The 57,671-nt window shown below is 54.5% G+C and carries 54 protein-coding genes (2 of these 54 running past the window's edge); 25 read left to right on the top strand and 29 right to left on the bottom strand.

From position 1 onward, the window contains the following. The 8 genes from tolQ to mngA all read right to left on the bottom strand — a co-directional run. On the bottom strand, positions 1-659 hold the 5' portion of the coding sequence (gene tolQ / locus HVX64_RS08245; RefSeq protein ID WP_080343208.1) for a Tol-Pal system protein TolQ. The gene continues 34 nt to the left of window position 1, outside the view; only the first 659 of its 693 coding nucleotides appear in the window; the start codon lies at positions 657-659; its stop codon lies beyond the left edge, outside the window. Beyond that, positions 656-1,060 carry a tol-pal system-associated acyl-CoA thioesterase gene (ybgC, locus tag HVX64_RS08240; protein WP_043001341.1) on the bottom strand — a complete coding sequence of 135 codons (405 nt, stop codon included), beginning with the start codon at positions 1,058-1,060 and terminating at the stop codon, positions 656-658. Before ybgC ends, tolQ begins: the two co-directional genes overlap by 4 nt. A gap of 316 nt (positions 1,061-1,376) precedes the next feature. Continuing rightward, a complete protein-coding gene (gene ybgE, locus HVX64_RS08235; protein WP_042320596.1) occupies positions 1,377-1,670 on the bottom strand; it encodes a cyd operon protein YbgE in 294 nt (97 codons plus the stop codon). After that, positions 1,670-1,783 carry a cytochrome bd-I oxidase subunit CydX gene (gene cydX, locus HVX64_RS08230; protein ID WP_042320599.1) on the bottom strand — a complete coding sequence of 38 codons (114 nt, stop codon included), beginning with the start codon at positions 1,781-1,783 and terminating at the stop codon, positions 1,670-1,672. Before cydX ends, ybgE begins: the two co-directional genes overlap by 1 nt. Before the next feature lie 14 nt (positions 1,784-1,797). Then, a complete protein-coding gene (gene cydB, locus HVX64_RS08225; RefSeq protein WP_043001342.1) occupies positions 1,798-2,937 on the bottom strand; it encodes a cytochrome d ubiquinol oxidase subunit II in 1,140 nt (379 codons plus the stop codon). A 15-nt stretch (positions 2,938-2,952) separates the two neighbouring features. After that, the gene (cydA, locus tag HVX64_RS08220; protein WP_043001343.1) at positions 2,953-4,521 is read right to left on the bottom strand and encodes a cytochrome ubiquinol oxidase subunit I; all 1,569 of its coding nucleotides are present in this window, start codon (positions 4,519-4,521) and stop codon (positions 2,953-2,955) included. 681 nt (positions 4,522-5,202) lie between these two features. Then, entirely contained in the window at positions 5,203-7,836 is a 2,634-nt protein-coding gene (gene mngB / locus HVX64_RS08215; protein ID WP_181825380.1) for a mannosylglycerate hydrolase, read from the bottom strand. Positions 7,837-7,855: 19 nt separating this feature from the next. Continuing rightward, positions 7,856-9,772, bottom strand: a complete 1,917-nt coding sequence (gene mngA, locus HVX64_RS08210; RefSeq protein WP_044256529.1) for a PTS 2-O-a-mannosyl-D-glycerate transporter subunit IIABC — start codon at positions 9,770-9,772, stop codon at positions 7,856-7,858. A 176-nt stretch (positions 9,773-9,948) separates the two neighbouring features. Here mngA and HVX64_RS08205 point away from each other — a divergent pair, with 176 nt between their 5' ends. The 11 genes from HVX64_RS08205 to cobO all read left to right on the top strand — a co-directional run bounded on the left by HVX64_RS08205 (position 9,949) and on the right by cobO (position 22,324). Continuing rightward, positions 9,949-10,668 carry a GntR family transcriptional regulator gene (locus tag HVX64_RS08205; RefSeq protein ID WP_181825379.1) on the top strand — a complete coding sequence of 240 codons (720 nt, stop codon included), beginning with the start codon at positions 9,949-9,951 and terminating at the stop codon, positions 10,666-10,668. A 497-nt stretch (positions 10,669-11,165) separates the two neighbouring features. Next, positions 11,166-11,615 (top strand): methylaspartate mutase subunit S, encoded by a 450-nt coding sequence (gene glmS, locus HVX64_RS08200; RefSeq protein ID WP_043001347.1) that lies wholly within the window; start codon positions 11,166-11,168, stop codon positions 11,613-11,615. Next, positions 11,615-13,003 carry a methylaspartate mutase accessory protein GlmL gene (glmL, locus tag HVX64_RS08195; protein ID WP_043001348.1) on the top strand — a complete coding sequence of 463 codons (1,389 nt, stop codon included), beginning with the start codon at positions 11,615-11,617 and terminating at the stop codon, positions 13,001-13,003. Before glmS ends, glmL begins: the two co-directional genes overlap by 1 nt. A gap of 18 nt (positions 13,004-13,021) precedes the next feature. Beyond that, entirely contained in the window at positions 13,022-14,467 is a 1,446-nt protein-coding gene (locus HVX64_RS08190; protein WP_043001349.1) for a methylaspartate mutase subunit E, read from the top strand. Continuing rightward, positions 14,467-15,708, top strand: coding sequence for a methylaspartate ammonia-lyase (locus HVX64_RS08185; protein WP_043001350.1), 1,242 nt, complete (start codon positions 14,467-14,469; stop codon positions 15,706-15,708). Before HVX64_RS08190 ends, HVX64_RS08185 begins: the two co-directional genes overlap by 1 nt. A 3-nt stretch (positions 15,709-15,711) precedes the next feature. Continuing rightward, positions 15,712-17,082 (top strand): acyclic terpene utilization AtuA family protein, encoded by a 1,371-nt coding sequence (locus HVX64_RS08180; RefSeq protein ID WP_044256532.1) that lies wholly within the window; start codon positions 15,712-15,714, stop codon positions 17,080-17,082. Further along, on the top strand, positions 17,079-17,396 hold the full coding sequence (locus HVX64_RS08175; protein WP_042320615.1) for a DUF4387 domain-containing protein: 318 nt from the start codon (positions 17,079-17,081) through the stop codon (positions 17,394-17,396). The genes HVX64_RS08180 and HVX64_RS08175 overlap by 4 nt, the downstream gene beginning before the upstream one ends. A 170-nt stretch (positions 17,397-17,566) precedes the next feature. Further along, on the top strand, positions 17,567-18,874 hold the full coding sequence (locus HVX64_RS08170; protein WP_043001352.1) for a dicarboxylate/amino acid:cation symporter: 1,308 nt from the start codon (positions 17,567-17,569) through the stop codon (positions 18,872-18,874). A gap of 70 nt (positions 18,875-18,944) precedes the next feature. Then, positions 18,945-19,946, top strand: coding sequence for a glutaminase A (gene glsA, locus HVX64_RS08165; RefSeq protein ID WP_044256534.1), 1,002 nt, complete (start codon positions 18,945-18,947; stop codon positions 19,944-19,946). 113 nt (positions 19,947-20,059) lie between these two features. Next, positions 20,060-21,712, top strand: a complete 1,653-nt coding sequence (locus HVX64_RS08160; protein ID WP_044256536.1) for a class I fumarate hydratase — start codon at positions 20,060-20,062, stop codon at positions 21,710-21,712. A gap of 9 nt (positions 21,713-21,721) precedes the next feature. Next, entirely contained in the window at positions 21,722-22,324 is a 603-nt protein-coding gene (gene cobO / locus HVX64_RS08155; protein ID WP_044256538.1) for a cob(I)yrinic acid a,c-diamide adenosyltransferase, read from the top strand. Positions 22,325-22,385: 61 nt separating this feature from the next. On the opposite strand, the gene HVX64_RS08150 is transcribed toward cobO, so the two are convergent. Then, complete coding sequence (locus tag HVX64_RS08150) at positions 22,386-23,294, bottom strand: LysR family transcriptional regulator (protein WP_043001356.1); 909 nt, start codon at positions 23,292-23,294, stop codon at positions 22,386-22,388. Positions 23,295-23,699: 405 nt separating this feature from the next. Between HVX64_RS08150 and cobA the strand changes: the two genes are divergently transcribed. Beyond that, positions 23,700-24,479 (top strand): uroporphyrinogen-III C-methyltransferase, encoded by a 780-nt coding sequence (gene cobA, locus HVX64_RS08145; protein ID WP_043001357.1) that lies wholly within the window; start codon positions 23,700-23,702, stop codon positions 24,477-24,479. On the opposite strand, the gene HVX64_RS08140 is transcribed toward cobA, so the two are convergent. Continuing rightward, a complete protein-coding gene (locus tag HVX64_RS08140) occupies positions 24,458-25,351 on the bottom strand; it encodes a PocR ligand-binding domain-containing protein (protein ID WP_044256540.1) in 894 nt (297 codons plus the stop codon). The genes cobA and HVX64_RS08140 overlap by 22 nt on opposite strands. A gap of 372 nt (positions 25,352-25,723) precedes the next feature. On the opposite strand from HVX64_RS08140, the gene otnK reads away from it, so the two are divergent. Genes otnK through HVX64_RS08100 form a run of 8 tightly spaced genes read left to right on the top strand, consistent with a single transcriptional unit; the run spans position 25,724 to position 32,499 of the window. Continuing rightward, a complete protein-coding gene (gene otnK, locus HVX64_RS08135) occupies positions 25,724-26,986 on the top strand; it encodes a 3-oxo-tetronate kinase (RefSeq protein WP_044256542.1) in 1,263 nt (420 codons plus the stop codon). Further along, complete coding sequence (locus HVX64_RS08130) at positions 26,986-27,630, top strand: aldolase (RefSeq protein WP_043001986.1); 645 nt, start codon at positions 26,986-26,988, stop codon at positions 27,628-27,630. Before otnK ends, HVX64_RS08130 begins: the two co-directional genes overlap by 1 nt. A 9-nt stretch (positions 27,631-27,639) precedes the next feature. Next, positions 27,640-28,446: a DeoR/GlpR family DNA-binding transcription regulator gene (locus tag HVX64_RS08125; protein WP_044256544.1), complete on the top strand. Its 807-nt coding sequence runs from the start codon at positions 27,640-27,642 to the stop codon at positions 28,444-28,446. Continuing rightward, positions 28,427-29,203, top strand: a complete 777-nt coding sequence (locus HVX64_RS08120; protein ID WP_044256547.1) for a TIM barrel protein — start codon at positions 28,427-28,429, stop codon at positions 29,201-29,203. The genes HVX64_RS08125 and HVX64_RS08120 overlap by 20 nt, the downstream gene beginning before the upstream one ends. Before the next feature lie 36 nt (positions 29,204-29,239). Next, positions 29,240-30,049: a 3-keto-5-aminohexanoate cleavage protein gene (locus HVX64_RS08115; RefSeq protein ID WP_044266327.1), complete on the top strand. Its 810-nt coding sequence runs from the start codon at positions 29,240-29,242 to the stop codon at positions 30,047-30,049. Between the two features lie 24 nt (positions 30,050-30,073). Continuing rightward, positions 30,074-31,420: a bile acid:sodium symporter family protein gene (locus tag HVX64_RS08110; RefSeq protein ID WP_043001362.1), complete on the top strand. Its 1,347-nt coding sequence runs from the start codon at positions 30,074-30,076 to the stop codon at positions 31,418-31,420. Positions 31,421-31,426: 6 nt separating this feature from the next. Beyond that, complete coding sequence (locus HVX64_RS08105) at positions 31,427-31,846, top strand: heme-binding protein (RefSeq protein WP_044256550.1); 420 nt, start codon at positions 31,427-31,429, stop codon at positions 31,844-31,846. Continuing rightward, a complete protein-coding gene (locus HVX64_RS08100; RefSeq protein WP_044256552.1) occupies positions 31,843-32,499 on the top strand; it encodes an aspartate/glutamate racemase family protein in 657 nt (218 codons plus the stop codon). Before HVX64_RS08105 ends, HVX64_RS08100 begins: the two co-directional genes overlap by 4 nt. Before the next feature lie 165 nt (positions 32,500-32,664). Here the strand turns inward: HVX64_RS08100 and sucD are convergent, their stop codons facing one another. From sucD to sdhC, 8 genes are all read right to left on the bottom strand, one after another. Beyond that, positions 32,665-33,534, bottom strand: coding sequence for a succinate--CoA ligase subunit alpha (gene sucD / locus HVX64_RS08095; protein WP_043001365.1), 870 nt, complete (start codon positions 33,532-33,534; stop codon positions 32,665-32,667). Further along, positions 33,534-34,700, bottom strand: coding sequence for an ADP-forming succinate--CoA ligase subunit beta (gene sucC / locus HVX64_RS08090; protein WP_044256554.1), 1,167 nt, complete (start codon positions 34,698-34,700; stop codon positions 33,534-33,536). Before sucC ends, sucD begins: the two co-directional genes overlap by 1 nt. A gap of 115 nt (positions 34,701-34,815) precedes the next feature. Next, on the bottom strand, positions 34,816-36,036 hold the full coding sequence (gene odhB, locus HVX64_RS08085; RefSeq protein ID WP_044256556.1) for a 2-oxoglutarate dehydrogenase complex dihydrolipoyllysine-residue succinyltransferase: 1,221 nt from the start codon (positions 36,034-36,036) through the stop codon (positions 34,816-34,818). 14 nt (positions 36,037-36,050) lie between these two features. Continuing rightward, a complete protein-coding gene (gene sucA / locus HVX64_RS08080; RefSeq protein ID WP_044256558.1) occupies positions 36,051-38,852 on the bottom strand; it encodes a 2-oxoglutarate dehydrogenase E1 component in 2,802 nt (933 codons plus the stop codon). 414 nt (positions 38,853-39,266) lie between these two features. Then, complete coding sequence (sdhB, locus tag HVX64_RS08075; protein ID WP_043001368.1) at positions 39,267-39,983, bottom strand: succinate dehydrogenase iron-sulfur subunit SdhB; 717 nt, start codon at positions 39,981-39,983, stop codon at positions 39,267-39,269. 15 nt (positions 39,984-39,998) lie between these two features. After that, the gene (gene sdhA / locus HVX64_RS08070) at positions 39,999-41,765 is read right to left on the bottom strand and encodes a succinate dehydrogenase flavoprotein subunit (RefSeq protein WP_043001369.1); all 1,767 of its coding nucleotides are present in this window, start codon (positions 41,763-41,765) and stop codon (positions 39,999-40,001) included. Then, positions 41,765-42,112, bottom strand: coding sequence for a succinate dehydrogenase membrane anchor subunit (sdhD, locus tag HVX64_RS08065; RefSeq protein ID WP_043001370.1), 348 nt, complete (start codon positions 42,110-42,112; stop codon positions 41,765-41,767). Before sdhD ends, sdhA begins: the two co-directional genes overlap by 1 nt. Then, positions 42,106-42,510: a succinate dehydrogenase cytochrome b556 subunit gene (sdhC, locus tag HVX64_RS08060; protein ID WP_043001371.1), complete on the bottom strand. Its 405-nt coding sequence runs from the start codon at positions 42,508-42,510 to the stop codon at positions 42,106-42,108. The genes sdhD and sdhC overlap by 7 nt, the downstream gene beginning before the upstream one ends. A 694-nt stretch (positions 42,511-43,204) precedes the next feature. On the opposite strand from sdhC, the gene HVX64_RS08055 reads away from it, so the two are divergent. Together HVX64_RS08055 and HVX64_RS08050 are read left to right on the top strand one after the other, a co-directional pair. Next, on the top strand, positions 43,205-44,488 hold the full coding sequence (locus HVX64_RS08055; protein ID WP_044256560.1) for a citrate synthase: 1,284 nt from the start codon (positions 43,205-43,207) through the stop codon (positions 44,486-44,488). A gap of 186 nt (positions 44,489-44,674) precedes the next feature. After that, positions 44,675-45,721 (top strand): AbrB family transcriptional regulator, encoded by a 1,047-nt coding sequence (locus HVX64_RS08050; RefSeq protein ID WP_044266336.1) that lies wholly within the window; start codon positions 44,675-44,677, stop codon positions 45,719-45,721. Here the strand turns inward: HVX64_RS08050 and nei are convergent. The 11 genes from nei to HVX64_RS07995 all read right to left on the bottom strand — a co-directional run bounded on the left by nei (position 45,718) and on the right by HVX64_RS07995 (position 54,925). Then, positions 45,718-46,509, bottom strand: a complete 792-nt coding sequence (nei, locus tag HVX64_RS08045; protein WP_044256562.1) for an endonuclease VIII — start codon at positions 46,507-46,509, stop codon at positions 45,718-45,720. The genes HVX64_RS08050 and nei overlap by 4 nt on opposite strands. 23 nt (positions 46,510-46,532) lie before the next feature. Beyond that, positions 46,533-47,177, bottom strand: coding sequence for a pyroglutamyl-peptidase I (pcp, locus tag HVX64_RS08040; protein ID WP_044256563.1), 645 nt, complete (start codon positions 47,175-47,177; stop codon positions 46,533-46,535). Between the two features lie 9 nt (positions 47,178-47,186). Then, on the bottom strand, positions 47,187-48,182 hold the full coding sequence (locus HVX64_RS08035) for a DUF979 domain-containing protein (RefSeq protein WP_044256564.1): 996 nt from the start codon (positions 48,180-48,182) through the stop codon (positions 47,187-47,189). Further along, positions 48,179-48,907 (bottom strand): DUF969 domain-containing protein, encoded by a 729-nt coding sequence (locus HVX64_RS08030; RefSeq protein WP_043001377.1) that lies wholly within the window; start codon positions 48,905-48,907, stop codon positions 48,179-48,181. The genes HVX64_RS08035 and HVX64_RS08030 overlap by 4 nt, the downstream gene beginning before the upstream one ends. Before the next feature lie 77 nt (positions 48,908-48,984). Then, the gene (gene pxpA / locus HVX64_RS08025; protein ID WP_044256721.1) at positions 48,985-49,719 is read right to left on the bottom strand and encodes a 5-oxoprolinase subunit PxpA; all 735 of its coding nucleotides are present in this window, start codon (positions 49,717-49,719) and stop codon (positions 48,985-48,987) included. After that, the gene (gene pxpC, locus HVX64_RS08020; RefSeq protein ID WP_044256565.1) at positions 49,709-50,641 is read right to left on the bottom strand and encodes a 5-oxoprolinase subunit PxpC; all 933 of its coding nucleotides are present in this window, start codon (positions 50,639-50,641) and stop codon (positions 49,709-49,711) included. The genes pxpA and pxpC overlap by 11 nt, the downstream gene beginning before the upstream one ends. Continuing rightward, entirely contained in the window at positions 50,635-51,291 is a 657-nt protein-coding gene (pxpB, locus tag HVX64_RS08015; RefSeq protein ID WP_181825378.1) for a 5-oxoprolinase subunit PxpB, read from the bottom strand. The genes pxpC and pxpB overlap by 7 nt, the downstream gene beginning before the upstream one ends. A gap of 21 nt (positions 51,292-51,312) precedes the next feature. Continuing rightward, positions 51,313-52,056: a radiation resistance protein YbgI gene (ybgI, locus tag HVX64_RS08010; RefSeq protein WP_043001380.1), complete on the bottom strand. Its 744-nt coding sequence runs from the start codon at positions 52,054-52,056 to the stop codon at positions 51,313-51,315. Positions 52,057-52,230: 174 nt separating this feature from the next. Then, positions 52,231-53,649 carry a deoxyribodipyrimidine photo-lyase gene (gene phrB / locus HVX64_RS08005; protein ID WP_044256566.1) on the bottom strand — a complete coding sequence of 473 codons (1,419 nt, stop codon included), beginning with the start codon at positions 53,647-53,649 and terminating at the stop codon, positions 52,231-52,233. A 21-nt stretch (positions 53,650-53,670) separates the two neighbouring features. Then, positions 53,671-54,624: a 2-thiouracil desulfurase family protein gene (locus HVX64_RS08000; RefSeq protein ID WP_043001382.1), complete on the bottom strand. Its 954-nt coding sequence runs from the start codon at positions 54,622-54,624 to the stop codon at positions 53,671-53,673. Between the two features lie 94 nt (positions 54,625-54,718). Then, positions 54,719-54,925 (bottom strand): YbfA family protein, encoded by a 207-nt coding sequence (locus HVX64_RS07995; RefSeq protein ID WP_043001383.1) that lies wholly within the window; start codon positions 54,923-54,925, stop codon positions 54,719-54,721. A gap of 308 nt (positions 54,926-55,233) precedes the next feature. On the opposite strand from HVX64_RS07995, the gene kdpF reads away from it, so the two are divergent. The 3 genes in view from kdpF to kdpB are tightly spaced (at most 19 nt apart) and all read left to right on the top strand, a layout consistent with a single transcriptional unit that may run on beyond the window. Continuing rightward, complete coding sequence (gene kdpF / locus HVX64_RS07990) at positions 55,234-55,323, top strand: K(+)-transporting ATPase subunit F (protein ID WP_042285393.1); 90 nt, start codon at positions 55,234-55,236, stop codon at positions 55,321-55,323. Further along, positions 55,323-57,002: a potassium-transporting ATPase subunit KdpA gene (gene kdpA / locus HVX64_RS07985; RefSeq protein WP_044256567.1), complete on the top strand. Its 1,680-nt coding sequence runs from the start codon at positions 55,323-55,325 to the stop codon at positions 57,000-57,002. Before kdpF ends, kdpA begins: the two co-directional genes overlap by 1 nt. A gap of 19 nt (positions 57,003-57,021) precedes the next feature. Further along, positions 57,022-57,671: the beginning of a potassium-transporting ATPase subunit KdpB gene (gene kdpB / locus HVX64_RS07980; RefSeq protein ID WP_043001385.1), read on the top strand. The gene runs 1,399 nt beyond the window's last position; 650 of the gene's 2,049 nt are visible here — the first part of the coding sequence; the start codon lies at positions 57,022-57,024; its stop codon lies beyond the right edge, outside the window.

Below are 57,671 nucleotides of genomic sequence, written 5' to 3'. Positions count from 1 at the left end.
TGACGGTGCAGAATCGCGGTGAACTCTTCCATAAAGTTGTCGTAATTCAGTTCCAGCTTGTTAACACGCTGATTCAGACGGTTGTAGGCCATGACCGCCGGGATTGCCGCAAACAGACCAATTGCCGTAGCAATCAATGCTTCCGCGATACCCGGAGCAACCATCTGCAACGTCGCCTGTTTTACCGCCCCGAGCGCAATAAACGCATGCATGATCCCCCACACGGTACCGAACAGACCGATATACGGGCTGATGGAACCCACGGTGCCGAGGAACGGAATATGCGTTTCCAGCGTTTCAAGTTCACGGTTCATCGAGATCCGCATCGCACGAGATGCCCCTTCCACCACTGCTTCCGGCGCATGGCTGTTTGCCCGATGCAATCGTGCAAACTCTTTGAACCCGCTATAAAAGATTTGTTCCGAACCCGCCAGATTATCACGGCGTCCCTGACTCTCCTGATACAGGCGAGACAGTTCAATTCCGGACCAGAATTTGTCTTCGAACGCTTCGGCTTCACGCGCGGCGGCGTTAAGAATACGGGTCCGCTGGATAATGATGGCCCAGGATGCGATTGAAAAACCAATCAAAATCAACATGATAAGTTTAACCAGAAGGCTTGCCTTCAGGAACAAATCAAGGATATTCATGTCAGTCACTGCTTAAACTCCGCGACAATAGACTTGGGAAGCGCACGAGGCTTCATTTTGAGTGGATCAACGCAAACAATCAGAACCTCAGCCTCATTGAGCACGGTGTTCTCTGCGTTGACAATGCGTTGCGTGAAAACCAAAGAGGTGCCACGCATTGACGTAATTTCTGTTTGGATTTCGAGCATATCGTCGAGTCGCGCAGGCGCGTAGTATTCCAGCGTCATTTTACGCACCACGAAGGCAACTCGCTCAGCCAACAGCACCTGCTGACTGAAGTGATGATGACGCAGCATCTCTGTGCGTGCTCGTTCATAAAAAGCGACGTAACTGGCGTGATAAACCACACCACCGGCGTCGGTGTCTTCATAGTAAACACGTACCGGCCATCGAAATATATACTTATTCATTCCTGCTGCCTTTTTGTTGGCTTCGTCCACTCACACCGTCACTTACGCCTGTAAGCTCCTGGTGATTCGCGTACTTACCGCCGCGATGCTTCAAGAATGCTGTTGTATATAGCGTTGTATTCACTTTACATCCCGGTAATGCAATTAGGTTGTTGACTGCCATTGTTTACGGATGGCAGGACACAGCCTCACGTTAGTGCTTTTAAACGTTGCTACTATACGCGCGCGATTGAGGCTTGGGAATGGGGGGAAGTTAAGGGAGAGTAAAAATATATGGGCTTATGCAAGCCCATAGATCATTCAGGATGTTTCTTATTCAAAAGAAGAAGAAAATCAGACCGACAATAAGCACGATATCGGCGAGTAGCGGAGAGAAAATCCCCTGCCAGTGCGCGGCGCGAGGACGAAAGCCCACGCCATGAATGATGCCCGCACAGACCGCCCACATCAGCAGCAGACCGTGCCAGATTTCCAGCCCGCTGGTTTTAGCCGCGAAGCGGGAGGGATCCCAAAACATACATCCTGCTAACACTAGCGCCATCACCAAAGAAAGCGCCCGTAACGGGCGCTTGTCCATCGCGTTATATTGCATCGCGATCAAGGTGGTCATCAGTGTTCTTCTTGACCGTCTTTGCTTGCCTCGACGTGCTCAAGGGCCAGCGCAGTGATGATCCCAAATGCACAGGCAAGAAGCGTTCCCAGAATCCAGGCGAAATACCACATAGTTTGCTCCTTACTTAGTACAGAGAGTGGGTATTGTTTTCAATATGCTCTTTGGTGATGCGACCGAACATTTTCCAGTAACACCAGCTGGTGTAGATGAGAATGATCGGAACAAACACCACAGCAACCCAGGTCATCAGATTCAGCGTCAACTGACTGGACGTCGCATCCCACATGGTCAGGCTCGCGTTCATCATGGTGCTTGAAGGCATCACGAACGGGAACATGGCGATACCGGCAGTCAGGATGATGCAGGCCAGCGTCAGAGAAGAGAACAGGAATGCCCATGCCCCTTTCTCCATGCGGGACGTCAGAATCGTCAGCAACGGCAGCGCCACACCCAGTGCCGGAACCAGCCACAGGATCGGTGCATTGTTGAAGTTGACCATCCAGGCACCCGCTTCACGTGCCACTTCTTTGGTCAGCGGGTTAGACGCTGCATGATGATCAATCGCAGAGGTCACCACGTAGCCATCAATACCGTACATCACCCAGACACCCGCTAGTGCGAAGCAGACCAGAGTGACCAGCGCCGCAATCTGCGATGTCGCACGTGCACGCAGGTGCAGTTCACCCACGGTACGCATTTGCAGATAGGTTGCGCCCTGAGTAATGATCATCCCTACGCTCACCACGCCCGCCAGCAGACCAAACGGATTCAGCAACTGGAAGAAATTACCGGTGTAGAACAGACGCAGATACTCATCGATATGGAACGGTACGCCCTGCAACAGGTTGCCGAATGCCACGCCGATCACCAGCGGCGGCACGAAGCTCCCCACGAAGATGCCCCAGTCCCACATGTTGCGCCAGCGGGTGTCTTCAATCTTAGAGCGGTAATCAAAACCGACCGGACGGAAGAACAAGGATGCCAGCACGAGGATCATCGCCACATAGAAACCGGAAAACGCCGCGGCGTAGACCATCGGCCAGGCTGCAAACAACGCGCCACCCGCGGTGATCAGCCACACCTGGTTACCGTCCCAGTGCGGGGCGATGGAGTTAATCATAATTCGACGCTCGGTGTCGTTACGACCGAGGAAACGGGTGAGCATGCCCACCCCCATGTCGAAGCCATCGGTGACCGCAAAACCAATCAGCAGAATGCCAACCAGCAGCCACCAGATAAAACGTAGTACTTCATAATCGATCATTTGACGACTCCTGTCTTAGCGTGCCGGCTGAGAAGCCACGGTGGACTGCTCATAGTGGTAGCGACCCGTTTTCAGGCTGCTTGGGCCAAGGCGTGCGAACTTGAACATCAGGAACAGTTCAGCCACCAGGAACAGGGTATACAGGCCACAAATCAGGATCATGGAGAACAGCAGGTCACCGACGGTCAGCGACGAGTTCGCCACTGCGGTTGGCAACACCTCACCGATCGCCCACGGCTGACGGCCATATTCGGCAACAAACCAGCCGGCTTCTACTGCAATCCACGGCAGTGGAATACCGTACAGCGCGGCGCGCAGCAGCCATTTCTTCTCACCGATGCGGTTACGAATCACGCTCCAGAAGGAGAGCGCAATGATCGCCAGCAGCAGGAAGCCACAGGCCACCATGATACGGAAGGCAAAATACAGCGGCGCAACGCGAGGAATAGAATCTTTCGTCGCCTGCTGAATCTGCGCTTCAGTCGCATCAGAGACGTTCGGGGTATAGCGTTTCAGCAGCAGGCCGTAACCCAGGTCTTTTTTCATCACGTTGAACTGATCGCGAACCGCCTGGTCGGTCGAACCGGCACGCAGTTGCTCCAGCAGTTCATACGCTTTCATCCCGTTACGGATACGCTCTTCATGCTGCACCATCAGGTCTTTCAGACCGATAACTGGCGTGTCGACAGAACGTGTCGCAATGATGCCCAGCGCATACGGGATCTGAATCGCCAGTTTGTTTTCCTGCGAATCCTGATCCGGAATACCAAACAGGGTAAAGGCAGCTGGAGCGGGCTGAGTCTCCCACTCTGCTTCAATGGCCGCGAGTTTGGTTTTCTGCACGTCACCCATTTCGTAACCGGATTCATCACCCAGAACGATAACAGACAACACAGCAGCCATACCGAAGCTGGCAGCGATAGCAAAAGAGCGTTTTGCGAAAGCGATGTCGCGACCTTTCAGCAGGTAATAAGCACTGATACCGAGGATGAACATCGCACCGGTCACGTAGCCAGACGCCACGGTGTGCACAAATTTCACCTGGGCTACCGGGTTAAGGACCAGTTCAGAGAAGCTCACCATCTCCATACGCATGGTTTCGAAGTTGAAATCCGATGCGATAGGGTTCTGCATCCAGCCGTTTGCAACCAGGATCCACAGAGCGGACAGGTTAGAACCTAATGCGACCAGCCAGGTTACCGCCATGTGCTGAACTTTACCCAGACGATCCCAGCCGAAGAAGAACAGACCTACAAAGGTGGATTCGAGGAAGAAGGCCATCAGACCTTCGATCGCCAGCGGCGCACCGAAGATATCCCCAACGTAGTGGGAATAGTAAGACCAGTTTGTCCCGAACTGGAACTCCATAGTCAGCCCGGTTGCGACACCCAGGGCGAAGTTGATACCAAACAACTTGCCCCAGAACTTAGTCATATCTTTATAAATCTGTTTGCCGGAAAGGACGTAAACCGTTTCCATAATGGCCAGCAGGAACGCCATACCGAGCGTCAGTGGCACAAAGAGGAAGTGGTACATCGCGGTCAAGGCAAACTGTAAGCGCGACAGTTCGACTATATCTAACATCATGACTCCTTGCTCATCGCATGAAGACTCCGAGAGTGAACCCCGTTAGAAAGGGTCACACGCATGCCCCAATACAAATTTATTTGTGCACTCTCGCCGTTGCCGTTTTCCTGGAGAAGGAAACAGAAAGGGCGAGAGGTTACAAACATGTTAATAAAAAACTCAAATTGATCCCGCAATTATATTACGCCGCAAAATCCTTACAATAAACAGGTTTTTATTGAGGAATATTTGCATTTTTCGACAGTGATCAATTTATAGCGAATTCATCACTTTTCCACCAATTTGATCGGCGACAATTTAACTCGTTTCACGTCAGTTTTCCAATGTTTAAACCTTGATTTAAATCAAAAACAGGACTTTTTGTTAACTATGTTTAAATGGAGTAATTATGGTGAAAAACATGTTGCAAACATGTGCATCTACGGGAGGGATGGTTACTAAGTGAAAATGTATATATAAAAAAACAGTGTTTTAATTAACGCCAACACAGGAATTTATCTTCCCTTTCCCGATGAGTTCAGCGTAGACAATTTATTGTTATTTGCCAGGATATAAATTTCACGTGTCAACATTCACAATTATTTCACTTTTATAGCGGTATAAATTAACACCGCACAGTTATTATTCTGTTAAGAAAAAAGCCACGCGATGCGTGGCTTGTGTCTGTTTGCTGGCTATTCACACAATTTTGTAGCTGAACGTTCGTGTTTGTCCCGGCAAAACCGGGCCGAAGTCGCTGCGCTTTTCATCAACGCTCTTAAGCGGCTGCTCATCCAGGCGCGTTTCTGTACACGATTGAACCGCGCTGCCGAAGGCAACCGTTGCGTCGCATGGCTCCGAATCGGAGGGATTAAACAGGCGCAGGATCAGTTCATTCCTCCCTTCAGCTTTCTTCAGGGTGCTCAACTGACACCCAACCGGTGGCATAGTGAATAAACTGTAGTGGTCAGGCGTCATGAAACCGGCCTTGTTCAGTTTCATCGCATCCCACGGAATCTTGTTATAACACTGTACGGGTGTGAGCCAGGCCCTGGCCTGCTGAGCAATACCGGCGTTCACAGGCGTACCGGTATAACTGAAAAGGCTCAACCGACCGTGCAATCGTCCGCGCAATTGTGCATCCGGTACCGCCATTTTAATGCCTGAAGGACGACCTGGACGCAAAAGCAGATCCTCTTTCCCCAGTAGTCCTACACCGCGTAGTAGCGTGATGGCGAAAGTTTTTTCCCGGTCACCCAGCACTTCAAATTCCCGCAATCCTTCAGTGAAAACTGCCAGACCATTTCTGCCCTCCTGAAGCGTCGCATAGTTAAGCATATTCCAGACGGGAATCGGTGCTTCTTTCCAGCCCTCTTCCCGCCAGTTTGCCAGTGCGGGATCCCGCACAGGGCGACTCACCGTACCAAACTGCGTATCTGCCAGCACAGTGTCGGTCACAAACGGTGTGGGGATCAGTACCCGCAGACGATGATCGTCTGCCTGATTGTCCAGAAGGACTTCAATATCAATTCGCCTGCTGTTGTGACTCAGGATGACCGTTATTTCAACCCCAACCCTACCGCTACGCTGGCGAGCGCGACGTTCCGTAAGATTGAGCGGCACGTCCATTTGATAACGAATCCGCGCCCGGCTCTGCCAGGCTTCATGGGTCATAACACACTCTGCTTTTACCGATGCGGAAGTCAACCGCCACTCTTCTCTGGCGGGCGAGTAGTCATACTCATCCCCATCATCAGATCCCTCTTCCAGCACCAGAACGCGGTCATAGCAGATGTCGCTTTCTTTGTCATACAGACGCAGCGTTCCGTCGTCGTTAACGGCTATCTGCCAGAACGCATTTTCCAGCACTTCTGCTCCAGGTGTTTCTGGCGCAACGTGATTTCCCGCCTCCCCTTGCGTTACGTACAGTGTGCGATAACCCATCGACGGTACAATCTGCTGGATCTGGATATCAAACTCCATAAACGGTTCGTAGTTACCGTAATGCACGATCTGCCTGTCTATCAGACTAGGATCGATTTCGCGAACCCCGCGAACAAAAAAGGGAACGGGATTTCCCCGATCGTCACGCAGGCAAAACTGATGACCTCTCAGGCGGATCGTTGTGTTAATCACCTCTTCACGCGGCCACGGCATCAGGTTAAACAGCACCAGTTTATCGCTGTCGCTGAGCGGCATGTTGTCCGTGATTTTGCGCAGATAAAAGCGGATCAGGTTATCCGCCATATCCTCCGCCAGTTCGAAGCGCGCGATGATTTCCCGGTGAACCTTATCGCTGCAGCAACATCCAATGCTGTCGTGAGCATGATTTTTTAAAATCTCTTTCCACATTTTTTCCAGCAAACCGTGGTGATACTCAAAGCCAAGCGTCCAGGCCAGCGTCGCCAGAGGTTCAAGGATATTGACTACCTTATTTTCAATACGCGCATGAATGAGTTTGATGTCCATCCGCGTCGAGCCAATCGTGCGGTGTACTCGCATATACTTACCGTCAATAAACTCGCCTTTCAGCGTAGCCAGTTGTTCACGTCGATTCTCGATATGTTCAAACACCGCTTCAAAACGGCTCATCACAAACTTTCGCTGCGGGTAGATCTCGCGCAGTTTGTCCATCACCGCAAAAATGTTCTGTTGCAGCGGCATCTGATCGTGACCATTCGGCAGCAAAATCTCTTTTGTCACAGACGCTTTTTCCAGCACCTCAAAATAGCTGTCAAGCCGTTTGCGCAGCCCGCTCTCATCCTCGGGTAAGTACTTACCAATCGCGTAACCCAGTGGCAATACCTGCGCGACGACTTCACTGCCATCGCTGCTTTGCCATAAAAACTCGGTCTTATCGGTACCGTGTCGCTCTGAACAACCGCGCCAGAACATCGTGCGGGTGATGCCAAATCCGTTGTAGATATGCGGAAGCTGTCCCGACATGCCAAAGGAATCGGGTAGATAGCCAATTTTCATCGGCTCGCCAAAAGCCAGGCAATCACGCATGCCATACAGCAGGTTACGCACAATAGACTCACCGGAGACAATGGTGGTATCCGTCTGGGTGTACCATGGGCCGATAATTAACTTTCCGGTTTGCACCAGACGTTGTACCCGATGGGTATTTTCCGGCTTTATCGCAAAGTAATCCTCCAGCACTGCCGTCTGTCCATCAAGAACGTAATATTTATAGTCGGTATCCTGTTCCAGTCGGGTGAGGATCTCTTCCATATTGTTGACCAGCAAAATGCGTGACGCTTCGGTGGTAAAATACCACTCCCGATCCCAGTGCATATGCGGGGTAATGTGAACGCGAGATACAGCTTTCATCTTCGTTTCCTGTTCAGAATTAAGACATTACGCCATCAGTCGTATATTTACCCTGCTTCACCGCATAGCGTCGCCAGAGCAGCAAAACCAGCGTTGAGATAACGGTTCCCACCAGCGCCGCACCGAACCAGCCTGCCGCCGCCAGTACGCCGCCGTACCCGGCATCGTGCAGCAAAAAGAGTGAAAAAATACCCGCGCCAGGCGTTGAGAGACCAATATTCATCGCCCCAACCATTGCCCCTGTCGCCATTGACCCGAGGACAAAGGAGCCAATCACCCGCACAGGATCTTCAATCGCCATCGGGATTGCCCCTTCTGTAATACCCGCCAGCCCTAGCAGCCATGTGGATTTCCCGGTTTCAATTTCAAACTCTTTAAACAGACGGGGAGAAATTAACGTTGACGCGGTCACCGTAAATGCGGAGACCATTTTGACCGAGGCAAAGATGGCATAAGGACCGTAGACGCCGTTCGCCATCGCCCCCAGACAAAAGGCATAGGCGGCCTTATTGACCGGGCCCCCCAAATCAAATGAACACATAAAGCCGAGAATCGCGCCAAGCAGCAGCGCATTCGCCCCAGATAAACCGTTAAGCCAGGCGGTCAGGCTGTTGTTAATCCATGCCACCGGTTCGCCGACAACAAACAACATCAGGCTGCCTGCCCCCAGCGTACCAACCACCGGATAGAGGTAAAACGACAAAAAACCGTTGAATTTACTGCTCAATCGCAGGTGTTTTTTCACCCAGCGCATCAGGTATCCAGCAATTAATCCCCCTGCGATTGCGCCAAGAAAACCGGAACCAATCATGTTCGCGGCAAGCCCGGCAGCAAAACCGGGTGCCAGTGCGGGTTTATCCGCCAGAGAATACGCGGTGTAAGCCGCCAGTACAGGCACCATCAACACACCGAGCATTCCACCGCCAAGTTTGCGATACATCCACAACCAGGAGTTCTCCTGTTCGAACAGCGGTTGCAGACCGAATATCTGCGCCAGTAATACCGCGACAGCAAGTACCGTCCCACCCGCAACAATCAGCGGCACGGCAAAGGAGATCCCACTCAGTAAGGCCTGTTTTAACTCCGTCTTAAGCCCTTTAGGCTGATGGCTCTCTTCCTGCCGCACGCGCTTGACATTTTGTGGTTCAAGCGCCAACGCTTGCCGGATCAGTTGCTCAGCATGGCGAATCGGTTCGGCGACGGGTACCGTCAGCACCGGGATCCCCGCAAACCGTTCACTCTCTTTGATTGCCACCTCAGCGGCCAAAATACAGGCACTGGCCGAATTCAGTTGATCTGCCGTTAAGCGCCCTTCAATACCGTTAGCGCCCTGCTTTTCAACAAACACATTGACGCCCAGCTTCCGTCCGGCTTTCTCCAGATATTCCGCCGCCATATAGGTATGCGCGATCCCCGCCGGACAGGCGGTCACACACACAATTGTGGGGGCGTTGAATGGCGTTGCGACCATTGGTCCATGCCCGTTGTCATCCAGCGCCGCCAACAGCTCGTCTGCACTCGTTGCCGCCATAACACGGGCTCGCGTTTCTTCATCAGCCAGCCTCGTGGTGAGCGCGGTCAACAATTGCATATGGGTACTGCCCGCCTCTTCCTGTGGGATGGCGAGCAGGAAAATCAGGTCAACAGCTTCCGGACCGTCGACCCCTTGCCAGCTCAGGGGCTTGCTGAGCGTCGCCACCGCAAAAGCGGCTTCTTTCACAGCCGACGTTTTCCCGTGTGGTACCGCCAGCCCTTCTCCTAACGCAGTCGGCCCGAGGTTTTCACGTGCAAACACGGCTTCCAGAAAGGCATCAGAATCAGCAATTTTGCCCAACGCCGTTAGCCGCTGCGCTAACGTACGAATCGCCTCTTCACGGCTGGTAAACCGGGCGTTCAGGCACAGCGCGTCCCGCTGGGTTAACGTCGTCAGGTTCATCATGATCCTCACAAAATGGTTGTTTTATGTGCGAAGGAGTGTGCCAGACAAAACAATACATTTATGTGATCATTTTCACTTAAAGACGATAATTTGTATTTAATTTGTATTATTTACACATTCAATTCATTAGGCATAATGTGAAAAGTCGTCTTAACAACCTGACAGAAAAAACCATGAGCCGAAAACCACTTTATCGACAGATAGCCGACGGGATCCGTGAACAAATCCAGCGAGGTGAGTTGAAGCCCGGTGATGCTCTGCCGACAGAATCCGCGCTACAGGCGGCATTTGGGGTCAGTAGGGTCACCGTGCGTCAGGCGCTAAGGCAGTTAACCGAGCAGCAGATCATCGAAAGCATTCAGGGCAGCGGCACATACGTTAAAGAGGATCGGGTTAATTACGACATCTATCAATTAACCAGTTTTGATGAAAAGCTGACCGACCGTAGCAGCGATACGCACAGCGACGTGCTGGTTTTCGAAGTGATTCAGGCCGATGATTTTTTGAAAAATCAATTACAACTGGCTGATGACAAACGGGTCTGGCACGTCAAGCGTGTGCGTTACATCAAGCAAAAACCAGTCGCGCTGGAGGAGACGTGGATGCCGTTGGTATTATTCCCTGATTTAACCTGGCAGGTGATGGAAAACTCAAAGTACCACTTCATTGAAGAGGTGAAGAAACAGGTCATTGAACGCAGTGAGCAGGAGTTGATTCCACTGATGCCCACCGAAGAGATGAGCCGCCTGCTTGCTATCCCGCTCACAAAGCCAATCCTGGAAAAAGTGTCGCGTGGCTTTTTAAAGGGAGGACAGGTATTCGAATACAGTCGCAATGCGTTTAATACTGACGATTATAAATTTACGTTGATCGCCCACAGGAAACAGCGTTAATCGGAGTGCGCTTTAAAACTATTTCGACGAAGTGTTAACTGCTTCACAAATATAAAGGCAATGTAATATGCTGAATTTTTCATGTCCCAACGCGGGAATTGCAAACAACTCACCATCATATTTATCATTTTATTAACAATAATAAAATGGCGTATAGAAACATTATGCTTTATTCCGTTACGCGCCTCACACTTCTTCCTCTAAAATTATTTAAACACCTATTCAGCGCAAAGACAAATAAACAGGATTTAGATCACAAACATAGAAAGCCGTTTAATAGGAATCTATTTATTAAATATATACACCATCCAGAATAAAACATATAATCCATTGATAATAAACGGTTTTTAAATTTTCATTCATAGAACAGTCGTTTTTCGAAAGATATTTTGAAAATAGATCAATTGCATCCATCGCGCCTCCCCACGACACTCCGTCCCTATTAAAACATTGCAAAACTTTTTATTTCTTACCCTGAGTCCTGGAGAGGATTACCCATGAAAAAATCAACACTCGTTATTGGCGTCATTGGTGCTGACTGCCATGCCGTAGGCAATAAAGTTCTGGACCGCGTTTTTACTGCCCATGATTTTCGCGTAATCAATCTGGGCGTAATGGTAAGCCAGGATGAATATATCGATGCCGCGATCGAAACCGGTGCCGATGCGATTGTCGTCTCTTCCATTTATGGCCACGGTGACATCGACTGCCTGGGTCTGCGCGAGCGCTGCATCGAACGCGGTATCGGCGATATCCTGCTTTATGTCGGCGGCAACCTGGTGGTCGGGAAGCATGACTTCGCAGACGTCGAAGCTAAATTCAAAGAGATGGGCTTCCAGCGCGTCTTTGCTCCAAGCCACGATCTCGAAGATGTGTGTCAGTTGATGGCAGCGGATATCAACAAGCGCCACGGCATTGAAAAGCGTTGTCTGGAAGAGGCCATCTGATGCAAACCGTCTCTGTCGATATCGGCTCGACGTGGACCAAAGCTGCCCTCTTCGCAAAGGAGGGGGATGCGTTAACACTGGTTAACCACGTTCTGACTCCGACGACGACCCATCATCTGGCGGAAGGTTTTTTCGCCAGCCTGAACCAGGTGCTGAACGTTGCCGATGCGCGCCCACTGCTCAACCGGGGTGAAGTGACCCTGAAATACTCCTCGTCGGCGAAAGGCGGTCTTGCCGTCGCCGCAATGGGACTGGTGCCGTCGATCACTCTGGAATCGGCAAAAGTCACGGCGCATTCCGCCGGGGCAAAAATCGCCCAGTACTATTCGTACAAACTGAATCGCCATGATATTCAGGCGCTGGAAGCTTCACCACCGGACATTCTGCTGTTTACCGGCGGCACCGACGGTGGTGAAGAGAGCTACGGCCTGGCCAATGCGCGCGCCCTGGCAGAGTCCAGCCTCGACTGCGCCATTATCTACGCCGGAAACCGCGACATTCAGGATGATGTCCAGGCGATTCTGGGACACAAAGATCTGACCACGGTAGACAACATTCTGCCCGATCTCGATCACCCGAATCCCTTCGCCGCCCGCAAGGCGATTTGTGATGTCTTCCTGTCCCGCATTGTGAAAGGCAAAGGCCTGGATGTGATTGTCGGTGAAACCGGCGAAGAGCCCATGCCAACACCCTGGACGGTGTACGAACTGGTCAAAGCCATCAGCGAAGTCGATAGCGCGTGGAGAGAATTCATGCTCATCGACATGGGCGGCGCGACCACCGACGTCTATTCCGCCAGTGCCAACACCCTCTCGCCCGATACCGTGCTGCACGGTGTCCCGGAGCCCTTTGTTAAGCGCACCGTGGAAGGCGATCTCGGCATGCGCGTCTCCGCCGTGGTGGTAGGCGAAAGCACCCAGGAACTGGTGAAGGTGGTATTCGCTCAGCAACCGGCACGCCAGGAGGCCTTCTATGGCTACCTGCGTCATCTGGTGGCGCATCCCGATTATCTGCCGCAGAGCGAGGAAGAGAAATACTTTGATTCTCTGTTAGCCGGACTGTGCGTCGGCTATGCCGCCGAGCGTCACGCTGGCACCAAAAAGCAGGTCTGTACCTGCGTTGGCAATGTCGATTTACAGATGGGGCGCGACCTGACCACCGTGCGCAAAGTGGTTGGCTCGGGCGGCTGGCTCTCCCGCGCCAGTCAGTTTGATATCCATCACTGGCTCAAATATCGCGAACTGGACGACGACGGCAGACGCATTCTTTTACCCACTCAGTTTGAGTACTACCGCGACGCAAAAGGTCTGCTCCCCCTGCTGGCAAACGTTGCCAGACTGGATCCCCAGGCTGCTGCGCGCACCAGCATTCACTGTTTAACCCTATAAAACCTAAGGCAGCGACGAATGGAACTTCGAAATAAAAAATTAACCCATGACGAATTTATGACCGAACGGCATCAGGTGTTGCAGACGTGGCATACCGGCAAAGACGTCGAACATTTTGAAGATGGCGTGAAGTATCAGCAGACCATTCCTGAGAAAAAACGTTTCTCTCATGCATTGCTGAAGGCGGATCAGGAAGGGAAAACCCTGAGCCAACCGCGTGCTGGTGTGGCGTTGATGGATGAGCATATCGAACTGCTGAAAACCCTGCAGGTTGAGTGTGACCTGCTGCCCAGCACCATCGATGCCTACACCCGTCTGAATCGTTATGAAGAAGCCGCCATTGGGATCCAGAAATCTATCGAAGCCGGGACCTCAAAACTCAACGGACTGCCGGTGGTTAACCACGGTGTGGCGGCCTGTCGTCGGATGACCGAAGCGCTGGAGAAACCGATTCAGGTCCGTCACGGTACGCCAGATGCGCGTCTGTTGGCGGAGATCGCCATGGCCAGCGGCTTCACCAGCTATGAAGGCGGCGGGATCTCCTACAACATTCCTTACGCCAAGCGCGTGACGCTGGAAAAATCGATTCGCGACTGGCAGTACTGCGACCGTCTGATGGGGCTGTATGAAGAACATGGCATTCGCATTAACCGCGAACCATTCGGCCCGTTGACCGGCACGCTGATCCCGCCGTTCATGTCTCACGCAGTGGCGATTATCGAAGGTCTGCTGGCGCTGGAACAGGGCGTGAAGTCGATTACCGTCGGCTACGGCCAGGTCGGTAGCCTCACGCAGGATATCGCAGCGATTCAGTCCCTGCGTGAACTGTCTCATGAATATTTCCAGAACTACGGTTTTGATGATTACGAGCTGAGCACCGTCTTCCACCAGTGGATGGGCGGTTTCCCGGAAGACGAATCCAAAGCATTCGCCATTATCTCCTGGGGCGCAGCGGTCGCCGGTATGTCCGGCGCGACCAAAGTGATCACCAAGAGCCCGCATGAAGCCTTCGGTATTCCGACAGCGGCGGCAAACGCCCAGGGGCTGCGTGCGTCACGTCAGATGCTCAACATGGTCAGTGACCAGAAATTCCCGCCGTGTGCCGCCGTCGAGCAGGAAGTGGAACTGATTAAGAGCGAAGTTCGTGCGGTTCTGAAGAAAGTGTTTGAGCTGGGCAACGGCGACGTTGCGCGCGGCACCGTGCTGGCCTTCGAAGCAGGCGTGCTGGACGTACCTTTCGCTCCTGCCTCCTGTAACGCCGGTAAAATCCTGCCAGTTCGCGATAACGCCGGGGCGATCCGTATTCTGGAAGCCGGCTCCGTTCCGCTGCCGCAGGACATTCTCGCTCTACACCACGATTACGTCGCCGAACGTGCCCATTTCGAAGGACGTAAACCCTCATTCCAGATGGTTGTTGATGACATCAACGCTGTATCCCACAGTCAATTAATAGGAAGACCATAATGAAAATTAAACAGGCGCTTTTCACCGCTGGCTACTCCTCATTCTATTTTGATGACCAGCAGGCGATCAAAAATGGCGCAGGTCATGACGGGTTCATTTATACCGGTGCGCCGGTTACCCCGGGCTTTACCTCTGTCCGCCAGGCTGGCGAGTGCGTTTCCGTGCAACTGATTCTGGAAAACGGCGCCGTCGCGGTGGGTGATTGCGCCGCAGTGCAGTACTCCGGTGCCGGCGGCCGCGATCCGCTGTTCCTGGCTGAACATTTTATTCCGTTCCTCAACGATCATATTAAGCCGCTGCTGGAAGGCCGCGATGTGGATGCGTTCCTGCCGAACGCCCGTTTCTTCGACAAACTGCGCATCGATGGTAATTTGCTGCATACCGCCGTTCGTTACGGTCTGTCGCAGGCGCTGCTTGACGCCACCGCGCTGGCCTCAGGTCGTCTGAAAACCGAAGTGGTGTGTGACGAATGGCAACTGCCGTGCGTACCTGAAGCCATTCCTTTATTTGGTCAGAGCGGCGACGACCGCTACATCGCCGTCGACAAGATGATCCTCAAAGGCGTTGACGTCCTGCCGCACGCGCTGATCAACAACGTTGAAGAGAAGCTCGGTTTTAAAGGCGAAAAACTGCGTGAGTACGTGCGCTGGTTGTCCGACCGTATTCTCAGCCTGCGCACCAGCCCACGCTATCACCCGACGCTGCATATCGACGTGTATGGCACCATCGGTCTGATCTTCGACATGGACCCGGTGCGCTGCGCCGAGTATATCGCCAGCCTCGAAAAAGAAGCGCAGGGTCTGCCGCTGTACATTGAAGGCCCGGTCGATGCAGGCAACAAACCGGATCAGATCCGCATGCTGACCGCGATCACCAAAGAGCTGACCCGTCTGGGTTCCGGCGTGAAAATTGTCGCCGACGAATGGTGCAACACCTATCAGGACATCGTGGACTTCACCGATGCCGGCAGCTGCCACATGGTGCAGATCAAAACCCCGGATCTCGGCGGCATTCACAACATCGTTGACGCGGTGCTGTACTGCAACAAGCACGGGATGGAAGCCTACCAGGGCGGCACCTGCAACGAAACCGAAATCAGCGCCCGCACCTGCGTCCACGTGGCTCTCGCCGCCCGTCCAATGCGTATGCTGATCAAGCCGGGTATGGGCTTCGATGAAGGTCTCAATATCGTGTTTAACGAAATGAACCGCACCATCGCGCTGTTGCAGACTAAGGATTAAGAGATGGCACGCACATTTAAGATCTTATCGCCGACGGCTATCCTGGGCTATGGCTTCCCGGAAGAGAGCTTTCGTAAAGCCATGGAAGAGTCACCGGATCTGATCGCGGTTGACGCAGGCTCCTCCGATCCTGGCCCCCACTACCTGGGGGCGGGTAAACCGTTTACCGATCGGGCCGGAGTGAAACGCGATCTGCGCTATATGATCACGGCGGGCGTTAAGAACAACATTCCGGTGGTGATCGGCACCGCCGGGGGATCCGGTGCTGCACCGCACCTTGAGTGGTGTCGGCAGATTATCCTGGAGATCGCACAGGAAGAAAAACTGTCCTTCTCCATGGCGCTGATCCCATCGGATGTCAATAAAGAGGTGGTTCACCAGGCGCTGGATAACGGCAAAATCACCGCGCTGGACTTTGTTCCGGCACTGACCCACGAGGCGATCGAAGAGAGCACCTACATCGTGGCGCAGATGGGGATCGAACCGTTCCAGCGGGCGCTGGAAGCCGGTGCGCAGGTGGTATTGGGCGGACGGGCTTATGATCCGGCCTGCTTCGCGGCGCTGCCGATTATGCAGGGCTTTGATGAAGGTCTGGCGCTGCACTGTGGCAAGATCCTGGAATGTGCGGCCATTGCCGCCACCCCAGGTTCCGGTTCTGACTGCGCAATGGGGATTATCGACGACAACGGCTTTACGCTGAAGACGTTCAACCCGAAACGCAAGTTCACCGAAACGTCGGCGGCGGCACATACCCTGTATGAGAAATCCGATCCGTACTTCCTGCCAGGCCCGGGCGGCGTGCTGAACCTGAAAGGGTGCAGTTTCAAAGCGGTAAACGATGGCGAAGTGTACGTCAGCGGTTCACGTCATGAAGCAACGCCGTATGCGCTGAAACTGGAAGGCGCGCGTCAGGTGGGCTTCCGTTGCCTGACCATCGCCGGTACCCGCGATCCGATCATGATTGCCAGCATCGACACCATTCTCGAAGAAGTTCAGGCCAGCGTCGCCCGCAACCTCTCGCTGAATGATGACAGCATCCGCATGACGTTCCACCTGTACGGCAAGAACGGCGTGATGGGTAACCATGAACCGGTGCAAACCGCCGGGCATGAGCTGGGCATTTTGCTGGACGTGGTCGCGCCGACGCAGGATATCGCCAACAGCGTCTGTTCGCTGGTGCGATCTACTCTGTTGCACTACGGCTACGAAAACCGGATCGCCACGGCAGGCAACCTCGCCTTCCCGTTCTCGCCATCCGACATTCAAAGCGGGCCGGTGTATGAGTTCTCAATCTATCACCTGATCGAAGCCAGCGACGCCCTGCGTTTTGACTTCCATATCGAACAGGTGACGCCAGAAGGAGTTCAGGCATGAAACACGCTATTTGCACCCTGGCGCAGGTGATTCGTTCTAAAAACGCCGGACCGTATGAACTGGTGTTAGATATTTTATTTAAAACGCGCGAAGACTATCAGCGGGTAAAACGTTCTGAGCAATTAACCCCGCAGTTAATTGCCCGCTTATATAACGTTGAACCTGATTTTATTCATCGCATCGTCTGGTTTGACCCGGCGAATGCCGTAAAAATCGTGATGCCTCGCGATATTATTTCCGGCAACGTTGGTGACAATGATGTTTATGGCGCGCAGCAGCATGCGCCGTTATTAAGTATTGAGTTCGATCTGTAACAAATAAAATACAACAACGTCCATTGGCGTACAGGATTTCGCTGTATCACTGTATTCCAGATAATTCATGCGGTTGGTCATAACCTGCGTGCGCCTGAGCTGCTGTCCTGGCTCTGGCGCACGCGACCCTACAACACTTCACAGACCAGCCTAGATCCGATGGAGTAAACATGAAGAAAATAAGTCTAACAAAAATGATCATATTAGGCCTGATACTCGGCATGATTGCCGGGGTGGCTATTAATAATATGGCATCGGCTGATACAGCAAAATCGTATGCGCAGGATATCTCTATTTTCACCACCATATTCTTACGTATGGTGAAAATGATTATCGCGCCGTTGGTTATTTCAACCCTGGTTGTCGGCATCGCGAAAATGGGCGATGCGAAAACGCTGGGGCGTATATTTTCAAAAACTTTTTTCCTGTTTATTTGCGCCTCACTGCTGTCGATTGCGCTGGGTCTGGTGATCGTCAACCTGTTCCAGCCAGGCGCAGGCATTAACTTTGTTGCCCATGACGCCGGGGCCGTGGCGGCCGTTCAGTCTGAACCGTTCACGCTGAAAGTGTTTATTTCTCACGCCGTACCGACCAGTATCGTTGACGCCATGGCGCGTAACGAAATCCTGCAAATCGTTGTGTTCTCGATCTTTCTCGGCTGTAGCCTGGCGGCGATTGGTGAGAAAGCCGAACCGATCGTGAAGGTGCTCGACTCTCTGGTTCACGTCATGCTGAAACTGACGGGTTACGTCATGCTGTTCGCCCCGTTAACGGTATTCGCCGCTATCTCCGGGCTTATCGCTGAACGCGGGCTGGGCGTGATGGTGAGCGCCGGGATCTTCATGGGTGAGTTCTACCTGACGCTGGGTATGCTGTGGGCGATCCTCATCGGCCTGTCAACGATGATTGTCGGTCCGTGCATCGGTCGCCTGACGAAAGCGATCCTCGAACCGGCACTGCTGGCATTTACCACGTCCAGCTCGGAAGCCGCGTTCCCGGGTACTCTGGATAAGCTGGAGAAATTCGGCGTCTCGTCCAAGATTGCCAGTTTCGTACTGCCTATCGGTTACTCCTTCAACCTCGTGGGTTCAATGGCCTACTGCTCGTTTGCCACCGTCTTTATCGCGCAGGCGTGCAACATTGAGCTGAGCATGGGCGAGCAAATCACCATGCTGCTGATCCTGATGTTGACTTCTAAAGGTATGGCAGGCGTACCGCGTGCCTCGATGGTGGTCATTGCCGCTACCCTCAACCAGTTCAACATTCCGGAAGCCGGTCTGATCCTGCTGATGGGCGTCGATCCGTTCCTCGACATGGGCCGTTCTGCAACCAACGTGATGAGTAACGCCATGGGCGCCGCGATTGTCAGTCGCTGGGAAGGCGAACATTTCGGTTCCGGCTGCCGGGGCACTGCGCCGGTCAAAACGCCAGAACAGGAGCGTCCTGCCACTGAGCCGTCAGAAGTGGTGATGTCCTGATGATATCAGGTTGCCGGATAAGCACTCGCCCCTTCCGGCAACATGCCAATCACACCAACAAGGTTGCACCATGAACGTAAAATTCTTCGGCGCGAGCATGTTAACCGCCAGCCTGTTTTTTAGCGCCGCCGCGCTGGCGCAAACGGCGCCGGACTACGCCGCATTGATCGAACAGGCACACCAGAAATACAAAAGTAACAACGACGGCAAAGTCGCCGACTACATCCCTGCCCTTGCCACTTACAGCCCCAACAACTTCGCCATTACCCTCGCTACCGTTGACGGCAAAATTTACCAGGCAGGAGACATCAACAAAGCATTCCCGATGGAATCGCTGAGCAAAGTCTTCACCCTCGCGCTGGCGATGGAACAGCACGGGCCGCAGGAGGTACTGGATAAACTCGGCGCTAATGCCACCGGCCTGCCCTTTAATTCCGGTCTCGCGGTCGAACTCACGAAGGGCGCACCGGAGAATCCGCTGGTCAATGCAGGTGCCATGAGTACCGTCAGCCTGATTGACGCCAAAGACAAAACCGACCGCTGGAACAAAATCCTCACCAACCTGAACGCCTGGGCCGACGCCACGCTCACGGTCAATGAACCGGTATTCAGATCGGAAATGGAGACCAACCAACACAATCAGGCGCTGGCGCAACTGATGGCATCGTACAACAGCTTCTACGGCGATACGCAGGAGGCCGTAGAGATTTACACCCGCCAGTGTTCAGTAGACGTCACCGTTGAGCAGCTTGCCAAAATGGGTGCCGTGCTGGCCAACAAGGGTAAATCGCCGTTCAACGGCAAACAGTTGCTCAATGAGCGTTATGTACCGCAGGTGCTGGCTGAAATGGCCATCGCCGGTCTCTATGACGGCAGCGGAAAATGGCTGTACACCGTCGGTATTCCGGCGAAAAGCGGCGTCGGCGGGGGCATGGTCGCGGTGGTACCGGGACAGTACGCCATTGCCGTTTACTCACCGCCGCTGGACAGCGCCGGGAACAGCGTGCGCGCCCAGCAGACTATTGAATATGTTGCCCATGCAACGCAGGCCAATCTCTTTATGGCGCATTAAGTGGATGCCGGATGGCGCTCATGCGCATCCGGCCTACGAATCAGGCATTTTTGTAGGTCGGATACGGCGCGACGCCGCCCTCCGGCGATATCAACCTTAACGTGAGAAGTAACATGTCTAAACCCTTTGTCTGGCAAGAACTCTTTGTACAAAGCAAAGAGAGTACGGAATACGAATTACTGAGCAATCAGCATGTTACGGTGACAGAGTTAGATGGCGAAGAGGTCATCAAAGTGGCGCCGGAAGCATTAACGCTGCTGGCGCAACAGGCATTCTATGAAGCATCGTTCTTCCTGCGCTCCGGACATTTAAAGCAGATCGCCAGCATCCTGCACGATCCGCAGGCCAGCAGTAACGACAAATATGTCGCCCTGCAGCTGTTACGTAATGCGGAAGTGTCGGCGAAAGGCGTGCTGCCGAACTGCCAGGACACGGGTACAGCGACAGTGGTCGCCAGCAAAGGCCAACAGATATGGACCGGCGGCGATGACGCCGAAGCGCTCAGCAAAGGGATTTACACCACCTTTAAAGAAAATAACCTGCGCTATTCGCAAAACGCCCCACTGGATATGTATACCGAGGTGAATACCGGCACCAACCTGCCGGCGCAGATCGATATCAGCGCCACACCGGGTAACGAATACCGCTTCTTGTTTGTCAATAAGGGCGGCGGTTCAGCCAACAAGGCGGCGCTGTTCCAGGAGACCAAATCGATCCTGCAACCGGAAAAGCTCACCGCATTCCTGATCGAGAAGATGAAATCACTGGGCACCGCAGCCTGCCCGCCGTATCACATCGCTTTTGTCGTCGGCGGTCTCTCCGCAGATCAGGCGCTCAAGGTCGCCAAACTGGCCTCAACCAAGTATTACGACAACCTGCCCACCAGCGGTAATGAGCTGGGTCAGGCGTTTCGTGACACGGCGCTGGAATCCGCGCTGCTCAATGCCAGCCGTGAATTTGGCATTGGCGCGCAGTTTGGCGGTAAATATTTCGCCCATGATATTCGCGTAATTCGTCTGCCGCGCCACGGCGGCTCCTGCCCGATCGCGATGGCGCTCTCCTGCTCCGCCGATCGCAATATCAAAGCGAAGATCAACAAACACGGGATCTGGCTGGAAAAACTCGAGCATAACCCAGGTAAATTTATCCCTGAATCCAGCCGCATCGAGAACAGCGCACAGAGCGTAAACCTGGATCTGAACCGTCCGCTGCGCAAGATCCTGCATGATTTATCCGCCCTGCCAGTCGGCACGCGGCTTTCGCTAAACGGCCCGATCGTCGTCGCCCGGGACATCGTGCACGCCAAACTCAAAGAGCGCCTGGACAACGGCGAAGCGATGCCAGCGTACATGAAAGATCACATTGTCTACTATGCCGGCCCGGCTAAAACGCCGGATCAGATGGCCTGTGGTTCGCTCGGGCCAACCACTGGCGGGCGCATGGACGGCTATGTCGACGCTTTCCAGGCCGCTGGTGGTAGCCTGATCATGCTGTCCAAAGGCAACCGCAGTGCGCAAGTCACCGAGGCTTGCCATAAACACGGCGGATTCAACCTCGGCAGCATCGGTGGCGCCGCCGCCTTGCTGGCGCAGCAATACGTGAAAAGCCTGCGCTGCCTCGAATATCCCGAACTGGGAATGGAAGCGGTCTGGATGATGGAAGTTGAAAACCTACCTGCCTTCGTGCTGGTAGACGACAAAGGAAACAACTTCTTCAGTCAGTTTGAACAACAGCATCGTTGTGCATCCTGCCCGGCAGGACATTAAGGAGCGTTTATGCAAGCGCGAGCCAATGGCGACCGTCATCGCCAGCGTCAGCAAAAGCTGAAAGAACAGGTGGAAATCCGTGTGGCCGCCGCCACGGAACAAAAAGGGATTTTGATCGTATTTACCGGAAATGGAAAAGGGAAATCCACGGCCGCCTTTGGCACTGCCACCCGTGCGGTGGGTCACGGTAAAACCGTTGGCGTCGCGCAGTTTATCAAAGGCCAGTGGGATAATGGCGAATACAACACCCTGCATCCGCTGGGGGTTGAGTTTCACATTATGGGTACCGGGTTTACCTGGGAAACGCAAAACCGCGAGGCGGATATCGCGGCGGCGCAGACTGTCTGGACAGAGAGCAAGCGCATGCTGGCCGATGCGCATTACGATCTGGTGGTCCTGGACGAACTTACATACATGCTGGCGTATCACTACCTGGATACTGACGAGGTGATTGCCGCCATTCGGGAGCGTCCGGCGCAGCAGAGTGTGATTGTGACCGGGCGAGGGTGTCACGCGCAGTTACTGGAGCTTGCCGATACGGTGAGCGAACTGCGCCCGGTCAAGCATGCGTTTGACAGCGGTATTCAGGCTCAGGCAGGTATTGACTGGTAGTTACGTCGTTGCCGGATGGCGCATGCGCTTATCCGGCTTCCCGTTTACCCGTCATCCGCCATCAGCGTTCCAGGTGAGATACCACCGATTTTTGTAACAGCCAGTCGCGGAAAACCTGTAAATGACGGGATTCCGCTTTTTCTTCCCGCCAGGTCATGATGAAACGATTACCCGTGCGCATGGGCACATCGCAAGGGATCACCATGTCACCGTTGTCCAGATCGTGCTGGATCGCAAAACGTGGGAGCAGCGCAACCCCCAAATTCGATCGCACCGCGGCGATCAGCATCGACAGCAGATCAAAACGCGGGCCTTTGTTGACCAGTGGGCTACTGACATCCGACAGGGCGAACCACTCCTGCCAGCCGTTAATTCGCGTACTTTGATGCAACAAGGGAAACTCATTGAGCAACTCTTCAACCGCCAGTTTCTGGTTGGGCTGCGACAGCAAACTGCCGCTACAAACCGGGAGGATTTCCTCTTCGAACAGATACTCCACTTCTGACCACGGCGAACAGAAGTCTTCACGCATAATGGCCGCATCATATTCACGGTTGAGGAAATCGCCCATGTTCGCCAGCGAGTGAATATTAACGATAATATCGGGGTTAAGTTTGTTGAATTCACGCAGATTGGGGATCAGCCAGTGGGTGCTGAAGGTCGGGTTGACCGCCAGTTCAATGACTTCGACCGTGGGCTGCCAGGTCATAATGGTATTCGTATCACGCTCAAGTTTATTTAGCGTTTCTTTAACAATGCTCAAATAATGCTTCCCGGCCTCGTTTAAAAAAATCCGCTTTTTGGCATGATTAAATAATGCAGTATGCAGAAAATCCTCAAGTGCATTCACCTGGCGAAATACAGCACTTTGCGTTAATGCTAACTCCTCCGCCGCACGCGTATAACTTTCATGACGTGCCACCACTTCAAACGTCACCAGTAATTCAGTCTTTGGTATCTTTCCTCTCATAACGTCTTCCATATGCCGCGTACAAAAATAGTTTAATTTATAAAAAATAAATGCAACCGACTCCCGATTGGCCTGAGAGTTATATTTTATTTCCTACCTGGATGTCATTGATCCACTCCATGGTTTATTCACACAGGGGGCGAACAAATAATAACCAATAATACGCAAGACTGGCCATAAACACAATTTAATTAAGGTTATTTTGCGACAAATAGCGCCAATAAGTTCTTAATAATTTTTCAAGATAACTTGTTTATCGGAGAAAAAACTTTGCGGGTTTAATCAATATTATTTACTTATTATTTCAGGAGAATTCAGTTCACTCAACGATAAGCAAACGATGACGTTTTTTTATCTGCTTTTACTATTTTTACCGTTTTTCCCGACAATAATTAAGGACGACATATGAAAAATTCCGGAAAAGTCTGGCTGGTTGGTGCAGGTCCTGGTGATATCAGCTTACTGACCCTTAAAGCCCTGCAGTGTATTCAACAGGCTGATGTCATCATTTACGATCGGCTGGTCAATCCTAAAATGCTTGAGTGGTGCTCAGCGAGTTGTACCTGCATCAACGTTGGCAAAAGTCCGGGCTATCATAGTGTTCCTCAGGAGGAGATCAATGCCCTGCTTATCCAGCATGCGCGAACACAGCGGAACGTTGTGCGCCTGAAAGGCGGCGATCCTTACGTGTTTGGCCGCGGTGCCGAAGAGGTGGAATGTCTGGTCGAAGAAGGCATTGCTTTCGAAGTGGTGCCGGGGATCAGTTCCGCCATTGGCGGGCTGGCCTGCGCCGGGATCCCGGTGACCCACCGCGACCTGGCATCGGGTTTTCATGTCGTGACAGGACATACCCGCGAAGGTAATCAGCAGCAGGACTGGCGGCAGTTGGCGAAGCTCAACGGCACGCTGGTGATTGTTATGGGGATCGCTAACCTGCCATTTATTTGTGAAGAACTGCTGATGGGAGGCAAATCACCGGCCACGCCCGCGGCGATTGTGATGTCGGCTACCCGGGACAATCAGCGGCGCTTAACTTGTACGCTCGGTACATTACTCACGAAAGCACAGGAAGCGAATATTGTGCCACCGGCACTGATTGTGGTTGGCGATGTTGTCCGTTTGAGCGACCGACTCTCTTTTATTCCCGAGGTGATGGAACGCGCCTACAGCGAAAGGTGTTCATGACGGAATGACTGCGGAGACGTCTGGTGAGCCGCCCGGAACACCCGACAAAAATAGCTGGTCTGCGCATACTGAAGTTTCCGGGCGATGCTGTCGATAGAGTTCTTCGGATCGCGCAGCAACTCACTCGCCCGCTGCATTTTTTTCTGGCTCACCCAGGTTTTAAAATTCACTCCCTGCCGTTTCTTAAAGAAACGGCTAAAGTAGTTGGCGCTTAAACAGACATGCGCGGCCACCGACTCCAGCGTCAGTTCCTCGTATAAGTGTTCATCAATATAGCGCAGTGCGGCGACCAGTTTCTTTTCGTGGCGAGAAAGTTCCATTGCCGACAGACGCAGGTCGCTCAACTGCACATCAGCGGTGTCCACCGTTTTACGCTGAACCGGGCTGAGATTGTTAATAATAAAGCTGAGCAGGTTTGCCGCTGCCACCAGATGATTATTTTCAACAATCGCGACCTGATTCCAGGCTGATTTAATTTTAGGATCGAAAACCCACTGCCGATCGTCATCAATGACAATAGTTTTATATTCCGGATACTTTGCGCGCACCTGACCGCAAATAATAAATCCCAGAAGATGCCCCTGACGAATTAACGGCATAGAGAAAAAACTCAACCCCGCATGACAGCAGAGTATTCTGATTTTTTCTTCTTTTAACCCTTCAAAAGCGCAATATTTATCACATTTCTGACACGTTTTTTGGTATTGCGGATTGGCGCGCAGTAATGAACAGAACGAATTAAAATTATGACAGGCAGAGATTTCCCGACCATTAATGTCTACCACCACGGCGGCGAGCCCGGTCGCCTTAGAAAATACCTCTGCCAGTGAGTAAAAAGTGTGTAAGACATCGTCCTGAATATGCTGAGGCACGTTACGCTCCGTCAGTGGTCTGGATAACGTCGCTACTATGCTTAATTTGTCCAGGTGAAAAAATGACCCTGACCGCAAAAAATAATCTAATTTAATCAGGTGATTATGATCAAATTGCAAGAGTGCCCCCCGCGCTCCTCAACACCAGTCCACCGACTGCTGTGACAACTTTTCCCAAAGATTAACGAATCTTCACATCTTCCTGTGAGCTTCATTTCAACATCACTCACCATTTTATTTATGATTTTCAATCAGTTATATAAATAACATACAATTTTATGATGTGCTTATTTGTGAGAATCATCATGTGAATGTGAAACGCCCTCCTGAATAATAGGCTCAATGACAAGATAATCTGAACGGAGTAGATGTATGCCCGTCACGACAGGTGTTATCGCCGACGACTTTACTGGCGCAACGGATATCGCAAGTTTTATGGCTGAGCAAGGCTGGAGGGTCGCGCTGCTGCCCGGGATGCCAGACGCCGCGCAGCCGTGGAATGAAGAGGTCGACGCGATTGTCATCTCGCTGAAAAGCCGTTCTCTACCGGCTGACCAGGCCATCGATCAATCATTACGCTGCTGGCAATGGCTGCACCACACGGCAGGTGCGCGGCAAATTTACTTTAAATATTGCTCCACCTTTGATTCCACCCCCGCCGGGAATATCGGTCCGGTCAGCGATGCGCTGATAGAAGCGATGCACGCGCCGTACATCGTTCACTGCCCAGCCCTGCCACAAAACGGACGGACGGTGATTCACGGTCATTTGTTTGTGAATGGCGTATTACTGAATGAATCCGGCATGGAGAAACATCCGCTCAACCCGATGACCGATGCGAACCTGATTCGCCTGCTCACGGCGCAAACTGCCAGCGCTGTCGGGCGCATTGACCTCAGCACGATTCAGAAAGGTGTGGAAGCGGTCACTCACGCGCTGGAACGCTGCCAGTCTGAAGGTGTACGTCACGTGATCGTGGATACCTTCAGCGAAGCCGATCTGCAGACCCTCGCTCAGGCCTTACGTCATACACCGTTGCTGGCGGGCGGTTCCGGCCTGGGTGGTGCACTGGCCACTTGCGCCGCACCACAGCGTAGGCGGGAAGCGGTACATCCCTTCCCGCAGCCGGCAAAAACGGTGGTGTTTTCCGGAAGTTGTTCCGCCATGAGTAACCGCCAGGTGAATCGCTATAAAGCACAGGCCGCTTCCCTTCTACTCGACGTGGCGCGCTGCCTGACAGACGCAGAGCGTTACAGCGACGAGCTGTCGCGGTGGACAATGACTCATGTCGATGACGCGCTCGCTCCATTGATTTACGCCACCCAGCCGCCGGAAGCGCTGAAACGCATTCAACAGGAGTACGGCGAGCAGCGCGCCAGCCGGGCGATTGAGCATACCTTTGCCAGACTGACGGCCAAACTGCAGGCCGCAGGCGTAAACAGTTTTATCGTCGCCGGTGGCGAAACGTCCGGCACCGTAGTGGAGGCGTTACAGGTGACGCGACTGACGGTCGGCAAAGCCATCGCGCCCGGCGTGCCGTGGGTGTTCTCCGCCGAGCCGCCGCTCGCGCTGGCGCTGAAGTCAGGCAACTTCGGTGACGAAGACTTCTTTTTCACCGCGCAGGAGTCTGCATGATGAGTCAGCTTAACGAACAACAACTCCGCGAACAGCTGGTGCACTACGGTCGTTCTCTGTTTATGCGCGGCTTCAGCAGCGGTGGTTCGGGCAACCTGAGCGTAAAACTGCCGGACGGCGGCTATCTGGTCACGCCGACCAACTCCTGTCTGGGCGAGCTGGACGCCGCAACGCTCAGTAAACTGGATGCCAACGGGGTTCACCTCAGTGGCGATAAACCGTCGAAAGAAGTGCCCATGCACCTGGCCTGGTATCGTCATCGTCCGGCCTGCGGCGCGGTGGTTCATCTGCATTCGCCATGGCTGACCGCCCTTTCCTGTCTGCCATGCAGCACACCGGAAAACTGTCTGCCGCCGTTAACGCCGTACTACGTAATGCGCGTCGGGCAGTTGCCTCTGTTGCCCTATTTCAAACCCGGTCATGAGGGGATTGCCAGCGCACTCAGCGAGATTGCGGCGGACCATACTGCCGCGCTCCTGGCAAATCACGGCCCGGTAGTCAGTGGTCGCTCACTTCGTGAGGCGGTGTTTAATGCCGAAGAGCTGGAAGACAGCGCCCGCATCTGGCTGACCTTAAAACCACTCGGCTACGTGCCGCTAACGGCGGAAGCAGTAGCTGAACTCGAACAATCCCGGCGAGCATGAGGTGAGAGGATGATCCCCGAACAACGACGTGATTTTATCTACCGCTACGTGCATGAAAAAAACGTCGCCTCGTTTAATGAGCTGGCGGATCTGATGAGCGTGTCGCACATGACCGTGCGCCGCGATATTCAGTTGCTGGAAGAAGAAGGCAAAGTCATCTCGATCAATGGCGGGGTGAAACTCAACAATCTGCTGAAATCGGAGCTGCCGTGGCGGGAAAAGGCCGAGCTGCATCATGACGTGAAGCGACGGATGGGGCAACTAGCCGCGATGTTGATAGAACCAGGGCAAACGCTGTATCTCGATGCGGGAACGTCGTTGTTTGAAGTGGCGAAAGCCGTCGCCGCCAGCCACTGCTTCAACCTGACGGTGGTGACGAACGATTTTTCCATCAGCCACTACCTGATGGATATGCCGCACATCACGCTGTATCACACCGGCGGACTGGTGGATCAGCGCAACCGCTCATGCCTTGGGAAAAGCGCCGCCAGTTTTCTGCGCACGATCAATATAGACGTGGCGTTTCTCAGTTCGTCCTCGTGGGATACCGAACGTGGAATGTCGACCCCCAGCGAAGGCAAAGCCTCGGTGAAAGAGGCCGTGCTCACCGTCTCCCGCCGCCGGGTGCTGGTCTGCGACAGCAGTAAATTTGGCAAATACGGGATGTTCCACATCTGCTCGCTGGATCAACTGACCGACATTATTTCGGATAACCGGTTACCCGACGTAGCGCAGGACACCATTACCAGCCAGGGCGTGAAACTGCACCTGGTGGATTGCCGGGAGGGAACGCATCATGCTGAAGTTAGCGGCTAACCTCGACTGGCTGTTTTGCGAACGTCCCATTGCGGAGCGCTTTCAGGCCGCAAAGGCGGCGGGTTTTCACGGCGTTGAAGGGCTGTTTCTCTGGCAGCATCCGCTGGATGTGCTGCTGGCGGCGCAACGGGAAACCGGTCTGCCGGTGGCGCTGATGAATGCGCCAGCGGGTCACTGGCAGGCCGGTGAACGCGGACTGGCCTCCCTGCCAGGCTGTGACGAGGAGTATCATCGCAGTCTGCTGATTGCCCGCGATTACGCCACGGCACTGGGCTGTCGCAAGGTGCACGTCATGGCCGGATTGCGCGTGGCCGGACTTTCCGCTAACGCCCAGTATGAACAATTAACCGACCGACTGCGTATCGCCTGTGACGTCATGGTTGGGGCCGATATCGACGTGTTGATTGAACCGTTAAACCCGGACGATATGCCTGGTTATTTTGTTGATAGCTTTCCACTGGCTGAACGTCTTATTCGCGAAGTGAACAGAAAAAATATCGGCTTACAGTTTGATATTTACCACTGCCAAAAAATACACGGTAATGTTACACATCTTATTCAACATTATTTACCGATCATTAAACACTTTCAGATTGCTTCTGTACCCGGCCGCCATGAACCGGGAACGGGAGAATTAAATGAAACATGGCTTTTTGAATTTATTAAGCAGACAGGTTATCAGGGCTGGATAGGTTGTGAATATAAACCGTCAACACCAGGGCCCGAATCGTTACGCTGGATGACACCGTACTTATAATTTTAATATCTCTGTACCGGAAAACCGGAGGAACACATGTCGGATACTGTTATTATTTCGCTGGCACCCGTTGCCGCGGATTGCCCCAGAGTTATACCCGAAGAACTGGCGCAGGAAATACTGGCCAGCGTCGAACATGGTGCAGCCATCGTGCATTTACACGTTCGCGATAAACAAGGTCGTCTGACGTCGGACACCACCGATTTTCAGGCGACAATTGACCACGTCATGCGCCATTCCGACCTGATTATTCAGGCCTCAACCGGTGGCGTCTCCACCATGTCGATTGCCGAGCGCTGCGCGCCTCTGGACTGTCCCGGCGTCGAAATGGCGTCGCTGAACGTCGGCTCTGTTAACCTCGGCGATGCCGTGTACGTTAATCCCGGACCGGACGTTGAATATTGTTCGCAACAAATAACCCAACGTTCCATTATTCCTGAATTTGAAGTTTTCGAAATTGGCATGATTAATAACATTCTGGCGCTGGAAGAAAAAATATCGTTCAAGAAACCGATGTTATTCAATATTGTCCTCGGACACCGTGGAAGTTCACCCGCGACGGTTGATGCGTTAATTGCCATGCGCAGTATGATCCCTCGCGACGCCTTATGGGGAATTACCCATTTTGGCCGCAAGAATTTCGATATTATTGCGGCAGCGGTCGGCATGGGTGCCAGTGAAGTGAGAATTGGTTTTGAAGATAGCTATTATTTAAGCGCCGAAGAGAAAGCTCAGCATAATTATCAGCAGGTTGCCAAACTCGCCACGCTTATTCGCAGTATGGATAAAAAGGTCGCCACGCCGGATATTGCGCGGCAAATGTTAGCTATTCCACCACGGCAGTAATAGCGAGAGAAAGGACATTTCACCATGACTATCACAACCGTTATTCACAAAACCGGACTGGGCGTCTGCATCGCCGGTGGCGCCCTGGCGGCAATTGGCGCCCTGATGCAGTCTCCCGCCCTCTGGCAGCCGGGGCTGGTGATGCTGACGACAGGCTTCGCGGCAGGTGCTGGCTACTGGACAAATCTTCGCAGCTACCAGTTTACCCTGTGGATCATTGCCGGCTTTGTCGCGGCGATGACCTGGTCAACCGATCTAATCGTCTGGGGCGGATTCAACATCACCCATAAATGGATCGTCTTTTTGGTGATCCAGGCGACCATGTTCAGTATGGGCACCAAACTCACGATTCAGGACTTTATCGACGTCGCTAAAATGCCCTGGGCGGTGTTTATCGGCACCTTCTGTCATTTCGTCATCATGCCTCTGCTCGGCCTGAGCATCACGCTGATCTTTGACTTTCCGCCGGAAGTGGCGGTAGGCATTCTGCTGATTGGTTCCTGTCCCAGTGGGCTCTCCTCCACCGTCATGGTGTATATCGCCAACGCCAACCTGGCGCTGGCGGTCTCGATCGCCGCCGTCTCGACGCTGGCGGCGACGGTCATGACCCCGCTGTGGGTGAATCTGCTGGCGGGTTCAATGATCGACATCCAGCTCACGGCGATGGTGATGGACGTCGTGAAAATCGTGTTGATCCCGATTGGCGCGGCGATTTTACATGACTACCTGAAAACCTATGCCGGCGTGCAGGGGCGTCGTACCGTGCAAACGCTGGCCGGGATCAGCGCCATCTGGCTGCTGTATATGCTTACCGGCGGCTGGGACACGCTGTTTGGTAGCGCCAGCGCCGACGCGCAAATGTATGCGGTGGTGCTGAACTTTGTGGCTGGCGGGATCATCTGGGCGCTGTTCTATAACTGGCTGTATGGACGCGTGGCCGGCGTTAAGAAGATCATGCCGACCATTTCGATGATGGGCATCATTTTCTTCACCACTACGGCAGCGGCAGCCGGGCGCGACAACCTGGTTCAGGTCGGCTTCCTGCTCTGCTTCGCCATGCTGATGCACAACCTCGGCGGCTTCCTGATTGGCTATCTGATGAGCCGCTGGATCTTCCGCATGGATGTTCAGTCCGCCCGGACGGTAGCCTTCGAAGTCGGACTGCAAAACGGCGGGATGGCATCAGGTCTTGCCGCCGCGATGGGAAAACTGGCCACCGTTGGTCTCGCCTCTGCGGTCATGACGCCGCTTGGCAACGTCAGCGGCTCGCTGCTGGCTAACTACTGGCGCAAAAAGGATGCCCGACAGGCGCAGGCCCAGAGCGAGAGTTCGCCTGCTCAGCCGGTATCAGAACCTCTGTCAAAAGGATAACTCACCATGATGACTTTAACCCTGCAACAAGCACGACGCGCGGTAGACTGCGCGCTCGATCTCGCCGACACCCGTTATGCGCAACGTCCGCTCAGCGTGGCGGTCTGCGACGCTCACGGCGAGTTACTGAGCTTTGCCCGTATGGATAACGCCAAACTGTTGACCATTGAGCTGACGCAGCGCAAAGCACGCACCAGCAGCCGTTTAGGTTGCACCACTCAGGCGTTTTTGCAACGTCTGCAAAATGAGTCACTGGATATCAGCTACTTTGCTGACCCACGTTTTACCGCGCTGCCCGGCGGCGTACCGATTCTTCACAACGGTAAATGCGTGGGGGCCGTTGCGGTTGGTGGACTGTCCGCCCAGGAAGATCACGATGCGGCTATGGCCGTTGCCGAATGTTTGCTCAAGGAGTTCGCAGAATGAAAAAGATCGCTATGCTTCACACCAGTTCCGCCACGCTCGCCATGATGCAGCAACTGATCGGCGACATCATGCCAGAAGCGGACGTGATGCACCTGGTCGAAGAGTCGATGATTAAGCAGGTGATGAAGGCCGGAGGCGTGACGCCGAACATTGCGGCACGCATTGCCGACTACGTCCACATAGCCGAAAAAGCGGATTGCGAGATTTTCATCACCGCCTGTTCGTCCATTGGCACGGCGGTTGAACAGTGTCAGTTTATGACACCGCTGCAGCTTGCCCGTATCGACTGCGCGATGGTGGAACAAGCCATTAGCCTGGGTGAGAACATTGCCGTGCTGGCCACCGTCGCCACCACGATGAAACCGACGCTGGAGTATGTGCAACGCAAAGTACAGGCCAGTGGTAAGCAATGCACCGTGACGCCGATATTGATGGAAGAGGCATTCCATGCTCTGCTGGCGGGCGATATGGAAACCCACGATCGCATCGTCAGCGAAGGATTGCACAGCGCGTATAAACAGGCTGATGTGGTTATGCTGGCGCAAGCGTCGATGGCGCGCGTTCTGCAGCAGCTTCCGTCGCCGCCCGTCCCGGTGATGACCTCTCCGGAAAGCGGCATCCGTTGGCTGAAAGCGCTGGCTGAAAGCGCATAACCTGGCAAGTCAACACTCCCCCCTAGGCCGGATAAGCGCCAGCGCCATCCGGCATACAGACAGGCAAAAAAAAGGCCATCATCAGATGGCCAACCATGTCGAAAATGGACCAGCCCTTTCCCCTGCATCACGGGTAAATGCAGGGGTTGGGCTGTTTTATTGCTTTTACTTAATGACGGCTTTCAGCGCTTCGCCGATATCGGCCAGGCTGCGAACAGTTTTCACACCAGCGGCTTCCAGCGCTGCGAATTTCTCATCCGCAGTCCCTTTACCACCGGCGATAATGGCGCCCGCGTGACCCATACGTTTGCCTTTCGGCGCGGTCACACCGGCAATGTAGCCAACAACCGGTTTGGTCACGTGATCTTTGATGTAGGCCGCCGCTTCTTCTTCCGCGCTACCGCCGATCTCACCGATCATCACGATCGCTTCGGTCTGCGGATCTTCCTGGAACAGTTTCAGGATGTCGATGAAGTTAGAGCCTGGGATCGGGTCGCCGCCGATGCCCACACAGGTGGACTGGCCGAAACCGTAGTCGGTGGTCTGCTTAACCGCTTCATAGGTCAGCGTACCGGAACGCGAGACGATACCCACTTTACCCGGCTTATGAATGTGACCGGGCATAATGCCGATTTTGCATTCGCCCGGGGTGATAACACCCGGACAGTTCGGGCCGATCATGCGTACACCGGCTTCATCCAGCTTCACCTTCACGGTCAGCATATCCAGCGTCGGGATGCCTTCGGTGATAGTGATGATGAGCTTAATGCCTGCGTCGATGGCTTCCAGAATGGAGTCTTTGCAGAACGGTGCCGGCACGTAGATAACGGACGCGGTGGCGCCCGTCGCTTCTACGGCTTCACGCACGGTGTTAAATACCGGCAGGCCCAGGTGCGTGGTGCCGCCTTTGCCTGGCGTTACGCCGCCAACCATCTGCGTACCGTAGGCAATTGCCTGTTCGGAGTGGAATGTCCCCTGGCTACCGGTGAAGCCCTGGCAGATAACCTTGGTATCTTTATTAATTAAAACTGACATTATTTCCCCTCCACTGCGGCAACAACCTGCTGAGCTGCATCCGTCAGACTTTTCGCTGCAATAATATTCAGGCCGCTGTCAGCCAGTTTCTTCGCGCCGAGTTCGGCGTTGTTACCTTCCAGACGAACCACCACCGGAACGTTAACGCCCACTTCCGCTACCGCGCCGATAATGCCGTCAGCAATCAGATCGCAACGCACGATACCGCCGAAGATGTTAACCAGAACCGCTTTAACGTTGTCGTCAGAGAGGATAATTTTGAACGCTTCGGTGACGCGCTCTTTGGTGGCGCCGCCGCCCACGTCAAGGAAGTTAGCCGGTTCGCCGCCGTGCAGTTTCACGATGTCCATGGTGCCCATCGCCAGACCTGCGCCGTTAACCATGCAGCCGATGTTGCCATCCAGCGCGACGTAGTTCAGTTCCCACTGTGCTGCCTGCGCTTCACGCGGGTCTTCCTGAGACTGATCGCGCATTTCGCGCAGATCCGGCTGGCGGAACAGCGCGTTGCCGTCAGCGCCCAGTTTGCCGTCGAGGCAGATCAGGTCACCCTGTTTGGTGATAACCAGCGGGTTGATTTCGATCAGCGCCAGGTCGCGCTCAAGGAAAATGGTCGCCAGGCCCATGAAGATCTTAGTAAACTGCTGAACCAGTTTGCCTTCCAGACCCAGTTTGAACGCCAGCTCGCGTCCCTGATACGGCATTGGGCCGCTCAGCGGATCAAGCGCCACTTTGTGGATCAGGTGCGGGGTTTCTTCCGCCACTTTTTCAATTTCAACGCCGCCTTCGGTGGAGGCCATGAAGACCACACGACGGGAGCTACGGTCAACGACCGCACCCAGATACAGCTCTTTATCAATATCGGTCGCCGCTTCAACCAGAATCTGGTTGACCGGTTGACCGTTGGCGTCTGTTTGATAGGTCACCAGACGTTTGCCCAGCCAGTGCTCAGCAAACGCGCGAATCTCTTCTTTGCTTTTTACAACTTTCACACCGCCCGCTTTACCGCGGCCACCTGCGTGAACCTGACATTTTACTACCCACGGACCCGCACCGATTTTCGATGCCGCTTCTTCAGCTTCACGCGGAGTAGTACAGGCATAACCCACCGGCGCCGGTAAGCCATAGCGGGCAAAAAGTTGTTTTGCCTGATATTCATGTAAGTTCATGTGTTCTGTCCATCCTTCAGGTAATCGTTATCTTTAAACCCGTAGACCGGCGTGGTGCTTGTGCCGGATGGCGCTACGCTCATCCGGCCTACGAGGCAGGTGATACTCTTGTTTACTACACGTCCAGCAGCAGACGAGTCGGATCTTCCAGCAGTTCTTTGATCGCCACCAGGAAGCCCACGGATTCGCGACCATCGATCAGACGGTGATCGTAGGACAGCGCCAGGTACATCATCGGCAGGATTTCGACCTTGCCATCTACCGCCATCGGACGATCTTTAATCGCGTGCATGCCGAGGATCGCACTCTGCGGCGGGTTGATGATCGGCGTGGACATCAGCGAACCGAACACACCACCGTTGGTGATGGTGAAGTTACCGCCCGTCAGATCTTCCACCGTCAGCTTGCCGTCACGACCTTTGATAGCCAGCGTCTTGATGTTTTTCTCGATGTCAGCCATACCCAGCGTATCGACGTCGCGCAGGACCGGGGTCACCAGACCGCGCGGCGTGGATACCGCCATGCTCACGTCGAAGTAGTTGTGATACACCACGTCGTCGCCATCGATAGAGGCGTTCACTTCCGGATAGCGTTTCAGCGCTTCTACTACCGCCTTCACGTAGAAGGACATGAAGCCCAGACGGATACCGTGACGTTTTTCAAACGCTTCACCGTACTGCTTACGCAGATCCATGATGGGCTTCATGTTCACTTCGTTGAAGGTCGTCAGCATGGCAGTGGAGTTTTTCGCTTCCAGCAGACGCTCGGCCACGCGTTTGCGCAGACGGGTCATCGGTACGCGTTTTTCGCTACGTGCCCCCAGCGCTGGCTGTGCAGCAGGGGCTTCTGCCGGTGCTTTGGCCTCGGCTTTCGCCGGGGCTTTCGCCAGATGCTTATCCACATCTTCACGAGTGATACGTCCGCCCACACCGGTGCCTTTGATCGCACTGGCGTCGAGGTTGTGCTCAGCCAACAGGCGACGGATCGCCGGGCTCAGCGCATCGTTATTTTGCTCTTCCAGAGAAGCCTGTTGACGCTGCGCCGGGGTAGACGCTTTTTCTTCAGACTTCGCGCTGGTTTCTTTACCCGCGCTATTGCCTTCACGCAGGCGACCGAGGATCTGGCGGGAGGTCACGGTGGTGCCTTCGTCTTCCAGAACCGCATCCAGAATGCCGTCCGCTGATGCCGGTACTTCCAGTACCACTTTGTCAGTTTCGATTTCTACCAGCACTTCGTCACGAACCACCGCATCACCCGGTTTTTTGTGCCAGGTGGCAACAGTCGCGTCCGCTACGGACTCAGGCAGGTCGGGAACAAGAATATCTACGCTACTCATTTTGTATCCTTTAATTAATCGACGTTCAGCGCGTCATTGACCAGATCTTGTTGCTGTTTCTGGTGAACGGACATATACCCTACCGCCGGAGAGGCGGAGGCCGGGCGACCTGCATAACGCAGAGCGGCCCCAAATGGAATCACTTCACGGAAATGATGCTGGCTGCAGTACCATGCGCCCTGGTTGAGCGGCTCTTCCTGGCACCAGACAAAGTCATGTACGTGAGCGTACTGTTTCAATACGTCCTGCATCGCCTGATGCGGGAACGGATAAAGCTGTTCGATGCGCACAATGGCGACATCTTGCTGATTGTTCTTGCGACGCTGTTCCAGCAGGTCGTAATAAACCTTACCAGAACACATCACCACACGCTTCACGCCTTTCGGATCGAGGTCATCGACTTCACCGATGGCAGGCAGGAAGGTGCCGTTCGCCAGCTCATCCAGGCTGGAGACCGCCAGCGGATGGCGCAGCAGCGATTTCGGCGACATGACCACCAGCGGACGACGCATCCCGCGCAGCGCCTGACGACGCAGCATGTGATACACCTGAGCCGGAGTAGACGGTACGCACACCTGCATGTTCTGCTCAGCGCAAAGTTGCAGATAACGCTCCAGACGCGCGGAGGAGTGCTCCGGACCCTGCCCTTCATAACCGTGCGGCAGCAGCATCACCAGGCCACACATCCGGCCCCATTTCTGTTCGCCAGAGGAGATGAACTGGTCGATAACCACCTGCGCGCCGTTGGCGAAGTCACCGAACTGCGCTTCCCAGATGGTCAGGGTGCGTGGTTCCGCTGTGGCATAGCCATATTCGAAGGCCAGTACCGCTTCTTCAGACAACACGGAGTCCCAGACGCGGAAGCTGCCCTGCCCGTTGTGGACATGCTGCAGAGGAGTCCAGGTCGACCCGTTGGTCTGGTTGTGGATCACCGCGTGGCGGTGGAAGAAGGTGCCGCGACCGGAGTCTTCACCGGACAGGCGAATCGGGATCCCTTCGTCAACCAGCGTAGCGTAAGCCAGCGTTTCTGCGCCGCCCCAGTCGAACGGTTTTTCCCCGTTCGCCATTAGCTGGCGGTCGCCGTAGATTTTGGCCACACGAGACTGCATCTCAACGGTTTCAGGCACCGTACTGATGCGTTTCGCCAGTTCCTGAAGGCGCTTCATTTCAACCTTGTTCGGGTACGCTTCATCCCACTCGTGGTTGAGGTACGGCGACCAGGTAAAGGAGTGCATATTCATCGGACGCCACTCTTTCACCACGCATTCGCCTGCGTCCAGCGCGTCGCGATACAGGTTGACCATTTCGGTGGCATCTTCCAGCGTCGCGACGTTATCCGCTTCCAGCTTATCCGCATAGATTTTGCGCGGGGTCGGATGCTTTTTGATTTTCTGATACATCAGAGGCTGGGTTGCGCTCGGCTCGTCGGCTTCGTTGTGGCCGTGACGGCGGTAGCACACCAGGTCGATGAAGACATCGCGTTTGAAGGTGTTGCGGAAATCCAGCGCCAGACGAGTGACGAAAGCCACCGCTTCCGGATCGTCCGCATTCACGTGGAAAATCGGTGCCTGTACCATTTTACCGATATCGGTGCAGTACGGGGTGGAACGTGCATCCAGCGGGTTAGAAGTGGTGAAGCCCACCTGGTTGTTGATCACGATGCGAACGGTACCGCCCACTTCGTAACCCCGCGCTTTCGACATGTTCAGGGTTTCCTGAACCACGCCCTGCCCGGTTACCGCCGCATCACCGTGAATGGTGATTGGCAGGACTTTGTTGCTGCTTGGTTCATCCAGACGATCCAGACGAGCGCGAACGGAACCGATCACCACCGGGCTGACGATTTCCAGGTGCGACGGGTTAAACGCCAGCGCGAGGTGAACCAGGCCACCTTCGGTTTCGATATCCGATGAGAAGCCCATGTGGTACTTCACGTCACCGGTGCCGAGATGTTCTTTATGTTTACCCGCAAATTCGTCGAACAGATCCTGCGGTTTCTTACCCAGTACGTTGACCAGGACGTTCAGACGACCACGGTGCGCCATACCCAGCACCACTTCACGGGTACCGCTGTTACCGGCATGGCGGATCATCTCTTTGAGCATCGGGATTAACGCATCACCGCCTTCCAGCGAGAAGCGTTTCGCGCCAGGGAATTTGGCGCCCAGATAACGTTCCAGACCTTCGGCTGCGGTGAGTTCACTCAGGAAGCGTTTTTTCTCTTCGCTGCTGAATGCCGCGCGACCGGATTCGATGCGCTGTTGCAGCCAGCGTTTCTCTTCGGTGCTGGTGATGTGCATGTACTCAGCACCAATCGGGCCGCAGTACGTTTGTTTGAGCGCGGAAAGCAGCTCGCCCAGCTTCATCGTCTCTTTGCCGCCGGCAAAAGAACCTACGTTAAAGCTTTCCTGGAAGTCGGCCTCTGTCAGATCGTGGAAGGACGGATCCAGATCGGCAACAGTGTCTTGCTGCCACAGTCCCAGCGGATCGAGATTCGCATGCTGGTGACCACGGAAGCGATAAGCGTTGATGAGCTGCAGGACTTTAACCTGCTTCACATTGGTGTCAGGGTCGGAAATCGAAGAAGAGTAACGTGAGGCATCCTTCGCCAGACGACGGAAATAATCACGCGTTTTTGAATGGAATTGATCCGGTTTGACTCCGGTGCCAGGTAACTGCTGGAACGTCGAACGCCAGTTAGCGTCTACCGAGTCAGGATCGGTTAAGAAGTCTTCATAGAGCTGTTCTATCCAGCTCTGGTTTGCGCCAGAGAGGTAAGAAGAGTCCAACCAGGCTTTCAAAGCGCTGTTCTGCATCGTGATCCCTTAAGCATTTGTATGCTTACTTCGCCGTGGATACTACCACGCATACGTCGTATGCGTGCCGGGGTTCACTTGTTACGGACTGTCGTGTGATCTGCGTCCGCTAAGGAACCTTTAAAAACTGTCTAATAATCGTCGTTGTTCAGGCTGCGACTGCGTTGCAACCGTTCCTCACCCGGTCACATAGTGAACTATGCTCCCGGCGATTCGTTCCGTTCGCGCCTTGTCTCGCGCTGAACATCTCGATTATTGCTATCAATGTGGCAGTTTTTAGAGGTTTCCTACACTAATTTGCCTGATGGCGACCCCGTAGGCCTGATAAGCGAAGCGCCATCAGGCAACATGTGCCGGATGGCGACGTAAACGTCTTATCCGGCCTACAGGATTGCCACCGCAGGCAATGTCTACTTACGCACTGCGTTGCAACAGCATCGACTTAATATGGCCGATGGCGCGCGTCGGGTTCAGCCCCTTAGGACATACACTGACGCAGTTCATGATGCTGTGACAGCGGAATACGCTGAATGCATCGCTTATCCCTTCCAGGCGGCTGTCCGTCTCGGTATCACGGCTGTCGATCAGGAAGCGATAGGCCGCTAACAGACCCGCCGGACCGATAAACTTATCCGGATTCCACCAGAAGGATGGGCAAGACGTTGAGCAGCAGGCGCACAGAATGCATTCATACAGCCCATCGAGTTTTTCCCGCTGCTCTGGCATCTGTAAATGCTCACGAGCCGGAGGATTTTGCCCATTATTCAATAAGTAAGGCTTAATCTTCTCATATTGTGCATAGAATTGCCCCATGTCTACTACCAAATCGCGGATCACCGGCAAACCAGGCAGCGGACGGATAACAATTTTCTTACCGGGCTGAACCAGCGCTGATACCGGCGTGATGCAGGCCAGACCGTTCTTCCCGTTCATGTTCAGACCATCTGAACCACACACGCCTTCACGGCAGGAGCGGCGGAAAGAGAGACTGGGGTCTTTCTCTTTGAGCTGCATCAACGCATCCAGCAGCATCATGTCACGCCCTTCTTCGCCTTCCAGGGTGTAATCCTGCATGCGCGGAGCGTCATCAACATCCGGGTTATAGCGATAAATTGAAAACTCGAGTTTCATTGTCCTGTCTCCGCATTAGTATGTACGAATCTTCGGCGGGAATGCCGGGCGCAGTTTCGGTTCCATGTTGACTTCACGTCGGGTCATGGATTCCGTCTCTGGCAGATACAGGGAATGGCACAGCCAGTTTTCATCATCACGCTCCGGGAAGTCGAAGCGGCTATGCGCGCCACGGCTCTCGGTACGGAAGTTGGCGGATACTGCGGTGGCATAGGCAGTTTCCATCAGGTTATCCAGCTCCAGACACTCTACGCGCTGGGTGTTGAATTCGCTGGAGGTGTCGTCCAGACGGGCATTTTTCAACCGCTCGCGGATGGCTTTCAGCTCTTCAAGCCCTTTTGCCATCGCATCGCCTTCCCGGAAGACCGAGAAGTTATGCTGCATACATTCCTGCAGCGCTTTGCGAATCACCACCGGATCTTCACCATCACGGTTATTGTTCCAGCGGTTCAGACGCGCCAGGGACGCGTCGATTTCGTCTTCTGTGGCATCGCGCAGTTCACCCTGCTCAGCGATAGATTCCTGCAGATGCAGACCGGCCGCACGACCAAAGACCACCAGATCCAGCAGCGAGTTACCGCCCAGACGGTTAGCGCCGTGTACCGATACGCAGGCGATTTCACCCACCGCAAACAGCCCCGGAACCACCACGTCTTCACCCTGCTCGTTCACCGTCAATGCCTGACCGGTCACTTTGGTCGGAATACCGCCCATCATGTAGTGACAGGTTGGGATAACCGGAATCGGCTCTTTCACCGGGTCAACGTGTGCAAACGTACGGGACAATTCCAGAATGCCCGGCAGACGGGATTCGAGGACGTCTTTACCCAGATGGTCAAGTTTCAGTTTAGCGTGCGGACCCCAAGGACCATCGCAGCCACGACCTTCACGGATTTCGATCATGATGGAACGCGCCACCACGTCACGGCCCGCCAGGTCTTTCGCATTCGGCGCATAACGCTCCATAAAGCGCTCACCGTGTTTATTCAGCAGGTAACCGCCCTCACCGCGGCAGCCTTCTGTTACCAGCACGCCCGCACCGGCAATCCCGGTTGGGTGGAACTGCCACATTTCCATATCCTGAACCGGAACACCGGCACGGATTGCCATCCCCACGCCGTCGCCGGTGTTGATGTGCGCGTTAGTGGTGGACTGATAAATGCGGCCTGCGCCGCCGGTGGCCAGCACGGTTGCACGGGCTTTGAAGTAAACCACTTCACCGGTTTCGATGCACAGTGCGGTACAACCGACCACTGCGCCATCGGCGTTTTTGACCAGATCCAGCGCATACCACTCGGAGAAAATGGTGGTGTGGTTTTTCAGGTTCTGTTGATACAGCGTATGCAGCAGTGCGTGACCGGTACGGTCAGCTGCCGCTGCGGTGCGTGCCGCCTGCTCACCGCCGAAGTTTTTCGACTGGCCGCCAAACGGACGCTGATAGATACGACCGTCGTCGAGACGGGAGAACGGCAGCCCCATATGTTCCAGTTCCAGAATCGCTTCCGGACCGGTTTTACACATATATTCGATAGCGTCCTGGTCACCGATGTAGTCCGACCCTTTCACGGTGTCGTACATGTGCCATTCCCAGTTATCTTCATGGGTATTACCGAGCGCGACGGTGATGCCACCCTGCGCGGAAACGGTATGAGAACGGGTTGGGAACACTTTGGACAGCAGCGCACAGGTCTGGCCGCTTTGGGAAATTTGCAGCGCCGCACGCATACCTGCGCCGCCTGCGCCAATAACTACAGCATCAAATTCTCTGACTGGCAGTTTCATTACACACCCCACACCACAACAAATCCATAAATCACGTAAACCACCAGTGCAACGACGATAGCCAGTTGCAGCGACAACCGAATTGCCAGCGGTTTAACGTAGTCGGTCAACACCTGCCACATGCCGATCCAGGCATGAATCAAGATGGAGAAGAGTGCCAGCAGGGTGAAGACTTTGGTGAAAGCCGATGAGAAGAAACCGGTCCAGACTTCCCAGGTCAGTTCGCCGCTTGTGGCGAAGAAACCCACCATATAGATGATGTATAACGTCAGAACGATAGCGGTAGCACGGACCAGGATGAAGTCATGTACGCCATTACGTCCTAGTGCGGAGGCGTTGCTTACCATACGAGGACTCCTGCGAGAAGTGAAAGCACGACAGTGATAACAAAAGAGATTTTGGCTGAGCGTTTACCCGCTTCGAATGTTTCTTCCAGATAGCCAAAATCCATCATCATGTGACGAACACCGACCACGACGTGATACGCCAGCGCGGTAAGGATGCCCCACATAATAAATTTAACAAAAAAGCTACCCATGATGGCGGATGCCTGCTGGAATCCTTCAGGGGAAGAGAGGCTGGTGCCCAGTAACCACAACAGGATCCCGACCGCCACAAAGGTGATCACTCCGGAAACGCGATGGAGAATGGACGCTATCGCCGTGATTGGGAACCGGATCGTTTGCAGATCCAGATTGACAGGTCTTTGTTTTTTCACATTTCTTATCATGAATAACGCCCACATGCTGTTCTTATTATTCCCTTTGGACTTCGGGTACAGAGAGTGAATCACCTGTAGCCTGAAAGACGACGGGATTTCCTTCCTCCGGTCTGCGTGCGGGTCAGACAGCGTCCTTTCTATAACTGCGCGTCATGTAAAACACTGCTTCCAGTTGCTAAAACGACACGTTACAACGCTGGGTGGCTCGGGATTGCAGGGGTTTCCGGAGACCTGGCGGCAGTATAGGACGTTCACAAAATCATTACAATTAACCTACATATAGTTTGTCGGGTTTTATCCCGAACAGTGACACAGGTCACGATAACAACATTTATTTAATTTTTAATCATCTGATTTGACAATCATTAAACAAAGTTGTTACAAACAACACCAGAAAAGGCATATAATGCGTAAAAGTTATGGGGTCACTCTTTAACCTGCAAATAAGTTATGTAACAGTAGGAAGATATTGACCGATCCCTTCAGTACAGTTAATAGTGATAGACAGGTTGAATAATTCGGATTGCTAAGTTGTTGATTTGTTGCTAATTCACCATGAGTTAACTGATTTACCTGCAAGCGCCCATTGCTCTGTACCCTGGTTTCTCCTCTATCCAGAGCGGCGAGCCGAATAACAAACTGGTAACGGTTGATTGATGTATCGATGGCAAATCTCACCTGAGTAGTCTTAAGCAATAAGGCGCTAAGGAGACCGTAAATGGCTGACACAAAAGCAAAAATCACCCTAAATGGTGATACGGCTATTGAACTGGATGTGCTGAAGGGCACGCTAGGTCAAGATGTTATTGATATTCGTAGCCTGGGTTCGAAGGGGATGTTTACTTTTGACCCTGGTTTCACCTCTACTGCATCCTGCGAATCCAAAATTACGTTCATCGACGGCGATGAAGGCATTTTGTTGCATCGCGGCTTCCCGATCGATCAGTTAGCCACCGAGTCTAACTATCTGGAAGTGTGTTACATCCTGCTGAACGGCGAAAAACCGACGCAGGCAGAGTACGACGCATTCAGAACCACCGTGACTCGCCATACCATGATCCATGAGCAAATCACCCGTCTGTTCCACGCTTTCCGTCGCGATTCACATCCGATGGCGGTCATGTGCGGGATCACCGGTGCGCTCGCCGCGTTCTATCACGACTCTCTGGATGTTAACAATCCGCGCCACCGCGAAATCGCCGCATTCCGCCTGCTGTCCAAAATGCCGACAATGGCGGCGATGTGTTACAAATATTCTATCGGCCAGCCGTTTGTTTATCCGCGTAACGACCTCTCCTACGCCGGTAACTTCCTGAACATGATGTTCTCCACGCCGTGTGAAACCTATGAAGTGAACCCGGTACTGGAACGCGCAATGGACCGTATCCTGATCCTGCATGCCGACCATGAACAGAACGCCTCCACCTCAACGGTACGTACTGCTGGCTCGTCTGGCGCGAACCCGTTTGCCTGTATTGCTGCGGGTATTGCATCCCTGTGGGGACCGGCGCACGGTGGCGCGAACGAAGCGGCGCTGAAGATGCTGGAAGAAATCAGCTCGGTTAAACATATTCCGGAATTCGTTCGTCGTGCGAAAGACAAGAATGACTCTTTCCGCCTGATGGGCTTCGGTCACCGTGTTTACAAAAACTACGATCCGCGTGCCACCGTGATGCGTGAGACCTGCCACGAAGTGCTGAAAGAGCTGGGTACCAAAGATGACCTGCTGGAAGTGGCGATGGAGCTGGAACACATCGCGCTGAACGACCCGTATTTCATTGAGAAGAAACTTTACCCGAACGTCGACTTCTACTCCGGTATCATCCTGAAAGCGATGGGTATCCCGTCTTCCATGTTCACCGTGATCTTCGCCATGGCGCGTACCGTCGGCTGGATTGCGCACTGGAGCGAAATGCATACCGATGGCATGAAAATCGCGCGCCCACGTCAGCTGTACACCGGCTACGAAAAACGCGATTTTAAATCTGACCTTAAGTATTAATCGTCAGACTGCCGGATGGTGACGCGACTGCGTCTTATCCGGCCTACGGTTGTCAATTCGTAGGCCGGATAAGTATTAGCGCCATCCGGCAACTTCCCTACCTTTTCTTGACCCTCGCTATATTAATCTTCTCCGCCCTTCTCTATGATTTACGGATAGTTTGTTCATTTCTTCCGGGAGCACAGGATGCCAGTTCTGCAGTGGGGCTTGTTGTTTTTGCTGTCACTCCTTCTGTCCCTGCTCTTTCTCAGCATTCATCTTCCGGCGGCGTTACTGCTCGGCCCGATGATCACCGGTATTCTGTTTAGTCTTCGCGGTATCTCACTAAAGCTTCCTCGCTGTACGTTCCTCGGCGCGCAAGCCATTCTTGGCTGTATGATCGCGCAGAATTTGTCAGGCTCATTATTAACGACGCTGGCGGCAAACTGGGTAGTGGTGCTGGCGGTTCTGCTGGTGACGCTGCTCTCCAGTACGGTCGTTGGCTGGTTACTGGTTCGCTACAGTTCACTCCCTGGCAATACCGGCGCGTGGGGCTCATCTCCCGGCGGTGCGGCGGCAATGGTCGCGATGGCGCAAGACTACGGCGCCGATATCCGCCTGGTCGCCTTTATGCAATATTTGCGGGTACTGTTTGTCGCTGGCGCAGCGGTGCTGGTGACGCGGTTTATCATGGGCGAAAGCGCAGAAGCCGTCAGCCAGCAGATTGAGTGGTTCCCGCCGCTGAGCGGCAATCTGTTCACGACGCTGCTGTTAGCGGCGGTTGCCAGCGTTGTCGGTCGGGTGCTGCGCATTCCCTCCGGTACCATGCTGGTGCCGATGCTGGTAGGCGCCCTGCTGCACGCAAGCGGCGTGATGGTGATTGAACTGCCGGAATGGCTGCTGGCGATAGCGTATATGCTTATTGGCTGGCAGATTGGTCTCGGATTCGACAAGCAGGTCTTCTTTATGGCGCTGCGACCGTTGCCGCAAATCCTGCTCTCTATCTTCGCCCTGCTTGCCATTTGCGCAGCAATGGCCTGGGGAATGACCCACTATATGCAGATTGATTTTTTAACCGCCTATCTCGCCACCAGCCCCGGCGGGCTTGATACGGTTGCAGTCATTGCCGCCGGCAGTCACGCCGACATGTCGCTGATCATGGCGATGCAAACCCTGCGGCTGTTCAGTATTCTTCTCACTGGCCCTGCCATCGCCCGTTTTATTTCAGCCAAAGCGCCGCGACAAGCGCATTAATGCTGGCAATGTGGACACCAGTAGAACGGCCGTGAGGAGAGCGTGGTTTTCTCGATGATCCCGCCACAACGTTCGCAAGGTTCACCGTCGCGGTGAAACACCTTAAAGCGAAACAGCGCGCCATGATGCTTATTTTCATCGACCTGCCCACGCGTGGTGTAGGACAAGCGCGGAATATCCAGCAGCGCATGCGCTAACGCCGTCAACTGCGCATCGCTGAGATCGCGCGCTTTATGCTGACCGGTTATCCCCACCTGCCAGAGGATCTCCACCCGCAGATAGTTTCCCAGCCCAGCGAGAAAAGCCTGATCCAGCAACAGCCCGGAAAACTGGCGGTTGCGAAAACGCGGCGAGAGTAACCGGGCTTTCACCGCATCAGGGGTCAGACGCGGGTCCAGCACGTCCGGCCCAACCCGTTGCAGGAAGGGATGGGTAGTGAGCTGTTCCGGCGTCAACATCTCAATGTCAGACGCGCTATAAAGCAGAATGGTTTTATCCGCAGTTTGCAGTTTAACGCGCAGAATACGGGTGGTGTGCGGCATGTCGCCACTGTCCACCACGTGCCAGACGCCATACAGCTGATTATGGCTGTAGAGCGTCAGACCCGCGGAAAAATGGGTCAGCAACGCTTTGCCGCGCGTCTCCATCGCCGTGACGGTCTGCCCCACCAGTGTGGATTGATACGGTTTTAACTGCGCAAAGGCAAACCAGACATCCGTCAGGGGTTTGCCTTTGATCGCCGCCTCCAGGTTATCCGCCGCGCGGCGGATCTCCGGGCCTTCAGGCATGGTTCTGTCCTTATCTGAGAAGATTAGTGCGTGGCGCCACCTGTCACGGCGATGTCATCGTCAACCTGCAATGCGGTAGCGATCGCCACCTCCAGCGCCAGACGCACCGTTTCCGCCGCCATACTGGGCGCCCCCGGATGCGCCGCCGCCTGCTGCGGCAGATAAGGGATATGGATGAATCCCCCCTTCACCTCCGCGATGCCGCTCAGTTTGTGGAGCAATCCGTACATCACATGGTTGCAAACAAATGTCCCCGCCGTCTGTGAGACCGACGCTGGCACACCGGCTTCACGCATCGCCGCCACCATGGCTTTGACTGGCAGCGTGCTAAACCAGGCCGCTGGTCCACCAACAACAATCGGCTCATCCACCGGCTGTTGGCCTTTATTATCCGGAATACGGGCGTCGTCGACGTTGATCGCCACGCGCTCAACGGTAATATCGGTCCGTCCGCCCGCCTGTCCGATGGCCAGCACCAGCGATGGAGAGAGCGTATCAATGGCGGAATTCAGCACACTGAGCGACTCGCCAAACACACACGGCAACTGACGCGCCACCACGCGGCACCCGGCGATGATAGCATTGTCGAGCTGCGAGACCACTTCCCAGGAAGGGTTAATCTGCTCGCCGCCGAAGGGCTCAAATCCGGTGATTAATACCGTTTTCATCCGTCCTCCTTACAGGAACATCAGGAAATACATCAGGAACACGTTGACTAGCAGCAGCAGTATGCCGGTTGGCACCTGCGCTTTAATGACCGCGTTTTTATCTGGCAGTTCCAGCAGCGCGGCGGGCACGATGTTGAAGTTTGCCGCCATCGGCGTCATCAGCGTACCGCAATAGCCGGAGAACATCCCGATAGCCGCCATCACCGCCGGGTTGCCACCGTGCTGAAGCACCAGAATCGGAATGCCAATTCCCGCCGTGACAATCGGGAAGGCGGCAAACGCATTGCCCATCACCATCGTCAACAGCGCCATCCCAATGGTATACACCGCCACCGCGATAAAGCGGCTGTCGACGGCCAGATACTCTTGAGTAAGATACGAAATGCCACTGCCAACGCCTGCCGCCGTAAACAGCAGTCCTAACGTTGCGAGGATCTGCGGTAAAATAAATGCCCATCCGATGGAATCCAGCAGGCGGCGCGCCTCCTGAATCGGCTGATGCACCTTCTCATGGGTCATTTTGATAGCCATACCGAGACCAATCAGTGAGCCTGCGGTCATCGAGAACAGCGTCACCAGCGTGGCATGATTACCCGGTCCAAACAGAGCGTCCTGCAACCCCGGAATGTGATTGAACATCAGTACGCCAATCACGGTGACGACCGGAATGGCCAGCGCCGGGTAAAACAGGCGGTTACCCAGACGCGTCGCGCTCTCTTCCCGCTGCTCGCGGGTGCGCTGATGATAACTGCCCAGCTTGACGCCGCCAAAACCGGCGATCAACGCCATGATCACCACCGCGACACCGACGGCAATGTTGACTGTACGTTTGTCGCCCACCAGTTGATACGTCCAGTCGCCCAGCAGGAACAACAGCCCGTAGACGCCCCAGAATAACCCGGTCGTTAACCGACGCGGATTAGCTTTATCCTGCCAGGACATAATGGCGACAATCAGCAGCACGATCCCCGCGAGCCAGTAGAGGTAGCTTTGTTGAAAATTCATTGCGCCTCTCCTTTGCGGGTGTCAACAGAACCGGCTTTCGCCATTTCGCGTTGCAGATAGTTATCCAGCCGCCACAGGCGCGTACCGTGGATCACGAAGGCGCACAGGGCCGTTGGGATCCCCCATAAGGCAATGTGCAGCGGTTCGGTCTGAATACCGCCGGACTCCAGCATAAAGTTGTGCATGAAGATAATCGCGCCGAACGCGACGAAGATATCCTCACCAAAAAAAAGTCCCACGTTATCCGTCGCCGCCGACATCGCTCGCAACCGGTAGCGCACCGCGCCGGGCAATGCCCCGTACGTTTTCTCCGCCGCCCCTTCCGCCATAGGCGCTAACAACGGACGCACCATTTGCGGGTGACCGCCCAGGCTGGTCAGCCCTAGCGCAGCGGTGGCTTCACGAATAAACAGATAGACGATCAGCAAGCGACCTGATGTAGCGCTTTTAATCCTGGCAATCCACGCCTGGGCGCGCTCTTTCAGCCCGTGACGCTCGAGCAGGCCGATAACCGCCAGCGGTATCAGCAGGATAAACGGCAGGTTGCGGGTGTTGAGAAAACCTTCACCCAGCTTTTCGAGGATCGTGGCGATCGGCATTTGCGCCGCCAGTCCAGTGACGATCCCGGCGACAATAACCACCAGCACCGGGTTAAAACGTAAAAGAAATCCAACCACAATGACGGCGATGCCCATCAGTGGCCAGAGCGTTATTGCATCTCCCATAATCCATTCCTGTATGTTGTGTTTTGTTGTGGTGTTTTTATATGCGCAACCCCTCTATGGAGGCTGCGTCAGTGCGCTCAGGCAACAATGGTGATACCGCGGGCTTCAAACGCCGAGCGTAAACGTCGGGCGAAGGCCAGCGCGTGTTCGCCATCGCCATGAATACAAACCGTTTGCGCCACCACGCTTGTCCATTCACCGGTAATGCTTTTCACGCGTCCGGTTTCCACCATTCCCAGCGTTTGCGCCAGCGACTGGTCCTCGTCTTCAATCAGCGCGCCCGGCTGCGTGCGTGGCACCAGACTGCCGTCCGCCTGATAACCGCGATCGGCGAACACCTCCTGGCGCGTGACGAGACCGTAACGCTCACCCGCGCGGACAAGCTCACTTCCCGCCAGGCCGACCAGAATCAGTGCCGGATCGCAGGCGTACACCGCTTTGGCAATGGCATCCGCCAGTTGCGGATCTTTCGCCGCCTGGTTGTAGAGCATGCCATGCGGTTTCACGTGCCGCATGACGCCCCCCTCCGCCCGGGCTATTGCCGCCAGCGCGCCGATTTGATACAGCGTTTGCGCGTACACCGTTTCCACAGGCAGCGTCATCGCCGTGCGGCCAAAGTTTTCCCGATCCGGAAAGCTCGGGTGCGCCCCAATGGCTACACCATTTTTCAGCGCCTCGCGCACGCTGGTCAGCATGGTTTGTGCATCGCCGGCATGAAAGCCGCAGGCAATGTTGGCCGATGAGACCAGCGTCAACAGTTCTCCATCGCTGGCGCAGCCTTCGCCGAGATCCGCATTTAAATCAATGTTCATCATTGAGTCGCCATGTGAGTTGTTCCAGATAGCGCTGTTGGTCCTGCCGCGCTTTCAGCGCCTCCTCCAGCGAACACTGAACAAAGTGAATGGGTTGGCCGAGCGGGATCTGCGCCAGATGGTACATGTCTGCCTCGATTATGCAGGCAATGCGCGGATAGCCGCCGGTCGTCTGGGCATCGTTCATCAATACAATCGGCTGACCGTTGTGCGGAACCTGAATCACGCCAGGCAGCAGACCGTGCGACACCAGTTCCCGATCCGTCATTCGCATCAGCGGTTGTCCCTGCAGGCGGTAGCCCATCCGGTTACTCTGCGGACTGAGATGCCACGGCGATCGCCAGAACGACTCCTGCGAAACGGCGTCAAATTCGTGGTATTCCGGCCCCGGCAGCGCCCGAATGCGATTCCCCCATAGCAGCTGTTTTACCCCTCGCGCTTCCAGGAACGTCCGTCGGGGTTTGCCGGTTGCCAGCCGGTCGCCGTCTTTCAGCAGGCGTCCTTCCAACCCGCCGATGCCCACTTTGAGATCGGTACTGCATGACCCCATCACTTCCGGCACGTCGATACCGCCCGCGACGGCAAGATAGCTGCGCATACCGTGCTGCGGACGTTTTAGCACCAGACGCTGGCCCGCTTTCACCGGCAGACGCCAGCCCGTCCAGACGGGGTGATTATCCAGCCGCGCTTCGCATCCCGCACCAGTCAGGGCAAACCAGCTGTCGGTTTCAAATTCCACAACCAGTTGTCCGAGGGTAATTTCCAACACCGGAGCACTGGCCTCATTACCCACTAACAGGTTAGCGATTTGCATCGCCGGTTTATCCAGCGCACCACAATGGCTAACGCCTGACTGACGAAAACCGTGACGACCGCCATCCTGAACGGAGGTGTACAATCCCGCGCGAATAACATTCAGCATACCCCCTCCTTCTGCGGGATAAAGCGCACGCTATCGCCAGGGTGCAGGAGAACCGGTTCCTCTTTTTTCGGGTCGAACAAGGCCTGCGAGGTATGACCAATCAACTGCCAGCCACCAGGCGTTGGCAGTGGATAAATACCGGTTTGCGGTCCGCCGATACCCACCGATCCAGCCGGAACGATCAGCCGCGGCTCAGCGCGCCTGGGCGTGTGCAGTTGTTCCGGTAAGCTACCGAGATACGGGAATCCCGGCTGAAAACCTAAAAACCAGACCACATACTCGACCGACGCGTGCAGCTCCACTACCTGCTTTTCGCTCAGGCCGCTGTGGCGGGCAACGTCCGCCAGATCGGGACCACCGGCGCCGCCGTAGGTCACCGGAATTTCGATATAGCGTGAGTCTGGCTCCAGCGCCTCACTCTCCTCCCACCAGCGTTGCAGGCGTTCAATCGCATCCAGCGCCAGCGTTTGCGGGTCGCGTAGGATCACGGTGATATTGTTCATTCCCGGAATCGCCTCGACCACGTTTGGCGTCTCAACCAAACGTTGCGCCAGACGCCAGATACGTTTCTGGCTCGCCAGCGTCACCGGCGGCTCAAGCTCCAGCACTACCGCCGTTTCACCTAACAGATAACAACGCGCTCGTTGCACTTGCGTTCCTCTTGTTTTTATTTATGCCGGGTTTGGAATATCAATAAACGTCACATCCAAATCGGTGTTCTCCGTCAACCATTCGCTGAGCGCACGGATCCCGCCGCGTTCGGTGGCGTGATGCCCGGCGGCGTAAAAATGCAGTCCCTGTTCACGGGCTGAGTGGATGGTTTGTTCGGAAACTTCACCGGTGATAAAGGCGTCAACGCCAGCCTGCGCGGCGCTGTCGATGAAGCTTTGCCCGCCGCCAGTGCACCAGGCGACACGTTTGATAGTATCCGGCCCGGTATCACCGCACCATAACGGCCTGCGTCCAAGACGTGCTTCAATCCACGACGCCAGTTCCAGCCCAGGGACCGGCATCGTCAGTTCGCCCCAGGGAACCAGCGGCTCGATTTCACCCATCACGGTGATCCCCAACAGGGCCGCCAACTGTGCGTTGTTGCCCAGTTCGGGATGTGCATCCAGAGGGAGATGCCAGCCGTAGAGGTTAATGTCATTCGCCAGCAGCGTTTTCAGGCGATTGCGCTTCATCCCGCGAATCACCGGAGATTCGCCTTTCCAGAAATAGCCATGATGAACGATGACCGCATCAGCCTGCAGACGCACTGCTTCATCCAGTAACGCCTGACTGGCGGTCACACCGGTGACGATTTTTTGCACCGTTTCTTTGCCTTCAACCTGCAAACCGTTTGGCGCGTAGTCGCTGATGGCGGCGCTGTTCAGTTTCTCGTTGATCAGTTGTTCCAGTTCGGTGTTTTTCATCATCGATCCCTTGTTTATTTATGCACTCCGTTAACATAGCGTCCCTGTGGCGGTTCGTCGATAGACAATTATTAGCCATATTAAGAAACCATCACCCCGTTCTTAGCCATAAAAAAAGGGCGTATTAACGCACCTCATTATGAATAGTTATGGCGTCAGGCCGCATAGCCACCGTTAGTTCTTTCGCGCGGTCTCATACGCGGCAAGCGTCTGCTGGCGCGCCAGTTTGTGATCGACAATCGGCTGCGGATAGTCGAGCGTGATGCTTTCTTTCATCGCCCATTTCCACGGCTCGTGAATCGCCTTGCCCGGTACATGGCTAAGTTCCGGGATCCACCGGCGGATAAACTCCCCCTCTCTGTCGAACTTTTCGCCCTGCGTCGTGGGGTTAAAAATGCGGAAATACGGCACGGCGTCGGTTCCGGTAGAGGCCGCCCACTGCCAGCCGCCGTTATTCGCAGCGAGATCGCCATCAATCAGTTGCGACATGAAATAGCGTTCACCTTTACGCCAGTCAATCAGCAGATCTTTGACCAGGAAGCTGGCCGCAATCATCCGCAGACGGTTGTGCATCCAGCCGGTGGCGTTCAGTTGCCGCATCGCCGCATCAACAATCGGATAACCCGTTCTCCCCTCCTGCCAGGCCTGTAAATCTTCCGCACGATCCCGCCAGCGCACGCGATCGGTCCAGAGAATAAAGGGGCGGTGTTTGCACAGATTGGGATGGTACGTCATTAGATGGCGATAAAACTCACGCCAGATAAGTTCGTTCAGCCAGACACTGCCCGCGCCGCCGTCCAGCGCCTGCGGCTGTTCCGCCAGCAGGCGATGCAGACACTGGCGCGGCGATAAGCCACCGGTAGCAAGACTGGCGGAGAAACGACTGGTGCCCTCAATGGCCGGGAAGTCGCGACATTCGTCGTACTCTCCTGCCCCCTGCTGGCAAAACTGGCGTAACCGGGCAATTGCGGCTTTTCCTTCGGCGGGAAAAAGGACGGGGTCGAATTCCTGTTGCGGATAGTGAAGGTTAATTGGCACCAGCGCGGAAGAAACACTACCGTTCTCCCGGCGGGCCGGTGCGGATACGCACTCCGGCATCCCCTCCTTCAGCCGTTTTAACCAGGCGTTTTTAAACGGCGTGAAGACTTTATACATCTCATGATTTCCCGTCGTCACCGCACCTGGCGGCAGGATCACGCTGTCATCAAACCCTTCGCAAACCACATGCGGCAGCGCCTTTTCTACCGCCGCATCGCGTTCACGCTCGTTCACTTCATACTGATAGTTATAAAACAGGTGGCTGACGTCATGCTGTTCGCACACCGCTTTCACCGTTTCAATACTGTCTGCGAAGTCGTCGACTTCCTCAAACAGCAGCGGAATGCCCTTTTCCGCCAGCGCCTGTTGTAAAGCGTTTAGCTGAGCCTGGATAAAGGCGGCCTGACGCGGTGACATGACGTGATTCTTCCACTGCTCAGGCGTGGAGATAAATAACGCCACAACGCGCGCGGCGCGGTGGCGGCAGGCGGCGGCGAGGGCAAGATTGTCATGCAGACGGAGATCGCGACGAAACCAGACCAGATGGGTGGACATAACACTCCCGAATGAAAAAAATCAACTCCCGTAGCGCAGCCGCAGGGCTTCCGGCCAGGGATCAAAATAGCGTTGCCCGGAGAGATACGCATCCGGATATTCTGCCATATAGTGTTTGAGCAGCGTCACAGGCGCAAGCAGTGGCTGCGTAGCGCGTCGGTAACCGTCAATAAGGGAAGCCAACTCCTGCCGCTGACGGGCATTGAGCTGTTTGCGAAAATAGCCCTGAACGTGCATCAGGACATTGGTATGGTTACGCCGGGTGGCAGGATGGGACATCAGTTTCATCAGGCGCAGACGATATTCAATGAAAAAGTCATCAAGGCTTTCCCACTCGTAAAGCGCAGCGACAAAGCGCCCCAGCTCGCGGTATTCCGGCTGTGAATGGGCCAGCAGCAACAGTTTATAGCGGCTGTGATAGTCAATCAGCGCGCCACGCGTGAGTCCTTGTTGCCGCAATCCATGCAATTCATGCAGGGCATAAATCCGCGCGACAAAATTTTCCCGTAATTGTGGATCGTGCAATCGCCCGTCCTCTTCAACAGGGAGCCACGGGTAAGACGCCATCAGGACTGAGGTAAAGATACCGCGACCGGCTTTGCGATTGTTTTTCCCATCGGCGTCATAAACACGAACGCGTTCCATGCCGCAACTTGGGGATTTCGCACAGACAATATAGCCACAAAGGTGTTCGAAACGACTGACACGTTCTTCACTGAACGCGGTCATCGCCTGGGTTAAATCGCCCTCGCGCCGGTCACTGAAACGCAGTGCAATTGCCTCTTCCATTTTGACTAAGCGCAATGCAGGACGCGGCACCGGCAGGCCGATCGCCATTTCCGGACAGACGGGTTCAAAGTGCACCCACGGTGAAAGTTCTTCGACTGCAAAGGGCAGGCGTTTGTGTCCACCATCAAAGCGAACCGCCTCCCCTAACAAACAAGCGCTAATGCCAACAGGGATTTTCTCGCTCATGATGTCTCCTTTTCCATTTCTGAAATAAGTGTAGACACAGAGACATAAAAAAACCGCCACATTGCTGTTGGCGGTTTTTCTGAACGCGATGCGCTTAGTAGAAATCGCAGGTGGCTTTTTCAGCCTGATCCATCCACACCGGTTTATCGCTGGTTTTTGACCACACGCGGTGTAAATAGCTATAAAAACGGGCGCGGTCTTTCCAGAACAGCATGACCGGTAGTGCCAGCACCCCAGCCACGACGGCGAAAGTACGGCGTAACAATACAACATGTGCTGGATATTCTTTGTACAACTCCATGATTCTCTCCCCTTTATCTGGCCGGTAATCATCACCGGTAAAGTCAAATTGGTTATCTGCTGAAAATAGTACCGCTTTGCGTGTAATTTTACTACTCATCCGACCACTTATTTTTAGCTATTTACGCTTTATTTATCTTTATCGCGTAATTAAGTTACAAAAAAGTTAAATTAATACTAATCATTAGTTAAATAATGGTCTTTGCCATTTTTATACTTTTTTTACACCCCCGACGTCGATTTTTGCGAAATCTTTGCAGGCAGATATTTACGCTTTGTTTATCACATTTATGCCACGGGAGGTGCACTGTGAGTGCAGGCGTGATAATCGGCATCGTGCTGATTTTCTTATTATTAGGTTACCTGGTATATGCATTGATCAATGCGGAGGCGTTCTGATGGCTGCGCAAGGATTTTTACTCATCGCCAGTTTTCTGCTGATTCTGTTCGTGCTCGCCAGGCCGTTAGGCGCGGGTCTGGCACGGCTGATCGGCAACCATTCGCTGCCTGGTACCGCGAGGGTTGAACGCCTGATCTGGCGCGGTCTGGGCATTTCGACACACGAGATGAACTGGAAGCAGTACCTGCTGGCGATCCTCGCGTTGAATGTGCTGGGGTTGACGCTACTGTTCCTGCTGTTGTTGTGGCAACACCTTCTGCCGCTGAATCCACAGCAGTTGCCCGGTCTGCCCTGGCATCTGGCGCTTAATACGGCGGTGAGTTTTGTTACCAATACCAACTGGCAGGCTTACAGCGGGGAAACCACCTTAAGCTATTTCAGCCAGATGGCCGGGCTGACGGTACAAAACTTCCTGTCCGCCGCGACCGGCATTGCGGTGGTGTTCGCGCTGATCCGCGCCTTTACCCGCCAGAGCATGAATACGCTGGGCAATGCGTGGGTCGACCTGGTGCGTATTACCTTGTGGATTTTATGCCCCATCGCGCTGGTGATTGCGCTGTTCTTTATTCAGCAAGGCAGCCTGCAAAACCTGCTGCCCTATCAGACTTTCACTACTCTGGAAGGTGTGCAGCAACTGCTGCCGATGGGGCCGGTGGCCTCGCAGGAAGCCATCAAGATGCTGGGGACCAACGGCGGCGGCTTCTTTAACGCCAACTCGGCACACCCGTTCGAAAACCCCACCGCGCTGACCAACATGGTGCAAATGCTGGCCATCTTTTTAATTCCAGCCGCGCTCTGTTTCGCGTTTGGCGACGCGGCAGGCGATCGTCGCCAGGGGCGGATGTTGCTGTGGACCATGTCGCTCATCTTCACCGTCTGCGTGGCGGTGGTGATGTGGGCGGAGGTCCAGGGCAACCCCCATCTGCTGCAATTTGGCGCAGATTCCACTCCTAATATGGAAGGCAAAGAGAGCCGCTTTGGCGTGCTGGTAAGCAGCCTGTTTGCGGTAGTAACGACAGCGGCCTCCTGCGGGGCGGTGATCGCCATGCACGACTCGTTTACCGCGCTGGGCGGCATGGTGCCAATGTGGCTGATGCAGATTGGCGAAGTGGTGTTCGGCGGCGTTGGTTCGGGCCTTTACGGCATGCTGTTGTTCGTGCTGCTGGCGGTGTTTATCGCCGGACTGATGATTGGCCGCACGCCAGAATACCTGGGCAAAAAGATCGACGTTCGCGAGATGAAAATGACCGCACTGGCGATTCTGGTCACCCCTGCGCTGGTTTTACTCGGCACCGCGCTTGCCATGATGACCGATGCGGGACGCAGCGCCATGCTCAACCCTGGCCCACACGGCTTTAGCGAAGTCCTGTACGCCGTCTCTTCCGCCGCCAACAACAACGGCAGCGCCTTTGCTGGTCTGAGCGCAAACACCCCGTTCTGGAACTGCCTGCTGGCGTTTTGCATGTTCGTCGGTCGCTTCGGGGTCATCATCCCGGTGATGGCGATTGCCGGATCGCTGGTGGTGAAAAAGAGCCAACCGGCCAGTCCCGGCACCCTGGCGACCCACGGCGCGCTGTTTGTCGGTTTACTGATCGGCACGGTGCTGTTAGTCGGCGCCCTAACCTTTATTCCTGCACTGGCGCTTGGCCCAGTCGCTGAACACCTTTCCTTACGCTAAGCGATGCGGAGCAAATGTTATGAGTCGCAAACAACTGGCGCTGTTCGAACCGTCTCTGGTCGCTCAGGCGCTGATGGACGCAGTGAAAAAATTAAGCCCACATACCCAGTGGCGCAACCCGGTGATGTTCATTGTCTGGATGGGTAGCCTGCTGACCACCGTGATTACCGTTGCGATGGCGACAGGACAGATGGCCGGCAGCGCGCTGTTTACCGGGGCGATCTGTCTGTGGCTGTGGGTCACTGTACTGTTTGCCAACTTTGCGGAAGCGCTCGCCGAAGGGCGCAGTAAAGCACAGGCCAACAGCCTCAAAGGAGTGAAAAAGACGGCCTTTGCCCGCAAACTGCGCGAGCCGAAGTACGGCGCGAAAATGGATCACGTTCCGGCCGATGAGCTACGCAAAGGCGACATCGTGCTGGTGGAAGCAGGTGATATCATTCCCTGTGACGGCGAAGTCATTGAAGGCGGCGCCTCCGTGGATGAAAGTGCGATTACCGGCGAGTCTGCGCCGGTCATCCGCGAATCCGGCGGCGATTTCGCCTCGGTAACTGGCGGGACGCGCATTCTCTCCGACTGGCTGGTGATCGAGTGTAGCGTGAATCCTGGCGAAACTTTCCTTGACCGGATGATCGCCATGGTCGAAGGCGCCCAGCGCCGTAAAACGCCCAA

This window comes from Citrobacter sp. RHB20-C16, assembly GCF_013890155.1.
Taxonomy (GTDB): Bacteria; Pseudomonadota; Gammaproteobacteria; order Enterobacterales; family Enterobacteriaceae; genus Citrobacter_A; species Citrobacter_A amalonaticus.
The sequence above is the reverse complement of the archived record's forward strand: the minus strand, read 5'-3'. Positions and strand labels throughout refer to the sequence as shown.

Excerpts from the sequence above, each read along its gene's own strand:
- ybgC (WP_043001341.1), bottom strand. The coding sequence starts at position 1,060 with ATGAATAAGTATATATTTCGATGGCCGGTACGTGTTTACTATGAAGAC.
- ybgE (WP_042320596.1), bottom strand. The coding sequence starts at position 1,670 with ATGACCACCTTGATCGCGATGCAATATAACGCGATGGACAAGCGCCCG.
- cydX (WP_042320599.1), bottom strand. The coding sequence starts at position 1,783 with ATGTGGTATTTCGCCTGGATTCTGGGAACGCTTCTTGCCTGTGCATTT.
- cydB (WP_043001342.1), bottom strand. The coding sequence starts at position 2,937 with ATGATCGATTATGAAGTACTACGTTTTATCTGGTGGCTGCTGGTTGGC.
- cydA (WP_043001343.1), bottom strand. The coding sequence starts at position 4,521 with ATGTTAGATATAGTCGAACTGTCGCGCTTACAGTTTGCCTTGACCGCG.
- mngB (WP_181825380.1), bottom strand. The coding sequence starts at position 7,836 with ATGAAAGCTGTATCTCGCGTTCACATTACCCCGCATATGCACTGGGAT.
- mngA (WP_044256529.1), bottom strand. The coding sequence starts at position 9,772 with ATGAACCTGACGACGTTAACCCAGCGGGACGCGCTGTGCCTGAACGCC.
- HVX64_RS08205 (WP_181825379.1), top strand. The coding sequence starts at position 9,949 with ATGAGCCGAAAACCACTTTATCGACAGATAGCCGACGGGATCCGTGAA.
- glmS (WP_043001347.1), top strand. The coding sequence starts at position 11,166 with ATGAAAAAATCAACACTCGTTATTGGCGTCATTGGTGCTGACTGCCAT.
- glmL (WP_043001348.1), top strand. The coding sequence starts at position 11,615 with ATGCAAACCGTCTCTGTCGATATCGGCTCGACGTGGACCAAAGCTGCC.
- HVX64_RS08190 (WP_043001349.1), top strand. The coding sequence starts at position 13,022 with ATGGAACTTCGAAATAAAAAATTAACCCATGACGAATTTATGACCGAA.
- HVX64_RS08185 (WP_043001350.1), top strand. The coding sequence starts at position 14,467 with ATGAAAATTAAACAGGCGCTTTTCACCGCTGGCTACTCCTCATTCTAT.
- HVX64_RS08180 (WP_044256532.1), top strand. The coding sequence starts at position 15,712 with ATGGCACGCACATTTAAGATCTTATCGCCGACGGCTATCCTGGGCTAT.
- HVX64_RS08175 (WP_042320615.1), top strand. The coding sequence starts at position 17,079 with ATGAAACACGCTATTTGCACCCTGGCGCAGGTGATTCGTTCTAAAAAC.
- HVX64_RS08170 (WP_043001352.1), top strand. The coding sequence starts at position 17,567 with ATGAAGAAAATAAGTCTAACAAAAATGATCATATTAGGCCTGATACTC.
- glsA (WP_044256534.1), top strand. The coding sequence starts at position 18,945 with ATGAACGTAAAATTCTTCGGCGCGAGCATGTTAACCGCCAGCCTGTTT.
- HVX64_RS08160 (WP_044256536.1), top strand. The coding sequence starts at position 20,060 with ATGTCTAAACCCTTTGTCTGGCAAGAACTCTTTGTACAAAGCAAAGAG.
- cobO (WP_044256538.1), top strand. The coding sequence starts at position 21,722 with ATGCAAGCGCGAGCCAATGGCGACCGTCATCGCCAGCGTCAGCAAAAG.
- HVX64_RS08150 (WP_043001356.1), bottom strand. The coding sequence starts at position 23,294 with ATGAGAGGAAAGATACCAAAGACTGAATTACTGGTGACGTTTGAAGTG.
- cobA (WP_043001357.1), top strand. The coding sequence starts at position 23,700 with ATGAAAAATTCCGGAAAAGTCTGGCTGGTTGGTGCAGGTCCTGGTGAT.
- otnK (WP_044256542.1), top strand. The coding sequence starts at position 25,724 with ATGCCCGTCACGACAGGTGTTATCGCCGACGACTTTACTGGCGCAACG.
- HVX64_RS08130 (WP_043001986.1), top strand. The coding sequence starts at position 26,986 with ATGAGTCAGCTTAACGAACAACAACTCCGCGAACAGCTGGTGCACTAC.
- HVX64_RS08125 (WP_044256544.1), top strand. The coding sequence starts at position 27,640 with ATGATCCCCGAACAACGACGTGATTTTATCTACCGCTACGTGCATGAA.
- HVX64_RS08120 (WP_044256547.1), top strand. The coding sequence starts at position 28,427 with ATGCTGAAGTTAGCGGCTAACCTCGACTGGCTGTTTTGCGAACGTCCC.
- HVX64_RS08115 (WP_044266327.1), top strand. The coding sequence starts at position 29,240 with ATGTCGGATACTGTTATTATTTCGCTGGCACCCGTTGCCGCGGATTGC.
- HVX64_RS08110 (WP_043001362.1), top strand. The coding sequence starts at position 30,074 with ATGACTATCACAACCGTTATTCACAAAACCGGACTGGGCGTCTGCATC.
- HVX64_RS08105 (WP_044256550.1), top strand. The coding sequence starts at position 31,427 with ATGATGACTTTAACCCTGCAACAAGCACGACGCGCGGTAGACTGCGCG.
- HVX64_RS08100 (WP_044256552.1), top strand. The coding sequence starts at position 31,843 with ATGAAAAAGATCGCTATGCTTCACACCAGTTCCGCCACGCTCGCCATG.
- sucD (WP_043001365.1), bottom strand. The coding sequence starts at position 33,534 with ATGTCAGTTTTAATTAATAAAGATACCAAGGTTATCTGCCAGGGCTTC.
- sucC (WP_044256554.1), bottom strand. The coding sequence starts at position 34,700 with ATGAACTTACATGAATATCAGGCAAAACAACTTTTTGCCCGCTATGGC.
- odhB (WP_044256556.1), bottom strand. The coding sequence starts at position 36,036 with ATGAGTAGCGTAGATATTCTTGTTCCCGACCTGCCTGAGTCCGTAGCG.
- sucA (WP_044256558.1), bottom strand. The coding sequence starts at position 38,852 with ATGCAGAACAGCGCTTTGAAAGCCTGGTTGGACTCTTCTTACCTCTCT.
- sdhB (WP_043001368.1), bottom strand. The coding sequence starts at position 39,983 with ATGAAACTCGAGTTTTCAATTTATCGCTATAACCCGGATGTTGATGAC.
- sdhA (WP_043001369.1), bottom strand. The coding sequence starts at position 41,765 with ATGAAACTGCCAGTCAGAGAATTTGATGCTGTAGTTATTGGCGCAGGC.
- sdhD (WP_043001370.1), bottom strand. The coding sequence starts at position 42,112 with ATGGTAAGCAACGCCTCCGCACTAGGACGTAATGGCGTACATGACTTC.
- sdhC (WP_043001371.1), bottom strand. The coding sequence starts at position 42,510 with ATGTGGGCGTTATTCATGATAAGAAATGTGAAAAAACAAAGACCTGTC.
- HVX64_RS08055 (WP_044256560.1), top strand. The coding sequence starts at position 43,205 with ATGGCTGACACAAAAGCAAAAATCACCCTAAATGGTGATACGGCTATT.
- HVX64_RS08050 (WP_044266336.1), top strand. The coding sequence starts at position 44,675 with ATGCCAGTTCTGCAGTGGGGCTTGTTGTTTTTGCTGTCACTCCTTCTG.
- nei (WP_044256562.1), bottom strand. The coding sequence starts at position 46,509 with ATGCCTGAAGGCCCGGAGATCCGCCGCGCGGCGGATAACCTGGAGGCG.
- pcp (WP_044256563.1), bottom strand. The coding sequence starts at position 47,177 with ATGAAAACGGTATTAATCACCGGATTTGAGCCCTTCGGCGGCGAGCAG.
- HVX64_RS08035 (WP_044256564.1), bottom strand. The coding sequence starts at position 48,182 with ATGAATTTTCAACAAAGCTACCTCTACTGGCTCGCGGGGATCGTGCTG.
- HVX64_RS08030 (WP_043001377.1), bottom strand. The coding sequence starts at position 48,907 with ATGGGAGATGCAATAACGCTCTGGCCACTGATGGGCATCGCCGTCATT.
- pxpA (WP_044256721.1), bottom strand. The coding sequence starts at position 49,719 with ATGAACATTGATTTAAATGCGGATCTCGGCGAAGGCTGCGCCAGCGAT.
- pxpC (WP_044256565.1), bottom strand. The coding sequence starts at position 50,641 with ATGCTGAATGTTATTCGCGCGGGATTGTACACCTCCGTTCAGGATGGC.
- ybgI (WP_043001380.1), bottom strand. The coding sequence starts at position 52,056 with ATGAAAAACACCGAACTGGAACAACTGATCAACGAGAAACTGAACAGC.
- phrB (WP_044256566.1), bottom strand. The coding sequence starts at position 53,649 with ATGTCCACCCATCTGGTCTGGTTTCGTCGCGATCTCCGTCTGCATGAC.
- HVX64_RS08000 (WP_043001382.1), bottom strand. The coding sequence starts at position 54,624 with ATGAGCGAGAAAATCCCTGTTGGCATTAGCGCTTGTTTGTTAGGGGAG.
- HVX64_RS07995 (WP_043001383.1), bottom strand. The coding sequence starts at position 54,925 with ATGGAGTTGTACAAAGAATATCCAGCACATGTTGTATTGTTACGCCGT.
- kdpA (WP_044256567.1), top strand. The coding sequence starts at position 55,323 with ATGGCTGCGCAAGGATTTTTACTCATCGCCAGTTTTCTGCTGATTCTG.